At 62.1% G+C, this 57,671-nt stretch carries 48 protein-coding genes, 1 pseudogene and 1 riboswitch (1 of these 50 only partly in view); of the genes and pseudogenes, 32 read left to right on the forward strand and 17 right to left on the reverse strand.

The genetic code is table 11. From position 1 onward, the window contains the following. The 3 genes from HV822_RS05270 to HV822_RS05280 form a co-directional block, all read right to left on the reverse strand. Positions 1-580, reverse strand: partial view of a TonB-dependent receptor domain-containing protein gene (locus HV822_RS05270; RefSeq protein WP_238872708.1) — the 5' portion only. The gene continues 1,385 nt to the left of window position 1, outside the view; the window shows 580 of its 1,965 coding nt (coding positions 1-580); the start codon lies at positions 578-580; its stop codon lies off the left edge, out of view. A gap of 98 nt (positions 581-678) precedes the next feature. After that, entirely contained in the window at positions 679-2,025 is a 1,347-nt protein-coding gene (locus HV822_RS05275; protein ID WP_238872709.1) for a sensor histidine kinase, read from the reverse strand. Next, entirely contained in the window at positions 2,022-2,714 is a 693-nt protein-coding gene (locus HV822_RS05280; protein ID WP_238872710.1) for a response regulator transcription factor, read from the reverse strand. Before HV822_RS05280 ends, HV822_RS05275 begins: the two co-directional genes overlap by 4 nt. A gap of 339 nt (positions 2,715-3,053) precedes the next feature. On the opposite strand from HV822_RS05280, the gene urtA reads away from it, so the two are divergent. From urtA to HV822_RS05330, 10 genes are all read left to right on the forward strand, one after another. After that, the gene (gene urtA / locus HV822_RS05285; protein ID WP_396265142.1) at positions 3,054-4,298 is read left to right on the forward strand and encodes an urea ABC transporter substrate-binding protein; all 1,245 of its coding nucleotides are present in this window, start codon (positions 3,054-3,056) and stop codon (positions 4,296-4,298) included. Between the two features lie 99 nt (positions 4,299-4,397). Further along, on the forward strand, positions 4,398-6,047 hold the full coding sequence (gene urtB, locus HV822_RS05290) for an urea ABC transporter permease subunit UrtB (protein ID WP_238872712.1): 1,650 nt from the start codon (positions 4,398-4,400) through the stop codon (positions 6,045-6,047). Positions 6,048-6,130: 83 nt separating this feature from the next. Next, complete coding sequence (urtC, locus tag HV822_RS05295; protein WP_238873545.1) at positions 6,131-7,189, forward strand: urea ABC transporter permease subunit UrtC; 1,059 nt, start codon at positions 6,131-6,133, stop codon at positions 7,187-7,189. Next, complete coding sequence (urtD, locus tag HV822_RS05300) at positions 7,186-8,022, forward strand: urea ABC transporter ATP-binding protein UrtD (RefSeq protein ID WP_238872713.1); 837 nt, start codon at positions 7,186-7,188, stop codon at positions 8,020-8,022. Before urtC ends, urtD begins: the two co-directional genes overlap by 4 nt. Positions 8,023-8,024: 2 nt before the next feature. After that, positions 8,025-8,720 carry an urea ABC transporter ATP-binding subunit UrtE gene (gene urtE / locus HV822_RS05305; RefSeq protein ID WP_238872714.1) on the forward strand — a complete coding sequence of 232 codons (696 nt, stop codon included), beginning with the start codon at positions 8,025-8,027 and terminating at the stop codon, positions 8,718-8,720. 249 nt (positions 8,721-8,969) lie between these two features. Continuing rightward, positions 8,970-9,953 carry a TAXI family TRAP transporter solute-binding subunit gene (locus HV822_RS05310; RefSeq protein ID WP_238872715.1) on the forward strand — a complete coding sequence of 328 codons (984 nt, stop codon included), beginning with the start codon at positions 8,970-8,972 and terminating at the stop codon, positions 9,951-9,953. A 132-nt stretch (positions 9,954-10,085) separates the two neighbouring features. After that, complete coding sequence (locus tag HV822_RS05315) at positions 10,086-12,206, forward strand: TRAP transporter permease (RefSeq protein WP_238873546.1); 2,121 nt, start codon at positions 10,086-10,088, stop codon at positions 12,204-12,206. A gap of 88 nt (positions 12,207-12,294) precedes the next feature. Continuing rightward, positions 12,295-14,133: a sensor histidine kinase gene (locus HV822_RS05320; protein ID WP_238872716.1), complete on the forward strand. Its 1,839-nt coding sequence runs from the start codon at positions 12,295-12,297 to the stop codon at positions 14,131-14,133. Further along, a complete protein-coding gene (locus HV822_RS05325) occupies positions 14,130-15,482 on the forward strand; it encodes a sigma-54-dependent transcriptional regulator (protein WP_238872717.1) in 1,353 nt (450 codons plus the stop codon). The genes HV822_RS05320 and HV822_RS05325 overlap by 4 nt, the downstream gene beginning before the upstream one ends. Positions 15,483-15,734: 252 nt before the next feature. Further along, on the forward strand, positions 15,735-16,640 hold the full coding sequence (locus HV822_RS05330; RefSeq protein ID WP_238872718.1) for an SDR family oxidoreductase: 906 nt from the start codon (positions 15,735-15,737) through the stop codon (positions 16,638-16,640). Between the two features lie 209 nt (positions 16,641-16,849). Here the strand turns inward: HV822_RS05330 and HV822_RS05335 are convergent, their stop codons facing one another. Together HV822_RS05335 and HV822_RS05340 are read right to left on the reverse strand one after the other, a co-directional pair. Then, the gene (locus HV822_RS05335) at positions 16,850-17,914 is read right to left on the reverse strand and encodes a HesA/MoeB/ThiF family protein (RefSeq protein WP_238872719.1); all 1,065 of its coding nucleotides are present in this window, start codon (positions 17,912-17,914) and stop codon (positions 16,850-16,852) included. Between the two features lie 108 nt (positions 17,915-18,022). Continuing rightward, positions 18,023-18,247 carry a hypothetical protein gene (locus tag HV822_RS05340; protein WP_238872720.1) on the reverse strand — a complete coding sequence of 75 codons (225 nt, stop codon included), beginning with the start codon at positions 18,245-18,247 and terminating at the stop codon, positions 18,023-18,025. Between the two features lie 179 nt (positions 18,248-18,426). On the opposite strand from HV822_RS05340, the gene HV822_RS05345 reads away from it, so the two are divergent. Next, positions 18,427-18,888, forward strand: coding sequence for an HIT family protein (locus HV822_RS05345; RefSeq protein WP_238872721.1), 462 nt, complete (start codon positions 18,427-18,429; stop codon positions 18,886-18,888). 423 nt (positions 18,889-19,311) lie between these two features. On the opposite strand, the gene HV822_RS05350 is transcribed toward HV822_RS05345, so the two are convergent. After that, positions 19,312-20,061 (reverse strand): hypothetical protein, encoded by a 750-nt coding sequence (locus HV822_RS05350; protein WP_238872722.1) that lies wholly within the window; start codon positions 20,059-20,061, stop codon positions 19,312-19,314. A 209-nt stretch (positions 20,062-20,270) separates the two neighbouring features. After that, positions 20,271-21,434 (reverse strand): type III PLP-dependent enzyme, encoded by a 1,164-nt coding sequence (locus HV822_RS05355; RefSeq protein WP_238872723.1) that lies wholly within the window; start codon positions 21,432-21,434, stop codon positions 20,271-20,273. A 518-nt stretch (positions 21,435-21,952) separates the two neighbouring features. On the opposite strand from HV822_RS05355, the gene HV822_RS05360 reads away from it, so the two are divergent. From HV822_RS05360 to HV822_RS05375, 4 genes are read left to right on the forward strand one after another with little or no spacing between them, the layout of a single operon-like run. Then, a complete protein-coding gene (locus HV822_RS05360; protein WP_238872724.1) occupies positions 21,953-22,849 on the forward strand; it encodes a MotA/TolQ/ExbB proton channel family protein in 897 nt (298 codons plus the stop codon). Continuing rightward, complete coding sequence (locus HV822_RS05365) at positions 22,839-23,234, forward strand: ExbD/TolR family protein (RefSeq protein ID WP_238872725.1); 396 nt, start codon at positions 22,839-22,841, stop codon at positions 23,232-23,234. Before HV822_RS05360 ends, HV822_RS05365 begins: the two co-directional genes overlap by 11 nt. After that, positions 23,231-23,659 carry an ExbD/TolR family protein gene (locus HV822_RS05370; protein ID WP_238872726.1) on the forward strand — a complete coding sequence of 143 codons (429 nt, stop codon included), beginning with the start codon at positions 23,231-23,233 and terminating at the stop codon, positions 23,657-23,659. Before HV822_RS05365 ends, HV822_RS05370 begins: the two co-directional genes overlap by 4 nt. Then, positions 23,656-24,405 (forward strand): energy transducer TonB, encoded by a 750-nt coding sequence (locus tag HV822_RS05375; RefSeq protein WP_238872727.1) that lies wholly within the window; start codon positions 23,656-23,658, stop codon positions 24,403-24,405. Before HV822_RS05370 ends, HV822_RS05375 begins: the two co-directional genes overlap by 4 nt. Positions 24,406-24,465: 60 nt before the next feature. Here the strand turns inward: HV822_RS05375 and HV822_RS05380 are convergent, their stop codons facing one another. From HV822_RS05380 to HV822_RS05395, 4 genes are all read right to left on the reverse strand, one after another. Continuing rightward, positions 24,466-25,329: an ABC transporter ATP-binding protein gene (locus tag HV822_RS05380; protein ID WP_396265052.1), complete on the reverse strand. Its 864-nt coding sequence runs from the start codon at positions 25,327-25,329 to the stop codon at positions 24,466-24,468. A gap of 15 nt (positions 25,330-25,344) precedes the next feature. Next, positions 25,345-26,364, reverse strand: a complete 1,020-nt coding sequence (locus HV822_RS05385) for an ABC transporter permease (protein ID WP_238872728.1) — start codon at positions 26,362-26,364, stop codon at positions 25,345-25,347. Between the two features lie 64 nt (positions 26,365-26,428). Then, the gene (locus HV822_RS05390) at positions 26,429-27,811 is read right to left on the reverse strand and encodes an ABC transporter substrate-binding protein (protein WP_238872729.1); all 1,383 of its coding nucleotides are present in this window, start codon (positions 27,809-27,811) and stop codon (positions 26,429-26,431) included. A gap of 32 nt (positions 27,812-27,843) precedes the next feature. Further along, positions 27,844-29,061: an alginate export family protein gene (locus tag HV822_RS05395; RefSeq protein ID WP_238872730.1), complete on the reverse strand. Its 1,218-nt coding sequence runs from the start codon at positions 29,059-29,061 to the stop codon at positions 27,844-27,846. 347 nt (positions 29,062-29,408) lie between these two features. Between HV822_RS05395 and HV822_RS05400 the strand changes: the two genes are divergently transcribed. The 10 genes and pseudogenes from HV822_RS05400 (at position 29,409) to HV822_RS05445 (ending at position 44,762) form a co-directional block, all read left to right on the forward strand. Continuing rightward, positions 29,409-33,197, forward strand: a complete 3,789-nt coding sequence (locus HV822_RS05400) for a DUF1631 family protein (RefSeq protein WP_238872731.1) — start codon at positions 29,409-29,411, stop codon at positions 33,195-33,197. A gap of 213 nt (positions 33,198-33,410) precedes the next feature. Continuing rightward, a riboswitch (guanidine-I (ykkC/yxkD leader) is annotated at positions 33,411-33,511 on the forward strand. A 53-nt stretch (positions 33,512-33,564) separates the two neighbouring features. Beyond that, positions 33,565-34,608, forward strand: a complete 1,044-nt coding sequence (locus tag HV822_RS05405; RefSeq protein ID WP_238872732.1) for a putative urea ABC transporter substrate-binding protein — start codon at positions 33,565-33,567, stop codon at positions 34,606-34,608. Positions 34,609-34,654: 46 nt separating this feature from the next. Further along, complete coding sequence (locus HV822_RS05410) at positions 34,655-35,473, forward strand: ABC transporter permease (protein ID WP_238872733.1); 819 nt, start codon at positions 34,655-34,657, stop codon at positions 35,471-35,473. Next, complete coding sequence (locus tag HV822_RS05415) at positions 35,473-36,255, forward strand: ABC transporter ATP-binding protein (RefSeq protein WP_238872734.1); 783 nt, start codon at positions 35,473-35,475, stop codon at positions 36,253-36,255. The genes HV822_RS05410 and HV822_RS05415 overlap by 1 nt, the downstream gene beginning before the upstream one ends. A 26-nt stretch (positions 36,256-36,281) precedes the next feature. Beyond that, on the forward strand, positions 36,282-36,998 hold the full coding sequence (locus HV822_RS05420) for an urea amidolyase associated protein UAAP1 (RefSeq protein ID WP_238872735.1): 717 nt from the start codon (positions 36,282-36,284) through the stop codon (positions 36,996-36,998). A gap of 11 nt (positions 36,999-37,009) precedes the next feature. Beyond that, a complete protein-coding gene (locus HV822_RS05425; protein WP_238872736.1) occupies positions 37,010-37,648 on the forward strand; it encodes an urea amidolyase associated protein UAAP2 in 639 nt (212 codons plus the stop codon). A 111-nt stretch (positions 37,649-37,759) separates the two neighbouring features. Next, complete coding sequence (uca, locus tag HV822_RS05430) at positions 37,760-41,374, forward strand: urea carboxylase (protein ID WP_238872737.1); 3,615 nt, start codon at positions 37,760-37,762, stop codon at positions 41,372-41,374. A gap of 80 nt (positions 41,375-41,454) precedes the next feature. Next, positions 41,455-42,279 (forward strand): annotated as a pseudogene (locus tag HV822_RS05435) (alanine:cation symporter family protein); the annotation flags it as partial. A 57-nt stretch (positions 42,280-42,336) separates the two neighbouring features. Next, a complete protein-coding gene (locus tag HV822_RS05440; protein WP_238872738.1) occupies positions 42,337-43,740 on the forward strand; it encodes an aspartate ammonia-lyase in 1,404 nt (467 codons plus the stop codon). Continuing rightward, positions 43,737-44,762 carry an asparaginase gene (locus HV822_RS05445; protein ID WP_238872739.1) on the forward strand — a complete coding sequence of 342 codons (1,026 nt, stop codon included), beginning with the start codon at positions 43,737-43,739 and terminating at the stop codon, positions 44,760-44,762. The genes HV822_RS05440 and HV822_RS05445 overlap by 4 nt, the downstream gene beginning before the upstream one ends. Here HV822_RS05445 and HV822_RS05450 read toward each other — a convergent pair. Continuing rightward, the gene (locus tag HV822_RS05450) at positions 44,759-45,586 is read right to left on the reverse strand and encodes a helix-turn-helix transcriptional regulator (protein WP_238872740.1); all 828 of its coding nucleotides are present in this window, start codon (positions 45,584-45,586) and stop codon (positions 44,759-44,761) included. The two genes, HV822_RS05445 and HV822_RS05450, sit on opposite strands and share 4 nt — an antisense overlap. A gap of 116 nt (positions 45,587-45,702) precedes the next feature. On the opposite strand from HV822_RS05450, the gene HV822_RS05455 reads away from it, so the two are divergent. From HV822_RS05455 to HV822_RS05475, 5 genes are all read left to right on the forward strand, one after another. Continuing rightward, positions 45,703-47,604 (forward strand): hypothetical protein, encoded by a 1,902-nt coding sequence (locus tag HV822_RS05455; protein ID WP_238872741.1) that lies wholly within the window; start codon positions 45,703-45,705, stop codon positions 47,602-47,604. 197 nt (positions 47,605-47,801) lie between these two features. Next, on the forward strand, positions 47,802-49,388 hold the full coding sequence (locus HV822_RS05460) for a peptide chain release factor 3 (RefSeq protein ID WP_238872742.1): 1,587 nt from the start codon (positions 47,802-47,804) through the stop codon (positions 49,386-49,388). Between the two features lie 264 nt (positions 49,389-49,652). Then, a complete protein-coding gene (locus HV822_RS05465; protein WP_238872743.1) occupies positions 49,653-50,438 on the forward strand; it encodes a TatD family hydrolase in 786 nt (261 codons plus the stop codon). 44 nt (positions 50,439-50,482) lie between these two features. Next, positions 50,483-50,950, forward strand: coding sequence for a hypothetical protein (locus HV822_RS05470; protein WP_238872744.1), 468 nt, complete (start codon positions 50,483-50,485; stop codon positions 50,948-50,950). A gap of 12 nt (positions 50,951-50,962) precedes the next feature. Beyond that, complete coding sequence (locus tag HV822_RS05475) at positions 50,963-51,781, forward strand: SDR family oxidoreductase (protein WP_238872745.1); 819 nt, start codon at positions 50,963-50,965, stop codon at positions 51,779-51,781. A gap of 47 nt (positions 51,782-51,828) precedes the next feature. On the opposite strand, the gene HV822_RS05480 is transcribed toward HV822_RS05475, so the two are convergent. Beyond that, positions 51,829-52,848: a Leu/Phe/Val dehydrogenase gene (locus HV822_RS05480; RefSeq protein ID WP_238872746.1), complete on the reverse strand. Its 1,020-nt coding sequence runs from the start codon at positions 52,846-52,848 to the stop codon at positions 51,829-51,831. A gap of 110 nt (positions 52,849-52,958) precedes the next feature. On the opposite strand from HV822_RS05480, the gene HV822_RS05485 reads away from it, so the two are divergent. Then, positions 52,959-53,801 (forward strand): Tim44 domain-containing protein, encoded by an 843-nt coding sequence (locus tag HV822_RS05485; protein ID WP_238872747.1) that lies wholly within the window; start codon positions 52,959-52,961, stop codon positions 53,799-53,801. A 176-nt stretch (positions 53,802-53,977) separates the two neighbouring features. Here HV822_RS05485 and HV822_RS05490 read toward each other — a convergent pair whose 3' ends face one another. Continuing rightward, on the reverse strand, positions 53,978-54,532 hold the full coding sequence (locus tag HV822_RS05490) for a response regulator transcription factor (RefSeq protein ID WP_238872748.1): 555 nt from the start codon (positions 54,530-54,532) through the stop codon (positions 53,978-53,980). Then, positions 54,532-55,800, reverse strand: a complete 1,269-nt coding sequence (locus HV822_RS05495) for an ATP-binding protein (RefSeq protein WP_238872749.1) — start codon at positions 55,798-55,800, stop codon at positions 54,532-54,534. Before HV822_RS05495 ends, HV822_RS05490 begins: the two co-directional genes overlap by 1 nt. A gap of 154 nt (positions 55,801-55,954) precedes the next feature. Here HV822_RS05495 and HV822_RS05500 point away from each other — a divergent pair, with 154 nt between their 5' ends. Next, the gene (locus HV822_RS05500; RefSeq protein ID WP_238872750.1) at positions 55,955-56,659 is read left to right on the forward strand and encodes an SIMPL domain-containing protein; all 705 of its coding nucleotides are present in this window, start codon (positions 55,955-55,957) and stop codon (positions 56,657-56,659) included. Between the two features lie 33 nt (positions 56,660-56,692). Here the strand turns inward: HV822_RS05500 and HV822_RS05505 are convergent, their stop codons facing one another. Next, positions 56,693-56,908 (reverse strand): hypothetical protein, encoded by a 216-nt coding sequence (locus HV822_RS05505; RefSeq protein ID WP_238872751.1) that lies wholly within the window; start codon positions 56,906-56,908, stop codon positions 56,693-56,695. A 58-nt stretch (positions 56,909-56,966) separates the two neighbouring features. Further along, positions 56,967-57,644, reverse strand: a complete 678-nt coding sequence (locus HV822_RS05510) for an energy-coupling factor ABC transporter permease (protein ID WP_238872752.1) — start codon at positions 57,642-57,644, stop codon at positions 56,967-56,969. Between the last annotated feature and the right edge of the window lie 27 nt (positions 57,645-57,671).

Consider the following 57,671-nt stretch of genomic DNA (forward strand, 5'->3'; position numbering starts at 1 on the left):
CGGACCAGGCATCGTTGAGCCGGCCAAACAGGGTACCGTTGCCCTTGAAGCCTTCGGCGTTACTGAAGTAGGTGGTCTTGAGCAAGGCGCCAGCGGACTCGCCCGGACGCAGCAGGTCTTCCGGGTCTTTGGTCTCAAAGCGGATGGCACCACCCAGCGCACCTGGGCCTGCCAAGGCGTCAGGCGTACCGGCCTTGACGTCGACCGCCTTCAGCAGCTCAGGCTCGACATTGATCCGTCCGGTGTGGTGAAAGGTCTGGCCGACCTGCTGGGCACCATCGATGCTGATGTTCACCATGGTGTCTTCAAGGCCGCGCAGATAGAGCTTCTGCGCCACGCTGTGGCCGCCGCCGACACTAACCTCTGGCTCGGAGGCAAAAACGTCTTCCAGGTCAGTGGCCTGGAAGTGCTCCAGGGTTTCGCTGGTAATCTCAGCCTGCTGGATGTGCTGGCCGGTCACATCCAGGGTTGGCAGTTCGGCAGGCTCATCGGCCTGGGCACTGGCTGCAGCCAGTGCGAGCGCTAGAGAACAAAGACGGAATGGCAGGCCGACGCGACCTGCTGTGGAGTAACGGTGCATACTGCATCCTCTGCATAGTTGTTGGCATGTATTCTTATTTGCGCAACATTCTTGTTTAGCAGAGAGATAAATCAAACCGCTTTTACATTTGTTACCTTTCAGCGCTTGGCCAAGCGGATAGCCATGCACAGGCCGCCAGTGTCCGCCGCACGGGCTGCGATGCTGCCACCGGTGGCCATGATCTGTCGCCGTGCCAGCGCCAGCCCCAGCCCGAAACCTGCGCGTTCGGCCGTCCCTGACGCGGCTTGCGGGGCACGGAAGAACGGCTGAAAGATCTCTTCCAGCAGCTCACCCGCTACGCCCTTGCCCTGGTCGGTGATAGTCAGCAGCCAGCTGTCTGGTGCCTCATGCAACGCCAACTGGACCACACCCCCTGCAGGTGTGTGGTCCAGCGCATTGCGCAGTACATTCTCGATAGCCTGGCCCAATGCTCGATGGCTACTTCGTGCCAAAGGGGCGACTGGCGGCAGCGACACCTCCAACCGGCGGTCGGCGAATTCGAAACGGGCGTCGTCAATCAGACTGTCCAGCAGCTCGGTCAGGTCCAGCGACTCGTCACGCAGCACCGGCGCTTCCTGCTCGATCCAGCTCAGGGTCAAGGCATCCTCGACCAGCTGGCGCATGCCGTTACACTCCCCGTGAATGCGCTCCAGCAGGACCGCACTGCCACCCTGCTGGCGCGCCAGGCTGACGGCCATTTCGATCCGCGTGAGCGGCGTGCGCAGCTCGTGGGACATATCCGCCAGCCGTTGACGCTGATGCAGGATCAACTCCTCGGTACGCTCGGCCATCGCATCAAAGACCCTGGCCAAGCCGGCCAGCTCGTCCTTGCGACCGCGCAGCTCATCACCCACGCGGGCGCTGTAGTCACCATCGCGAAAACGCCGGGTCGCCAGCTCCAGCCTGCGCAGTGGGTGCATCAGATGGCGATAGAGCAACAGGCAAATGACCAACAGTACGGTAAAGGGCAGCACCACCTGCAGCAGCACACGCGAGTGGGTCCAGTAGTTGCCGGGACGCATGCGCTGCGGCAACTTGATGAGAAAGCGCGTATGCCCATCAGCAAAGGGCACATCCATCACCGGGTTTTCGGCAAAGTAGAGGTGGATCTTCCATGACAGATCACGCCCGAGCGCAATGCCGTCATCATAACCTGCGGGCACGACCGTGCCGCCCAGCGGCGTCAGCTGCGTGCGCACCACGCCGGCCCAGGTGTTCTCCTGCTGCTGCAAGGTCTCCAGCCAGCGCGCCAGCGCCTGTTCATCCCCGGCGTTGTGCAGCGCCTCAGCCTGCGCCGCATAATTGCGCAAGGTTTTTTGATGCCCCTCATCTATGAAGCTCATCGCTTCTTCCGTCTGCAGGGCCAGTTGGGAAATAGACCAGAACAGCACCAGCATGCCCACCACCAACGTCAGACATAGCTTCCACCACAAGCGCCGATTCATGCGAACAGATACCCCCTGCCATGCTGGGTCTGCAGCACATCCCCCAAGCCGGCATCAATCAGGCGCCGCCGGATACGGCTGATGTGCATGTCCAGGCTGCGGTCGTAACGACTGAACTCGCGATCCAGCACCACACGGTAAAGGTACGGCTTGGAGAGCACCTCGCCGCGCTGAGCGACCAGTTGCCAGAGCAGGCGAAACTGCAGCGGTGTCAGGTCTAGACGTACACCGCCGGCCTCGGCCCATTGCTGCGCACGATCCAGACGCAGCGAACCAACCGTCAGTTGCTCCGGTTCGGCCTGCCGCGCACCAACCGGGCGCACACGACGCAGCACCGCATCGATGCGCAGCTGCAATTCTTCCAGGCTGTAGGGCTTGGCCAGATAGTCATCTGCGCCGTGGCGCAACCCGCGAATGCGTTCTTCTTCCGCGTTGGAAGCAGTGACCATGATGACCGGCATGCGGCTGTGCTGACGCAGGCGCTTAAGCAGACTAAAGCCGTTCAGCCCTGGCAACTTGACGTCCAGCAGCAACAGGTCGTGCTGTTCGCGCAGCGCCAGCTCCAGCCCCGCAGTGCCGTCACCGCAGCACTGCACCGCATACCCGGTGTGCTCCAGCAACTGGCCCAGCTGACCGCTCAGCTGCCGGTCGTCCTCAACAATCAGAATGTGTCCCAACGGCGCCGGCATGCTGCGCCCTCCTTGCAAATAAGAATGCGCATCATATCCAAATGACAATCAAACGCCCAGCTGACGACCTCGCACCACGTCAGGGCGTGGCACCAAAAAAGTGCGCACCATTTCAGGGAAGCCCCGCCTCCGGCTCTCGCCACAACCACTGCCAACCCTGCTGAAACGCGCTCTGCAGCTGACATTGTCACGCATTGTCAAACATTGGCACGTTCCCTGCTCTCTGCTCTGCAGGCGGCGAAACACCTGCCGGCACTCCAGACAACAACAGAGAAGGAAAGGAACATGACTCTGAAGAAGATCGTCAAACAGGTCGGCGCGCTGGGCGTTGCCTGTGGCATGGCGCTTGGGGCAATGAGCGCCCAGGCCGAGGAGACCATCAAGGTCGGCGTGCTGCACTCGCTGTCCGGCACCATGGCCATCTCGGAAACCACGCTCAAAGACACCATGCTGATGCTGATCGAAGAGCAGAACAAAAAGGGCGGCCTGCTCGGCAAGCAGCTCGAACCCGTTGTAGTTGACCCGGCGTCCAACTGGCCGCTGTTCGCCGAGCGCACCCGGGAGCTGCTGGAGCAGCACGGTGTTGACGCCATCTTCGGCTGCTGGACCTCCGTTTCGCGCAAATCCGTACTGCCGGTGGTTGAAGAGCTGAACGGCATCCTGTTCTACCCGGTGCAGTACGAAGGTGAAGAGTCCTCGCGCAACGTGTTCTACACCGGCGCCGCGCCAAACCAGCAAGCCATTCCGGCAGTGGACTACCTGAAAGACGAACTAGGCATCGAGCGTTGGGTACTGGCCGGCACCGACTACGTCTACCCGCGCACCACCAACCGTATTCTGGAAGCCTACCTGAAGGCCAACGGCGTGGCGGAAGACGACATCATGATCAACTACACCCCGTTCGGCCATGCTGACTGGCAGAACATCGTGGCCGAGATCAAGCGCTTTGGCAGCGCCGGCAAGAAGACCGCCGTGGTCTCCACCATCAACGGTGACGCCAACGTGCCTTTCTACCGCGAACTAGGTAACCAGGGCGTTTCCGCTGAGGACATCCCGGTGGTTGCCTTCTCCGTGGGTGAAGAAGAGCTGTCCGGTATCGACACCGGCCCGCTGGTCGGCCACATGGCCGCCTGGAACTACTTCATGAACGAAGAGACGCCGGAAAACGAAGCCTTCATCCAGGCCTGGCACAACTACATTGGCGACACCAAGCGCGTCACCAATGACCCGATGGAAGCGCACTACATCGGCTTCAACATGTGGATCAAAGCGGTTGAAGCCGCTGGCACCACCGATACCGACAAGGTCATCGATGCCATGGTTGGCGTTGAAGTACCCAACCTGACCGGCGGCACCAGCAAAATGCTGCCGAACCACCACATCACCAAGCCGGTTCTGATCGGTGAAATCCAGGACGACGGCCAATTCCTGACGGTTTCCAGCACTGAAGAGCTGGTGCCGGGCGACGCCTGGTCCGACTACCTGGAAGGCAGCAAGGACCTGCTCTCCGACTGGACCGCACCGGTCAGCTGCGGCAACTACAACACCGAAACCAAGAGCTGCGTCGGCACCACCGCCGAATAAGCAGCCCACCCGGCGGGCAGACAACTGCCCGCCACTGTCCGCGGGGCGCCACGGCGCTCCGTTGAGCTGTTCCACCCGCTATCCAATCAGGACATGACCATGATCCCGACCTGCCGTTTGACACCCCGGCATGCCGTGCAGCAATGGCTTAGTCGCGTGCTGCTGCTGTGTCTGTGCAGTCTGCCCCTGCACGTCAGCGCCCAGCAAACCCCTGAGGCCGCGCCCGCACAGCCCTCCTTTGATGAGCTGGTACGCCAGTTGCCCAGCGGCAACCTGCGCCAGCGCGCCACCACGGTTGAACAACTCGCCAGCCAGCAGGATGAACGCCTGGCTGACATTCTCACCGCCCTGATCGCCGGCGACCTGCTGGCCACCAAGGACAAGCCCCCGGTTGTTGCCATTCGCAGCGGCGAGACCCTGACCGACGCGCTGAATGGCATTGACCTGACCGGCACCAGCGGCCTGCGCCGCATTCCGGTCAACAACAGCCTGCGCACCCAGCTGCGCGGCATGGTAGCCCAGCTCAACCTCAGCCACCCCGACAGCGACAAGCGCTACGCCGCCGTGCAGCGTTTTATCCGCGACGGCGTAGACGCCGAGACCGCCGCCCTGCTGAGCCAGCACCAGCCCACTGAGGAGTCTGGCCGGGTCAACGACGCCATCGACGCCGCCCTCGCCCTCTTTGCCCTGCAAGACGGTGAGCGTGACGCGCGCCTGGCGGCTATCGACACGCTCAGCGGCTCGCTGGAGCAGGAAGCGCGTAACGCCCTGCGCAGCGTCGCTGAAAACGACGAAGACGCTGAATTGCGCGCCGCCGCCGCCAAGGCCATCGACTCCATTCAGGGCCGCATCAGCTTTTACCGCTTTATCGAAAATGTGTTTTTCGGCCTCAGTCTGGGCTCGATCCTGCTGCTGGCGGCCATCGGCCTGGCCATCACCTTCGGCGTGATGGGCGTGATCAACATGGCCCACGGCGAGCTGATCATGATCGGCGCTTACACCACCTGGGGCATTCAGGTGCTGTTCCCCAACCTGATCGAATGGAGCCTGCTGATTGCCATTCCGGCCGCCTTCCTGATCACCGCATTGGTCGGCATCGCCATCGAGCGCGGGGTGATTCGCTTCCTCTATGGCCGCCCGCTGGAAACCCTGCTGGCCACCTTCGGCCTGAGTCTGGTGCTGCAGCAGGCGGTACGCACCCTGTTCAGCCCGCTCAACCGCTCGGTTACCTCACCGGAGTGGATCAGCGGCACCCTGAGCATCAACCCGGTGCTGTCGATCACCTATACCCGTCTGTACATCCTGCTGTTCGGGCTGGCGGTGTTCTTCGCGCTGATGCTGGTGATGAAACGCACCAGCCTCGGCCTCAAGGTCCGCGCCGTCTCGCAGAACCGCGCCATGGCCCGCGCCGTGGGCGTGCGTTCCAACTGGATCGACGCCCTGACCTTTGGTCTGGGTTCGGGTATCGCCGGGGTCGCAGGCGTTGCGCTGTCACAGATCACCAACGTCGGCCCCAACCTCGGCCAGGCCTACATCATCGATTCGTTCATGGTGGTGGTGTTCGGCGGCGTGGGTAACCTCTGGGGCACGCTGGTCAGCGCCATGAGCCTGGGCCTGATCAACAACTTCCTCGAGCCCTGGGCCGGCGCCATGCTCGCCAAGGTGCTGGTGCTGATCATGCTGATCCTGTTTATCCAGAAGAAACCCAAGGGACTCTTCCCGCAGAAAGGACGGGCAGCGGCTGACTGATCGCTGCTGCCAATCCGTTTCCAACCGAATTAAACGAGGGAAGTATGCTTACCCAACGACTGTTACTCAGTGATCGAGGCGGAATGCTGGTGCTGGGCCTGGTGCTGCTCACCGCCATCATCGTGCCGTTTCTCAATTTGGCGGTGCCGTCTGACTCACCGCTGTACATTTCCAACTACACCGTGGCGCTGCTCGGAAAATTTCTCTGCTTTGCCCTGCTGGCGCTGTCTGTCGACCTGATCTGGGGCTACGCCGGCATCCTGTCGCTCGGCCACGGCGCCTTCTTCAGCCTGGGCGGTTACGCCATGGGCATGTACCTGATGCGCCAGATTGGCGATCGCGGTGTCTACGGCCACCCCGAGCTGATGGACTTCATGGTGGTGCTCAACTGGGACAAGCTGCCCTGGTACTGGCAGGGTTTCGACATGTTCTGGTTCGCCATGCTGATGGTGCTGCTGGTGCCGGGCCTGCTGGCCATGGTGTTCGGCTGGCTGGCGTTTCGCTCGCGGGTGACCGGCGTCTACTTCGCCATCATCACCCAGGCGCTGACCTACGCGCTGATGCTCGCCTTCTTCCGCAACGAGATGGGCTTTGGCGGCAACAACGGCCTGAACGACTTCAAGGAAATCCTCGGCTTTGATCTGGCAGCCAAGACCACCCGCGTCGGGCTGTTTGTGGCCTCGGCCTTGGCCTTGATCGTCGGTTACATGGCCTGCCGCTACATCGTTACCTCGCGCATGGGCCGGGTGATCATCGCCATCCGTGATGCCGAAAGCCGCACCCGCTTCAGCGGTTATCAGGTCGAAAGCTACAAGCTCTGGCTGTTCGTGTTCTCCGCGATGCTGGCGGCGGTAGCCGGCGCGCTTTATGTGCCGCAGGTCGGCATCATCAACCCGGGCGAGTTCTCCCCGCTCAACTCCATCGAAATGGTGGTCTGGGTCGCAACCGGCGGCCGTGGCACCCTGTTCGGCGCCATTGTCGGCGCGTTCAGCGTCAACTACGCCAAGACCTTCTTCACCACCTTCTCACCGGAAACCTGGCTGTTCATCCTCGGCGGTCTGTTCGTACTGGTAACCCTGCTGCTGCCCAAAGGCATCGTGGGCCTGTTCGACCGCTTCAGCCGCAAGGGAGACAAACAATGAACCCGCTTGAACAACTGCGCGAAACCTGGCGCCGCGATCAGGTCTTCGATTTCGTCCAGCCCGCGCCGGACTTCTCCGCGAAGGTCGACACCAGCCACGGCCCGATCCTCTACGTGGAAGACGTCAGTGTCAGCTTTGACGGCTTCAAGGCACTGAACAACCTGAACCTGTACATCGATGACGGCGAGCTGCGCTGCATCATCGGCCCCAACGGCGCCGGCAAGACCACCATGATGGACGTGATCACCGGCAAGACCCGCCCGGACACCGGCAGCGTCTGGTTCGGCCAACGCATGAACCTGCTCAAGCTGTCCGAGCACGAGATTGCCCGCGGCGGCATCGGTCGCAAGTTTCAGAAACCGACCATCTTCGAAGCACTCTCGGTGTTCGAGAACCTGGAACTGGCCACCGCCTCCAACAAACACGTCTGGTACACGCTGAACAAGAACCTGACCGGCGAACAGCTCGACCGCATCGACGAGGTGCTCAAGCTGATCGGCCTGAAAGAGCAATTCCGCATGGAGGCCGGTGCCCTGTCGCACGGCCAGAAGCAGTGGCTGGAGATCGGCATGTTGCTGATGCAGAACCCGCGCGTGCTGCTGGTCGACGAGCCGGTGGCCGGCATGACGGGTGAAGAGGTGGAACACACCGCCGAGCTACTGACCTCGCTGGCCGGCCGTCACTCGGTCATCGTGGTCGAGCACGACATGGCGTTTGTGCGTTCCATCGCCCGCAAGGTCACCGTACTGCACCAGGGCTCGGTGCTGGCCGAAGGCAGCATGGATCAGGTGCAGAATGACCCGCGTGTGGTCGAAGTCTATTTGGGGGAATGACCATGCTCAGCATTCAAGGTATCAACCAGTTCTACAGCCAGAGCCACATCCTCTGGGATCTCGACCTGGAGCTGAAAGAAGGCAGCTGCAGCTGCCTGCTCGGCCGCAACGGCGTGGGCAAGACCACCCTGCTCAAATGCATCACCGGCCTGCTGCCGGTAAAAAGCGGGCAGATCAGCCTAATGGGCCGCGACATCACCAAGCTATCGACCGAAAACCGCGCCCGCTCCGGGATCGGCTACGTGCCGCAGGGCCGCGAGATCTTTCCGCTGCTGACGGTGGAAGAAAACCTGAAAATCTCCCTCGGCGCCCGCCCCGACCGCGCCCGGCAGATTCCCGCGCACATTTACGAGCTGTTCCCGGTGCTCAAGGAAATGAAACACCGCCGCGGCGGCGACCTGTCCGGTGGCCAACAGCAGCAACTGGCGATTGGCCGGGCGCTGGTGCTCGACCCCAAGCTGCTGATTCTTGATGAGCCGACCGAGGGCATTCAGCCCAACATCGTGCGCGACATCAGCGACGTCATCCGCAAGCTCAACACCGAGCTGGGGCTGACCGTGCTGCTGGTCGAGCAGAAGCTGCCGTTCGCCCGCCGGGCCGCGGAAAGCTTTTTCATCATGGAACGCGGGCGCATGGTCGCCAACGGCCCGATGGATGATCTGAATGACGATCTGATCCAGCGCTATCTGACCGTCTGACCCTGCTGCACCTGCCGCCGCCGGGCAATCCGGCGGCGGCCATTTCCTTTCACAGGCAATGGGTCATTCTCCACCCATTTGCCTTCCATCGACGGGTGAAAAACCACCCATCCACCACCACGCAACAACACAAAACCCTTATAAATCAGTGCCTTTTCAGTCTGGCACAGCGCTTGCTCTAGGCCTTGTGTACATCCCGCCCGCCGCCCAACGGCGGCCAACTACAAACACAAGAACCGGAGTAACCCGATGAACACATTGCGCTCCCTGGCGATTGCCAGCCTGTCTGCCACCACCCTGCTCTCCAGCTCCCTGGCTTTCGCCCAGGATCGCGACGGCTGGCCCTCCAGCTTTACCGTCGGCACTGCCAGCCAGGGCGGCACCTACTTCGCCTACGGGTCTGGCTGGGCCAACTTTATCGCCGAGCAAACCGGTGTTTCCGGTGGCGCAGAGGTGACTGGCGGCCCGGTGCAAAACATGGCGCTGGTCCACACCGGTGACCTGGCTTTCGGTTTTACCACCATGGGCCCGGCCCGTGACGCCATCGGAGGCAAGAGCCCACTGGCCCCGGGCATGCCGCTGGACAACACCTGCGCCATGTTCCCGATGTTCGAAACGCCCTTCTCCATGGCCGCCCTGGGCAGCTCCGGTGTGCAAAGCATCAGCGAGATTCCGGCAGGCACGCGCATCGGCTTTGGCCCATCCGGTTCCACCTCCGACAGCTACTTCCCACGCATGATGGAAACCCTGGGCGTCCAGTTCGAGCCGCGTAACGGCAGTTGGGCAGACCTCGGCGGCCAGATGCAGGACGGCCTGCTGGACATGATCGGCTTTGCCGCCGGCATCCCGGTGCCGACCATCAGCCAGCTGGAAGTGCAGACTGCGGTCAACGTGATCTCCTTCACCCAGGAGGAAGCCGACAAGCTGGTCGCCAACTTCCCGGTCTCCGAATTCACCATCCCGGCCGGCACCTACGGCTCAGCCAAGGAAGATGTGCGCGCCGTGGCCATGTGGAACTTCGCCGTGGCCAACTGCGACCTGCCGGAGAGCTTCATCTATGAAGTCACCCGTCTGACCATGGAAAACAACCCGCGCATGGTGTCCATCCACCAGTCGGCGGTAACCAGCATTCCGGAAAACCGCGACAAGAACACCTTCATTCCGTGGCACCCGGGTGCGGCGCGCTGGTTTGCTGAAAACGGCTACGAGCTGGACCCGGCACTGGTCAAGTAACCCTCTATCTCCCTGTCCACCGCCGCCCGGCCCATGCTGGGCGGCCCGCTCCCTTGCAGGTGCACCATGACTCAGCTAACTCACTCCCCTGCGGATGATCCGCACGCCACCCTCGCGCCCACCGCTCCGGTCATGGTAGAAGGCGTGGACGACGAACCCGTTGAAGGCAACCGCCGCCTGTATCAGGGCTGGCGCATGCACGGCATGGCCGTGCTGGCCATCCTCTACTCGGCATTTCACCTTTACGTGCTGAATGTGTCCCCCATGGAGACCTGGAGCTACCGCATCGTGCACGTCTGTGGCGCGCTGATTCTGGGCTACCTGCTGTTTTCCGGTCGTGGCTTTGCCGACGCGCCGACCCGCTCACAGCGCTGGGTCAACGTCGCGGCCATCACCGCCCTGCTGCCGGCGGGCTACGCCCTGTGGCAGACCGTCTCGATGTACCTGCTGCTCAAAGGCGGCGCCATGCGCGTGCCAGTCGAGATCGAAACCCTGCACTACGGCTGGCCGCTGCTGGCCGCCACCGGCGTGGGTATCGTGTTGAGCTGGCTGCAACGCCAACAGCGCAGCGGTTTTAACCTGCCCGATCTAGTGCTGATTGTCTGCTCGCTGGCCAGCGCCGGTTACTTCCTGGTGATCTTCAACTCTCCGCTGCGCATGAGCACCGGCACCCCGTTTGCGCCGATCGGCATGAGCTTCGCTGCTGTTGCCGGCACCGCGCTGATCATGGAAATGACCCGCCGCGTCGCGGGTCTGGCGCTGGTGGTGATTGCCCTGCTGTTCGTCGCCTACGTATTCGCCGGCCCGCACCTGCCGAGCTTTCTGGGCTATCCGGGCCTGAGCATTCAGCGCTTCTTCAGTCAGGTCTACACCGATATCGGCGTCCTGGGCCCGACCACCGCTGTATCGTCGACCTACATCATTCTGTTCATCATCTTCGCTGCCTTCCTGCAGGCGTCGAAGGTGGGTGACTACTTCGTCAACTTCGCCTTTGCCTGCGCCGGTCGTTCACGCGGCGGCCCGGCCAAAGTGTCCATTTTTGCCTCCGGCCTGATGGGCATGATCAACGGCACCAGCGCCGGCAACGTGGTGTCCACCGGCTCGCTGACCATCCCGCTGATGAAGAAAGTCGGCTACAGCAAAAAGACCGCCGGCGCGGTTGAAGCGGCTGCCTCCACCGGTGGCCAGATCATGCCGCCGATCATGGGCGCAGGCGCCTTCATCATGGCCGAGATCACCGGCATCCCCTATACCGAGATCGCCATTGCGGCGGTTATCCCGGCGATTCTGTACTTCGCCTCGGTGTACTTCATGGTTGACCTGGAAGCCGCCAAGACCGGCATGCGCGGCATGCGCAAGGAGGAGCTGCCGCAGCTCAAGGCGCTGCTGCGTCAGGTGTATCTGTTTGTGCCGATTCTGATCCTGGTGGTGGCGCTGTTCCTCGGTTACTCGGTGATCCGTGCCGGCACCCTGGCTACCGTTGCCGCCGCTGTCGTCAGCTGGCTGTCGCCCAACAAGATGGGCCTGCGCGGCATGCTCAAGGCGCTGGAGCTGGCCGGCATCATGTCGATCCAGATCATCGTGGTCTGTGCCTGTGCCGGTGTGATCGTGGGCGTGATTGCGCTGACCGGTGTCGGCGCGCGCTTCTCCTCCATGCTGCTGGGTCTGGCAGACGCCAGCCAACTGCTGGCACTGGTGTTCGCCATGCTGATCTCGATCGTTCTGGGCATGGGCATGCCGACCACCGCCGCCTACGCTGTCGCCGCCTCGGTCGTGGCCCCCGGACTGATTCAGCTCGGCATCGATCCGCTGACTGCGCACTTCTTCGTGTTCTACTTTGCAGTGGTCTCGGCTATCACCCCGCCGGTCGCACTGGCTTCGTTCGCGGCGGCCGGTATCTCGGGGGCTAACCCGATGCAGACCTCGGTTGCCTCGTTCAAGATCGGTCTGGCTGCGTTTATCGTGCCGTTCATGTTCTTCTACAACGGCGCGCTGCTGATGAACGACAGCATCCCGGCCATTATCCAGGCGCTGATCACCGCCAGCGCGGGCGTCTACCTGCTGTCGGCCGGCGTGCAAGGCTGGTTCATGAACCTGCGCACCAACTGGCTGGTACGCGGCCTGCTGATCATCGCCGCCTTCCTGATGATCGAGGGGGGCGGGCTGACCGACCTGGTGGGCATCGCCACCGCCGTGCTGGCGGCCGGCCTGCAGAAGAAGCTCGGCGGCCGCCAACGGGTCTCGGTAGCCTGAAGCAAAAACCCGGACAACCCGCAGCCAACGGGTTGTCCGCTTGCTTGCCGACGGCTACGCTCGCGGGTAAGCACACACGCATCACATCATGAAAAAGAACCTGCCCATCGCCCTGTGTTTCAGCCTGATCGCCCTGCTGGCATGGCAGCTTGGCGGCCAGGTTGGCTATCGCCAGCTGGAACAGCACGGGCGCGATGAAGCCTTCCGCTACAGCCAGCTGATCAGCAACGAGATCAAACGCTACGAACCTATTGTGGCGCTGGCCGCGCAGCACCCGCAGCTACGCCAGGCGCTGAACAGCCCGGAGCAGCCGCACCTTATCGATGCTGCCAACAGCATCATGCAGACCATGGCGACCATCGTTGCCAGCTCTGATGTCTACCTGATGGACGCCAGTGGCCACACCATCGCCGCCAGCAACTATCAGCAGAGCGCCAACTTCATCGGCCGCAACTTCGCCTTTCGCCCTTACTTTCGCCGCGCCATGGCCAACCCGCGTGCCCCGGCCTTCTACTTCGCCCTCGGCATCACCTCACAGGTGCGCGGACTGTACTTTGCCCAGGCGGTGATGCCCGATGATGGCAGCGACCAGCCCATCGGCGTGATCACCATGAAGGTGCAAGTCACGACACTGGAGCAGCAGTGGCAGCGGCCCGACGCGGCACGTGGCAGCGAGATGCTGATTACCGACGCCCAGGGCGTCAGCTTTCTTGCCAGCCGCCCCGACTGGCGCTACCGCAGTATCAAGCCCATGGACAGCTGGCTGCAGCGCCAACTGGTTGAGGAGCAGCGCTACGACCGCCAGGCCATCACGCCGCTGCTTACCAACGCCCTACCAACACCCTGGGGCATCGACGCCGAGTACCTGATGATCGTCGAGCAACAGGAGCAACACAGTTACCTCAGCGTCAGCCTGCCCCTACCCGCCGAAGACTGGACCCTGCGCGTGCTGAGCGATACCCGCCCGGTATTCTGGACCCGCATCCTGTTTCTGCTGGTCAGTTGCCTGCTGTTCGCCGGCCTGCTACTGACCTGGCTATACCTGCGCGAGCGCCACCGCCGAGAAGCGGAATTGGCCGAGCGCAGCACCGTGCTGGAACAGCGCGTGGCCGAGCGCACCGCCGACCTGGAAGCGTCCAATCAGCAATTATTGGCCGAGATCAGCGAGCGCGAACGCGCCGAGGCCGAGCTAAAGGCCGCCCAGCAGGAGTTGATTCAGGCCGCCAAACTGGCCGTGCTCGGACAAATGTCTGCCGGCCTGAACCACGAACTGAACCAACCGCTGACCGCTATTCAGGCCTACGCCCGCAATAGCCAGCGCTTTCTGCAGCGCGGCGAGCAGGAGACCGTCGCGGCCAATCTGGGCGAGATAGCCAACCTGTGCGACACCATGGCCGAGCTGACCCGGCAGTTCAAAGTCTTCGCCCGCAAGTCTGCCGGTCTGCCCTCCCAAGTTGATCTGCGCCAACCCATCGACGCCGCCCTCAAGATTATCCGCGCCCAGGACAGCAGTCGCGGCATCCAGATTGATTGGCAGCGACCAGTGCAGCCCGTCACGGTGCACGGTGAACTGATCCGCATCGAGCAAGTATTGGTCAATCTGATTGCCAACGCCGTACACGCGGTCGAGGCCATGCCCGACGGCCAGATAAGCCTGGAAATCCAGCAGGACGACGGGCAGATTACCTGCCATGTACGTGATAATGGCCCCGGCCTGCCGGCAGACAGCGAGCAGCTGTTCGAGCCCTTCTACACCACTAAATCGATGAAGCAGGGCCTTGGCCTGGGGCTGTCGATTTCGCGGCAGATCATGGATGCCCTCGGCGGCAGACTGACCGGCCAGAACCGTCGCGACACTCGCGGCGCCGACTTTATCCTGCGCTTTCAGCCACCACGCAGCGCAGCGCAACCCGCGGAGCGGTCATGAGTGAGCCGGTGATTTTCTTTATCGACGACGAGGCCACTATTCGCCAGGCCATCACCCAAACCCTGGCGCTGGAAGACCTGCCGGTGCGCGCCTTTGCCGACGGCCCCAGCGCCCTGGCCGAGCTTACCCCCGACTTCCCCGGCATCATCCTGTGTGATTACCACATGCCCGGCATGGACGGCTTGGCCGTGCTACAGGCCGTGCAAGCCTGCGACGATAGTATTCCGCTGATCATCCTCACCGGCCAGGGCGACATCAGCACCGCCGTGGCCGCCATGCGCCAGGGTGCCTACGACTTTATTGAAAAGCCCTTTCACCACGACGGCCTGATCGAGATTCTCAAGCGCGCCATGGACAAACGGGCGCTGGCCCTGGAGAACCGACGGCTCAAGGCCCAGCTGCGCGTGCTGGCGCGTCCCGGCCCGCGCCTACTGGGCAGCTCCAGCAGCATGCAGGCGCTGCTCGCACTGCTCGACCCGCTGCTCGGCACCGCCGCCGATATTCTGCTGTACGGCGAAACCGGCGCCGGCAAGGATGCCATCGCCCGCTACATTCACGAAAACAGCCCGCGCAGCGAACACAACTTTGTGGCCATCAACTGCGGCGCGGTGCCAGAGAACCTGATCGAAAGCGAGCTGTTTGGCCACGAGGCCGGTGCTTTCACCGGGGCAGACAAGCGCCGCATCGGCAAGTTTGAACACGCCCACAAAGGCACCCTGTTTCTCGATGAACTGGAAAGCATGCCGCTAAACCTGCAGGTGCGGCTGTTGCGGGTGCTGGAGGAACGCAAGATCGAACGCCTGGGCAGCAACCAGTCCATCCCGGTGGACGTGCGCGTGATCGCCGCCAGCAAATCCGACCTCAAGGCGCTGAGCGATGCGGGTGACTTTCGCGCCGACCTGTTCTATCGACTGAATGTCTTGCGCATCAATATTCCGCCGCTGCGCGAGCGCCGGCAGGACGTCCCGTTGCTGTTTCACCACTTTGCGCTGATCGCCGCCTCGCGTTACGACCGCGAGATCATCCCCTTGGACGCCAGCCAGGCCGCCGCCCTGATGCAGCATGACTGGCCCGGCAACGTGCGCGAGCTGCGTAACCTGGCCGAGCGCTACGTGCTGATGGGCGCCGCCGCACTCAATGACCCGGACAGCCCACAATTACCGGCGGCCGGAAGCCAGCAGACGCTGGCAGAAATGGTCGACACCTACGAACGCAGCCTGATCGCCAACGCCCTGAACGCCTGCAATGGCAGCATCAAACAGGTCATGATGCAGCTGGGCCTGGCACGTAAAACCCTGTACGACAAGATGAAACGCCACGGCCTGGACAAGGCCGACTACAAGGACTGAACACCGCCCCCCCCCAGGGCGGACACAGCGAAGCCCTGTCCACGCAGCAGGCCCAGGCTGCGTCACCAGCGAACGCGCCCACTGCGCGGTCAACATCGCCTCGGGCCAGTCGCCCCCCGATAAAACCGCCAACACAGGCGTCTGCATCATTTATGGGTCAGTATTCACCGGCGCCCCACCCCTTGCCATGTTCAAACAGTTGTTCGACACTGGCTGCCTTTTTTCATCCGCACACAAACAAGGGGACAACCCATGAGCGATATCCGTTTTGACGACAAAGTCGTCATCGTAACCGGTGCCGGCGGCGGCATTGGCCGCGCCCACGCCCTGCTGTTCGCCAAGCACGGCGCCAAAGTCGTAGTCAACGATCTGGGTGGCAGCACCAACGGCGAAGGCGCTAACAGCGAAGCCGCGCTCAAGGTTGTCGAAGAAATCAAGGCCGCTGGCGGCACCGCCATCGCCAACCCCGACAACGTCATCAACGGTGACCGCATTGTCGAGTGCGCGATGGACAACTTCGGTCGCATCGACGTGGTCGTCAACAACGCCGGCATCCTGCGCGACAAGAGCTTCGCCAAGATGACCGATGCCGACTGGGACCTGATCTACAAAGTCCACGTCGAAGGCGCCTACAAAACCACCAAGGCCGCCTGGGAGCACATGAAGAACAACAACTTCGGTCGTGTGATCTTCACCTCATCCACCTCCGGCATCTACGGCAACTTCGGTCAGGCCAACTACGGCATGGCCAAGCTGGGCCTGTACGGCTTCACCCGTACCCTGGCTATCGAAGGCCGCAAGAACAACATCTTCGTCAACGCCATTGCCCCGACTGGCGGCACGCGCATGACCGAAGGTCTGTTTCCGGAAGGCGCGTTCGACAAACTGAAGCCTGAGCTGGTCAGCCCGCTGGTTGCCTACCTGTGCTCCGAAGAGTGCAAGGAAACCGGCAGCCTGTTCGAAGTCGGCGGCGGCTGGATGGGCAAGGTACGCTGGGAGCGCTCCCTGGGTATCGGCTTCAACCCGGACGAAGGCTTCACCCCGGAAGACGTTGCCGCCAACTTCGAGCAGCTGTGCAGCTTCGAAGGCGCCGTCCACCCGAAAGACAACATCGAAGCCCTGCGCGAGCTGATGGCCAATATCCAGAAGTTCGCCTGACGGCTCGCTTCTGGAGCGGCAAGCTTTAAGCCTTAAGCTGCAAGCTAGAAGCTAACGGCAAAAGCGCTGCCCGATGTTAAAAAGCCCGCCCCTGGGTTCAGGGGCGGGCTTTTTGTTTTACGGATGCCCCTGAAGCCAAAAGTAGGGCGAGGGTCTGTACATGCGGAGCCTTCAATGTATCGCCTACCCCCTCACCAAATGATTTGCCCTTAGAGTCGAGAAAATTGCCGCTCAAAGGGGCACCATGACAGAGTCTTAGCGCTCTCATTTGCGGGGCTGGGATCGCTATCAGGAAAAGCCAATGCATGGATAGCGGTGGACGCTATAACGCCGGATATCTCAACATTCATGGGGCCGAAACTTGGACCAATAAAGCCGGGGGACCGCTTCCATTCCACCTTCTCTAAAGTCTCGACTTTTGGCTGCTCGCAGTTAGAGCTCAAAACTTTGACTGCTGCGCGATTATGATAGTAGCCGCATGATAGGGCTAAAAAACTATCCCGACTTGCCAGTCTACCAAGCTCTACCTCAGCAACACCTAGAGGTTCGTCTGCCGAAAGCAGCGCAACATCCACTCCGACGGTAAGCTCCTTCAAACTCTCGTCATCAACACGATTAGCGCATACTTCGACATCGACATGCGGAAATCTCGCGAGAATACACTGCTTAAGCACTTCCACTTTCAATGAGCCGACATCTTTTCTCGACCACATAAACTGCCTATTCAGGTTACTTAACTCTACAGAGTCAGGATCAACCAGTACAATTTTCTGCACTCCAGAACCAGCCAGTTGCAGTGCCGTCAGGGAGCCAATTCCTCCGCAACCAATTATTAAAGCTTTAGCAGATCGAATCCGCTTAAATGCATCTATCACCTCGTCACACGTCTTAGCAATACAGCAAAAATAGGATGCGGTTCGACTTGACACTTCATCATTCAGAAGCGCCTGCACTTCTTGGATTTCCGACTCGCCACCAAAAAGTATGGAGTTCGATTTCAACAACGCTGCAAACTTTGCCTCACGCGCGCCCCCACTATCAACGGAGACAACACCTGAAATACCGCCGAGAACGTACTTTTGATTTTGGGTGATGCCTTCAACGGTAGCAGGCCTAATAACACCCAGCGCAACATCCCCCACATAAACAACGGAGTTTTGAATACGCTCCGCGCCACATGAGACATCCTCAAATAGTGAAGCCATATTATTCCCACCAAATACAGGTGTGCCAACACTCGCACAACCCGAATTAATTGCCAAACCCCAAAGCATGAAACATCAGAAAACAGCCCACTCAAATAAAGATGCTCTTCATCAGACACAGCCACATTAGGGCACAGCAACGTATTCGACAGACGTCCCTGTCCGCCGAAAACTCACTTAATTACACATTGGACTAGGAAAATAATTAGCACATTTCGACCAAGCTACTTCCTGAGCCTCCTCAACATCTTCCTGCTGGAGACTAAAGAAAGGGGTTTCCAGCTGGACATCTCCCTCAGTCAGAACTTGATCGACATCAGCCAAAGGCACGCTACCGGACATCGCCGCAGCATGGGCAGAAATCAACAATGACGCAGCAATAGAAATAGTCTTGATTGACATGTTTTCTCTCCATGAAAATTGAAATCAACAATTACCTGTGAGAACGCCTGAATTCAGCTCACCACGAAACAGTACCAACTGCTAATGCGAACCACAAGCATTTACATTGTATTTTTTTATGCCAGAATGGACAGAGACCCTACGCACCCATGCTTGAGAACAAGTAAAGGCGAAACTTAATGAAAAAATGCATTTTTTGCGACATAGCTCACAAAACAAGCCCTGCGCACAAAGTATGGGAGGACGAGGACCACCTAGCGTTCCTTTCGATATACCCCAACACCGAAGGGGTAACCGTGGTGATACCTAAAAAACACTATCCCAGCTATGCGTTTGCGGTGCCCGAAGATGTTTTAGTCAAGCTCATACAAGCATCAAGACAAGTCGCTCTACTGTTAGATAGCGCTCTCGAAAACGTCGCCAGGACGGGGCTCGTCTTAGAAGGCTATGGAGTGGACCATTTACATGCAAAACTATTTCCAATGCATAACACAGGAAAAGACAGCACTTTTAAACTGATAAAGTCAGATGTGGAAAAATTCTTTGACAAATATGAAGGCTACTTATCATCCCACGACGGAAAAAGAGCAGACGAAGATGCGCTGGCGTCGCTTGCGGCTTACATTAGAAGCTGCTCTTAGACTCAGAAAACCTGCACCCACCAAGCATACAGATCGAGTAGGCGCTGGGTATCGGCACTACATTCGCTCGCGCCCTGCGCAGCCGGCTCTGACTGCCTACTTCGATGAAGTCTTATGTTAGTGACATGCGGTAGTTATTCATCTCCGCAGACGAGCTCGCATTGGTAGTCTTATAATATAGGCTAAGCGTTTTAACACTATATCGTACTCCCTAAGGTGTACAGATCAAGGACGCACTCAACAGCGTTCGTTGACGTCTGTGCCTGGATGGGCAGCAAGCAAATCCGTACATGATCGCGACTTTCTTAGCTCACCAAGTGCCCATCTTACAACTCCCAAGCAAGTTCTCACCCGACGCGAGCCTACTAGCCTGGCATCGCGAACATTGCTTTGTAGGTGAGCCACTTTGAAAAGCAGCCACCATTAGCCACGCGCTGTAGCCCGCATAGCACTTCGCCGCTTCAACGCCGCCACAATCGCCCGCCCCGGCCACACCGAGCGCCACGTCATCACATACGCCCCGTACAGGGTGAGTGAACGCTTGCCGTCTGCATCAATTGCCGGCCTCACCAGTCCTTTGGCCAACAGCGCCTCAGACTCTTCACGCAGAAAAGCGGTGATCTCGGCAAAGCCTTGCTCCGCCTGATAGTCAACTACCTGCAAATCGCCCTTCAGGCGCTGCCGCAGCTGCGCGTGCAAGGGCAGCAGTTGCTCGACAACCATAACCTTGGGGAACTGGAAGCTCTGTTTTATGGGTAACTCGGGGTAGGCTTCCGGCCGGCTGCTGTTGGATACGTTCAGCCAGCAGCCGTCAGCGAATTTCTGCGAGAACTCGCAGTAGGTGAGATCCGGCTGATTGGTTGCACTGATGCCGACCACAGTCCCGGCCAGTTTCAATTGCTCGTGCCAGTAGACGCGAAACCAGGTATCGGTGTGGCTATCGTGCAACGAAGAGTTGCCTACCACGACGAACCCGGCATCTATCATCTGCTCGTCAAAGTAGGGGACGCCCTCGGTGCAACGCTCGAAAAAGTCGTCGTCGCTGACCAACTCAAACTGGACGATGGTGGGGATTTTCTGGGTGCGCCAGACAATGAAGGGGCCGACGATATTCATAAACAGCGGCCCGATCAGCACCAGTCCGACCAGCCCCCAAAACGCGATTTCAAGCATACGACTCCTTATATGCAGTCTGTGTGTCCTGTCCGGACTGTAACAAACCCAAGAGCCGCCAGTGACCCGCTACCGGCCACTCCAGCTGATGGCATATTGAAACTGCGATCTATGCCCCACAGACAAAAAACCCCGCGCCATTACCGACGCGGGGTTTTCTCTTGCAGCTTGAAGCTTACAGCTTGCGGCTGTCTACAGCGCTACGCGCTTTAGACGTAAAACGCTTCCAGCGGCGGGAAGCCGTTGAACTCGATGGCGCTGTAGCTGGTGGTGTAGGCGCCGGTAGAGAGCCAGTACAGGCGGTCGCCGATGGCCAGGTTCAGCGGCAGGCCGTATTTGTAGTGCTCGTACATGATGTCGGCGCTGTCGCAGGTCGGGCCGGCGATCACGGCTTCTTCCAGTTCGCCCTGCTTTTCGGTCCACAGCGGGAACTTGATGGATTCGTCCATGGTTTCGATCAGGCCGGAGAACTTGCCCACATCGGTGTACACCCAGCGCTCCAGTGCGGTGTGCGACTTGCGCGACACCAGCACCACTTCACTGACCAGAATACCGGCGTTGGCGATCAGCGAACGGCCCGGCTCGAGGATGATTTCCGGCAGCTCGTCACCAAAGTCTTCCTGCAGGAAGCGGGTGATTTCTTCCGCGTAGGTCTGCAGGGTGTTGGTCTTGGTGATGTAGTTGGCCGGGAAGCCGCCGCCCATGTTGATCATCTTCAGGGTGATGCCGTCTTCTTCTTTCAGACGCTCGAAAATCACCTTCACCTTGGCAATCGCTGCATCCCAGGCGCCGATGTCGCGCTGCTGCGAGCCCACGTGGAAGGAGATACCGTAGGGCTCAAGGCCCAGCTCCTTGGCCAGTACCAGCAGGTCCATGGCCATGTCGGTCTGGCAGCCGAACTTGCGCGACAGCGGCCAGTCGGCCGTGGTCGAGCCCTCGGTCAGGATGCGCACATACACCTTGGAACCAGGGGCAGCCTTGGCGATGTTACGCAGGTCAGCCTCGGAATCAGTAGCGTACAGGCGCACACCCTTTTCATAGAAGGCGCGGATGTGGCGTGCCTTCTTGATGGTGTTGCCAAAGCTGATCTGTTCGGGTTTGACGCCCAGCGCCAGCACCTTCTCCAGCTCATAGATAGAGGCGATGTCGAAGTTGGAGCCCTTGTTTTTTAGCAGCTCAAGTACTTCGTTGGCCGGGTTGGCCTTAACCGCGTAGTAGACCTTGGCAAAGGGAAAGCCCTCGACCAGCTCATCAAAAGCGCGGTCAATGGTTTTCAGGTCAACGACGAGAAAGGGGGTTTCGTGCTGGTCAGCACAGGCCTTGATGCGACCGAAAGTGTCGCGATCGAAATAATCTTCCAGTTTGATGGACATGGCGTCGGCTCCAAAGCGTTCAGTTCTGGTAACGGACCGTGTGGGGACGAGAGAGGATCAGATATGCAGGGCAGAGGTGCACGCACGCCCCGCTCGCATGAGCAGGAACCTGCAGTACGCCTTCCGACGGAAGCGACTCTGAACGCTTTCAGCCAACACACAACCCGGGGGTGCGAACGTCTGATCAGTATCCCCACTTTGGTTCGCCTACTTCCCAAGGCGTGCGCCGAAAGCAATAAGTCCATCCTTATATAGGCGGTCTTGCTGTCTCGTCGTCAGTACTTGAGCCGTATGGATCGTGCCAGCCTCAACGTTCGGAGCGAACCTTAAGACCAAGCGATCTGGCGGTCAATAGGGAAGCACTGATTAATTCCGCATGCCCTCTGGGGCGCGTATTTATCTGTTGACTCCGTTGGTCAGTTCAAGCGTTTGGCTGGCAACATGCGGTCACAAGTGCTTGCACCATGAAATGAGAACCCCTATCATTTGCGCCTTAATTTTCCCTCTTGGAGGCCATTGTGACCACCGAAGCCGCCGCTCCAGACGCTACCGAAACCACCTCTGCCACCGCTCAAACTTCCACGGCAGACGTTTCCCAGACTCCAACCGATGCGGCGCCTCAAGTCACTCCAGGCGCCGAGGGCGGCCTACCTGAGGGCGCAGCGACCGATCTGGCCAACGCCGTCGATCCGCTGACCGGCGCCCCCCTGGACCCTAGTATCGCTGGGGCAGTTGACAATGCCGAGACAGCCCGCTCGATGGCTGAGACCCTGCAAGACTGGCTGATTGTGGGTGGTCCGGTGGTCTGGATTCTGCTGGGCATGTCGGTGGTGGCCCTGACCATCCTGCTGATCAAGCTGTGGCAATTCTATGTGCCGGCACCGGAAGGCAGCCGCGCCGTGCGTCGCAGCCTGGCGCTCTGGCATCAGGGTCAAACCGATGACGCCATTGCCCAGCTCAATACCCGCCAAACCGTTCCGTCCGTGCTGCTGCTGGCCATGCGCGGCAAGCGTAGCGGTACCGACCTGACGCTGCTGCGCGAAGAGCTAGAGCGCGTTGCTACCCTCCGTCTCAATCATCTGAAAATGCTGCTGCGCCCACTGGAAGTGATCGCCAACCTGGCACCGCTACTGGGTCTGCTGGGTACCGTACTGGGCATGATCGTGGCTTTCCAGAACATGGAAGCGGCTGGCAGCCGCGTTGATCCGTCAGTGCTGTCGGGCGGTATCTGGCAAGCCCTGCTGACCACCGCCGTGGGTCTGGCCGTGGCCATCCCGACCGTTGCCGTACACAGCTGGCTGGAGCGCCGTGTTGAACGCGTTGCGGCCAGTATCAACGACGCGGTCACCCAGGTCTTTACCCACCAACCCAAGTCGCAGGCCAACGCGAGCGGGAAGGTGGTCAATGCAGCTTGAGGCCTTCCCGGGCAAGAAGCGGCGCGGCATCAGCCTGACACCTCTGATTGATGTGGTGTTCATTCTGCTGCTGTTCTTCATGCTTTCGTCCAATTTCACGCACTGGCGGCAGATCTCGCTGTCCTCAGCCAACCAGACCGAGAACAAGCCCGATGAGATTGAAGTCGTGCGGGTGGAGTCTGACGCCGGGCGGGTAACCCACGACGGCAAGACCTACCAGCTGAAAGACCTCGATGGCCTGCGCACGCTGGTCGCCGCCGCCCCTGATGCGGTGTACGCGGTTGAGGCGGCGCCCGAGGTCAAGACCCAGACGCTGGTGCGCCTGCTGGATCAACTGCACCGCGCAGGCGCCCAGAAGGTATCCATGACCGGAGTGTTGCCGTGAAACTGGTTGCCGAAAATACCCATCGCAAGGACAACGGTGATGATCAGTTGATTCCGCTGATCAACATCGTGTTCCTGATGCTGATCTTCTTTATGGTGGCCGGCCAGATCAGCAAGTCTGACGCCACCTTTATCTCCCCGCCCGAGTCTATCAGCGAGGCTTACGTCGATGACGAGGCGCTGCAGATCTTGCTCGACGCCGAGAAACAACTGTGGCTGAACGGCGAGCAGATTGCGTTGGATGATCTGGACGCCCCACTCATTGCCGCCTTCGAGCAGGTCGAGAACCCGGACAACTTCAGCCTGGCGATCAAGGCTGACGGCGACGTGCCGGTTGAAGCGCTGCAAGCTCTGATGCAGCGTATCAAGGCCGCTGGCTTCCGCCGCATCACCCTGCTGACTCAGCCTGGTGAGGAGCAACAATGATTCGTCCGCAACACTGGGTCATTGCGCTGACCATTGCCTTGGCGCTGCACCTGGGCGTGTTTGCCTACATCACCTTCAATCCGCCGGCAGCCACTGCTGCCGCCGAAGGCGTACTGGGTGTCGAGATCGACCTGGGCATGCTGGGCGATCTGGGCGAGGCCGAGGAGACCGAGCAACCGGAAGAGGTCGCGCCGCCCAAGCCGACGCCGCCACCGCCGCCACCTCCTCCGCCACCGCCGGAGCCGCCGCGCCAGCAGGCACAGGCGCAGGTGCGTGAGAAACCCAAACCCAAGCCCGAGCCGCCGCGCGAAGAAGAAGTGCAGCCCGAGCCGGCACCCGAGCAACCGACCACCAACGACCAGGCCGAGCCGGGCCAGTCGGACAATCGTGCTCAGCTCAGCCGCTCCAGCGGTGTTGGCAACGCGCCGACCACCGGCGGTGCCAGTGGAGCATCCACCGACTACAAGTCGAAGATTGCGGCCCAACTGGCGCGCCACAAGCGCTACCCGCAGGCCTCGCGCCGCCGCCGGGAAGAAGGCATCGCCACCCTGAGCTTTGTGATCCACCGCGACGGCAGCGTCACCGGTGCCGAGATCAAGAGCAGCTCCGGCTATGCCCGTCTGGACCGCGCGGTCATCCAGATGCTGGAGAAGGCTTCGCCCTTCCCGCCCTTCCCGGATGACATGCCCGAGCAGCAACTGGCGCTGACCATCCCGGTCAACTTTGAGGTGGTCAACGGTCGCTGACCGCAGCGCTGCAACAACAAAGGGTCCACATGGGCCCTTTGTTGTTTCCGGGCGCAGCCGTTACTCCGCTGGCCGCCGCTGGCGTTCGTAGAGGAAGCTCAACACCTGTGAGCGGAAGTGGTTGTAACGCTCGTCGCTGGCCAGTGCCAACCGGTCACGCGGACGCGCCAGGTCTACGTCCAGCACCTCGCCGACGGTCGCCGCCGGGCCGTTGGTCATCATCACGATCTTGTCCGACAGCAGCACCGCCTCATCCACGTCGTGGGTCACCATGATCACGGTATTGTTCAGGTCCGCCTGAATCTCCATCACCGAATCCTGCAGGTGGGCGCGGGTCAGGGCATCCAGTGCCCCAAAGGGCTCGTCCATGAGCAGCACCGAGGGCTCCATTGCCAACGCCCTTGCTATCCCTACCCGTTGCTTCATCCCACCGGAAATCTCGGCGGGATATTTGTGGATCGCATGATCCATGTGCACCAGTTTCAGGTTGTGCTCGATCCAATCGCGCATTTCCCGTTTGCTCTTACGGCCCTTGAACACCGTTTTCACTGCCAGCTCAACATTCTGATAACAGGTCAGCCAGGGCAGCAGCGCATGGTTCTGAAACACCACTGCGCGCTCGGGGCCGGGCTCGTTGACTTCTCTGCCACTGAGAATGGCACCGCCCTCGGTGGCCTGATAGAGGCCGGCGACGATATTCAGCACCGTCGACTTGCCGCAACCGGAGTGCCCAATGATGGACACAAACTCGCCCTTGGCAATCTTCAAATTGACGTTGTTAAGGGCACGGAACGGGCCCTTGCGCGTCGGAAAATCGATAGACACGCCCGATAGGTCGAGAAAGGCACGCGGACGGCTGGGGGCTTCGCTACCCGCCTCAACAGGCACTTCGGGCTGGTCTTTGCGCATGGCGATAACAGACATGGGGTTCTCTCCTGTTCAGTGGCCGGCGGGCTTTTGGTGGGACAGCAAGCTCTGCAGCGTGACCATCAGCCAGTCGAGCAGAAAGCCGATGATGCCGATGGTGATAACCGCGACCATGATGCGACCGAGCGAATCGGAACTGCCGTTCTGAAACTCGTCCCAGACAAACTTGCCGAGCCCCGGGTTCTGCGCCAGCATCTCGGCGGCGATCAACACCATCCAGCCGACACCGAGCGACAGCCGCAGGCCGGTGAAAATCATCGGCAAGGCGGCCGGAATGGCAATCTTGAAAACCTGGGTGCGCCAATTCAGACGAATCACCCGACCAACGTTGATCCAATCCTTATCGATAGAGGCCACCGCCACCGCGGTGTTGATCAGCGTGGGCCAGAGCGAGCACAGGGTCACGGTGACCGCCGAGGTGATAAAGGATTTCTGAAACAGCGGGTCATCGGAGATGTACACCGCACTGACCACCATGGTGACAATCGGCAACCAGGCCAGCGGCGACACCGGTTTGAATATCTGCACCAGCGGGCTGATGGCGCCGTACAGTTTTGGGCTCAGGCCACAGGCCACGCCGACCGGAATGGCAATCAGGCTGGCCAGCAGAAAGCCGGTGAACACCGTCAGCAAGCTGGTGGCAATTTGATCGATAAAGGTGGGTTTGCCGGTGTAATCACGAATGCGCACCTCGGCGTTCGGGTCGCGCTCCAGCTTGGCAGCGTTGCGCTCTTCCTGGCGCTGATAGAAGGCCTCGGCCTTCTCGCGCTGCACCTGATGCTCTTCATACAGGTTACCCGCCTGCTGCCAGACCGCCGCCGGGCCTGGCAGCTCGCCCAGGCTGGTATTGACCTGGGATGCGCCAATCGACCAGACCAGCAGAAATACCAATACGGCGATCAGCGGCAGGCCGACCTTGGTAAAGAGTTCGTTGGCCTGCTCGCGGGCATCCTCGCCACGGCACAGCCGCACCACGGGCACGGCCCAGTTCAGGCCAGCGGTTTCCAGATAGTTGATCAGCTTGTTGCTCATAGCCTCTTACCTCCGCCATCACGGGATGGATGTCCCGACCGCCAGCGCCGGGACGCAGTTGGGGTTACAGTTGGGTGTCGCCCTTCAGGCCAATCTCGAACTGCTGCAGATAGGCGTTGGGCTGGCTACCGTCGTAACTCACGCCATCGATGAACTCGCTGGTCACCGGCTTGAAACCGGTCTCGCTGGCAAAGTCGGGGAAGGCCTCCGCCGGCAGCGTGCCTTCGTCAATCAGCTCCTGCGCGGCCTGGGCGTAGATGTCCGGGCGGTAGACTTTTTTGGCGACATCCATGTACCAGCTGTCCGGCTGCGCCTGACCAATCTGCCCCCAGCGGCGCATCTGCGTCAGATACCAGATGGCGTCGGAGTAGTAGGGATAGGTCGCGTTGTAGCGGAAGAACACATTGAAGTCGGGCACTTGGCGCACGTCACCCTTCTCGTACTCAAAGGTGCCGGTCATCGAGTTGGCAATCACCTCGGCGTCGGCGCCCACATAGGCCGGTTGCGACAGAATCTCCACCGCTTCGCCACGGTTGGCGTTGTTGTCGGCATCCAGCCAGGCCGCAGCGCGGATCAGCGCCTTGACCACCGCGATGTGGGTGTTGGGGTTTTCATCCGCCCACGCCTGGCTGACACCAAACACCTTCTCCGGGTTGTTCTTCCAGATTTCATAGTCGGTGATCACCGGCACGCCAATACCCTTGAACACCGCCTGCTGGTTCCAGGGCTCACCCACGCAGTAGCCGTAGATGGTGCCGGCTTCCAGGGTCGCGGGCATCTGCGGCGGCGGCGTGACCGACAGCAACGCCTGGGCGTCGATCTGCCCCGAGGTATCGCCCTTGTGCGGCGCGTAGTAGCCGGGGTGGATACCGCCGGCCGCCAGCCAGTAGCGCAGCTCGTAGTTGTGGGTGGATACCGGAAATACCATGCCCATATTGAACGGCTTGCCGTCCGCGCGGTACTGCTCGATCACCGGTTTGAGTGCCGCGGCGCTGATCGGGTGCTGGGGTTTGCCGTCGGCATCCAGCGGGATGTGTTTTTTCATCTGCGCCCAAACATCGTTGGAAACGGTGATGCCGTTGCCGTTCAGGTCCATGGAGAAGGCGGTAATGATGTCCGCCTGGGTGCCGAAGCCAATGGTCGCGCCCAGCGGCTGGCCGGCCAGCATGTGCGCGCCATCCAGCTCGCCGTCGATGACCCGATCCAGCAACACCTTCCAGTTGGCCTGCGCTTCGAGGCTGACATACAGCCCCTCGTCCTCGAAAAAGCCCTTTTCGTAGGCGATAGCCAGCGGGGCCATGTCGGTTAGCTTGATAAAGCCGAATTTCAGGTCTTCCTTCTCCAGATCCTCGACCGCCTGCACCGATAGCGGCAGCAGGCTGCCGACAGCCAGTGACAGGGCCAGGGAAAGACCGGCAGTGCGTGAAAGACGTTTGCGTAGACTCATGGTGCTATTCCTCAACAGTCATCGAAAGGTTTTTAGAAGGCGACTTGCGCCATCAGCCAGAGCTTGTCGGTATCGGTTGCAAAGTCGTCGGCGCGGTAGCTGGCGTACTTGGCCAGCAGCGTCACATCGCCAACGCTGCGAGCGGCCTGCAGATCTATTTCGCTGCCGTACTCAGCACTGCCGCGGTCGGCGGAAAAGTCGTGATAGCGGGCGCTCAGCTTGAAGCCGGCGAGGCTGCCATCCAGGCGCAGGTAACGGTCTTCCAGACCCTCTGCCGGGGTGGCGAGAAACTTGTCAGCCCAGCCGTTGAAGGCATGCCCGGTGGCCAGCGGGGTGCTGAAGGCAGAATCGTCGGCGCCCAGCAGCTCGTAGCCACCCGTCAGCTGCCAGCCACCCAGCTTGATCCCCAGCTCACCCAGCCAGTAATCGGCGCCGATGTTGCCGCCGTCCGCATAATCACTTTGCCGCGCGTACTCCAGCACGTAGCTCAGGCCCAGGTCGGCGGCGACCGTCGGCGCGCCGGTCAGGCGCAGGCCCAGGGTTTTGTTGGAGGCCGCCGGCGCGTCCTGCAGGTCGAGGAAGTAGCCGTAGCCAACCAGACGTGAAGTGGCAAAGCCGTCATAGGCGAGATTGACGAAATGCGCCCGGGTATCCAGATCAGCGTTGGGTGAGTCTTCGCCAAAGATGCGGTTGACGTTGTACACGTAGGCGTAGTTGAGCGTGGTATCACTCAGGCTGCTGTTGCTCAGGCTGAAGCCGTCGTAGGTCTGCTCGTTCTGACGCCAGCCAACGTTGCCGATAAAGCGGGCGTTGTCGTAGATGATGCGTTGACGGCCAAACGTCAGACTGGTGTCAGCGAGCCCACCGTAGCTCAGCCAGGCCTGGTTCACTTCGGTGCCGTCCGGGTCAGCGACCACCGGGTAACGGGTATCGGCACTGGGCAGACCGGTGGCGTTGTTGTAACGCTCACTGCCGATCACGGTGACATCATCCACCTCGATAAAGGCGCTTACACCCTGCCAGGCCGCGGTACCAAAGTTGATTCGGCTGCGCAGCGTGGAGGCATCAGCGCTGCGCTCAATACCGTCCTGATCGACGTATTCGTAGCGATAGCGAAAATCCAGCCCCACCTTGCCCTCACTGACCGCCTCAGACAGCGAGCTAACCTCGGCCTGAGCCGGCGCACTGGCCATTGCCAGCATCAGCGCGCCGCCGCCAACGGCCAACCACATCCCTTTTTGCTGCTGCATGCCCGCCCCTCCCCAAAAAATGCGCACAAAAAAAGGCGCCCACTAACATGGCCGCTGCAAGCAGACCTGTTGGTGGACGCCTTTGCCCGAAAAATTGTTATCAGCTGCCCGCCATTGGGCGCGCTGACAGCGGAGTAAACGCAAGGCTTGTGCCAATAGCCGCAAACCTTTGTTTTCATTAACAACAAGCCAAAAACCAGGAGTATCTCCTGGGTGAGTCCTGATGGGCGCGGGTGCACTGATCAACTTTTGCGCACTGTATGCGGGCAGACTTTTACGCACGCAGTACTTACACTGGGACACACAGGGAAGCGCTTGCCCAAGCGCGGTTACGTCGAGCCAGGACCATGGAACAACGCAAATACCCGCGCCACGTCTGCCACATCGACGCGGTGCTGGCTGTCACGGGTACCGATCGCTATCGCTGCGTGATCAGCGAATACAGCCAGGGCGGCCTGCAATTGTCCTTTATCGGCGCCGACGGCGCGGCCAGCGTGCGGCAACTGGCAGGCTTCCCCGGGCTGCACGGTCATGCCACGGTCAGCGTTCAGCAGGGCCGCCAGCCGCTGCATCTGCCGGTCAACCTGATGCACATCGGCCAAACCATCCTGGGCCTCAGCTTGCGCCAGCCGGATCCGGCGATCTTCCGCGTGCTGCAGCACCTGGCCGCCGCCCAGTCTGCCCAGCAGGCAGCCTCCGGTGCCGTGCCTGGCACCTCGTCGCCGCTGGCACCACGCCAGAAGCAGCACCTGATGCAAGCGGCCTGCAGCCGCGTCCATCAGTACCTGCTCCAGCACTACCCCAGCTTTTGCAACCAACTGGATCACGGCCTGCTGGCCGCAGCAGACAAACAGCTGCAAAGCGAAGCGCAGCAGCGCTTTCTGATCGCCCAGCGGCACCTGCGCCAAGCGCGCCAGCAGGTTTTCACCGCGCTGAGTCGCAGCCTGGTCAGCAACGCGATGGCGCACAGCCGCGGCGAGCCCCCCGATACGCCGGCCGATATGCAGCAGAGTGCACCACTGGCACTGGTCACCAAGAACGACTTTGAAGACTGGCTGCTGATCAGGGTGATTGTCTCGCGCCTCGAGCTGCGCCTGCGCAACGAGCTGATCGAACTGCAGATTCGGCTGGACGCGGCCTTTGGCCGGCCAGGCGGAAGACGCAACCTGAATCCCTTTTCGCCCGCCGCCCTGTGCAATGGTTTCTTTGACCAGATTCGTCATCTGGGCCTGGGCAACCCGCAACTGGACGTCATTTACGCGGTGTTGCAGCAAACCGTCCTGAGTAGCCTGGAGCAGCTCTACCGACAGCTCAATCAGCTGTTCATCGACGCCGACATCCTGCCCAACATTGATGTCACCCGGTATCTGACCGAGCAGGCCAGACCACCGGCTGCGCCCGCCGCCACGCCCGCCGTAGCCAGCGCAGCTAGCGTGTCCGCCATCGCACCGCCGGAGACCGTAGCTGACGCCAAGCCAAGCGGCGCCCCCACACCGCCCAAACGAGGCAACAATGCGGCAACCGCGTATGGCACCGCCAGCCAGCTCATGGCGCTGCGCCGCCAGGCCCAGGGTCAACGTCCGGGCAGCGTACCCTCGCCTGCGCAGCAGCAGGCCACCCTTGAGCAGCTTGCCGAACTGCAGCAATACGCACTCACCGACGCCGAGCGCCTACAGCGCAGCGGCGGGCTGCGTCAGGTACTGCAACAGGCCAAGGGCATCGGCAAGCCACTGTCTGAGCAGGAGCAGGATGCAGCCGACACCGTGGAGAGCCTGTTCGACAGCATCATGCAGGGCGAGCGCATTGGCAGCGAGCTGAGCGGTGCCTTCCGCGCGCTTCAGATACCACTGCTGCGCAGCCTGCTGGACAACCCCGACCTGTTTGCCGAAGACAGCCACCCTGCGCGCCAGGCGCTCAACCATATCGCCCTGCTGGCCGATCGCGGCAGTAGCAACCTGGCCGCCAACACCCCGGTAATTCTGGAGGCCATTCACGGCATTCTAGGCGAGCCCTCCAGCAACGACGGTTTCAGCCAGGGGCTGGCACGGCTCGACCACCTGGTCAGTCGCGAGAAACGACTGATCGAGCGCAGCCTGCTACGCCTGCGCCAGAGCTGCGACGGCCGCCAGCGCATGCGCCACGCCAATCGCCAGATTCATCAGGAGCTGAGTCGTATCCTCGCCAAGCCGGTGCCGCAGGCGGTACCCGACCTGCTGGAACACGGCTGGCGCAGCCTGCTGCTGCTCTGCTACCTGCGCGAAGGGGTGGCCAGCCGCAGCTGGGCGATGACACTGCAGGTCATCGAACAACTGGCTGCCAACCGCGACCCGCAGCATTTGGCGGCGCTGGAGCGCGAATTGGCAGATGATGAGCTGCTGCAACTGGTCGAGAAGGGGCTGGACAAGATTCCGACCCTGCACTTCAGCCCGCAGCAGCAAATCAAACAGGTCGCCAATCTGCTGGCCTGCGATCCGGCGGGCGTAGCGCTGACGCAGGTTGAATTGCCCCCATTGCCAGCGGGCGACCAGCCGCCGGCCATCAGTCCGGCCCCGGCCTTGCAACGCTGGGTACGCCGTGCGCGTGCGCTGCACGCCAACCAGTGGTTTCAATACAGCGAGCAAGGCCACCCCACTGCCCTGCTGCAACTAGTCTGGGTCGCCGACGACAACGGGCTGTATGTGTTCGCCAACCATCAGGGCACCCGCAGTCTGGAACTTGGCCTGGAGCAGGTGGCGCTGGCGTTGCGTGACGGCCGCCTGAGCCAGCTCAGCGACGCTGCGCTACCGGCGGTCGAGCAGGGCTTGGACGCGTTGGTACAGAAGGTTTACGACAAACTGGCATTCGACTCCTGCCACGACCCGCTAACCGGCTTCCTGACGCGCAAGGCGTTTTGCCGCGCGCTGGCACAACAGGTCGCCAGCCCCACTGAAGAAGAGCACCCCGGCTACAGCCTGCTGTTTATCGACGTGCTGCAATTCAAGATAATCAACAACGCCTGCGGTTATGACGCTGGCGACCAGTTTCTCACCGAGTTGTCGCGCCGCCTGGCCAACTTCCTGCCACCGGATACCCTGGTCGGCCGCCTGGGCGCTGACCAGTTTGCACTGTTACTGGATGAGGATGCCGAAACCCTGGGCTACAACAGCGCACGCCAGCTCAAGGGCATGATCGAAGAGGCCCGTTTTCACTATGAGGGCCATAGCTTCGTCATCAACACGGCGCTGGCACTGGCTGGCCTGGAGCGCGGCAGCAGCAAAGTCATGGAACGCCTGCGTTCGGTGGAGGCGGCTGCCAGCCTCTCCAAGAAAAAGGGCTACAAGGATGTACTTGTGGTGCGCCCTGGCGACCGTCAACTGGAACGGCTGGACGAGGTCATGGCCTGGGTCACGCGCATCAACCGCGCGCTGGACAACGACAATCTGGCGTTGCGCTGCCAGCAAATCACCCCGATCAATGCCAGCAACGGCGCCCTGCCCCACTACGAAGTGCTGCTCAGCGTGCTGGACGATCAGGGCGAAGCGATGCCGCCGGCGGAGTTCATCAGGGTGGCAGAAGAATACAACCGTATGGCAGCAGTGGATCGCTGGGTCATCGAGCATGTACTGCTATGGATGTACCACAACGCCGATCAGCTCCCGTTGTTCGGCGGCTTTTCAGTCAATCTGTCGGGCCAGAGCCTGAACGATGAGACCTTTCTGGACTTCATCTTTGACGCACTGGTGCGCTACCCGGTGCCGCGCGACAAGCTGGTGTTCGAGATCACCGAAACCGTGGCCATCACCAACCTCGAAGACGCCGCCGACTTTATCCGCGAAATGCGCGGCATTGGCTGTCGCTTTTCGCTGGATGACTTTGGCGTTGGCCAATCCTCCTACTCCTACCTCAAGCAGCTGCCGGTCGACTTCATCAAGATCGATGGCAACTTTGTGCGCGATATCAACAACAGCGATGTCGACTACGCCCTGGTCAAGTCGATCACCGAGATGGGGCACTACCTGCACAAGAAGGTGATCGCCGAGTACGTTGGCAACCAGCCGACCCTCAATACGGTCACCGAACTGGGGGTGGATTATGCCCAGGGCTACCTGTTTGGCCAGCCGCTGATGCTCGACGCACTGGACCTGCGCCCACGCTGAGCCTCTACGGCGACGACAGCCTGCGCGCCCAATACGCCCCAAAATAAAGCACTCAAGCACCCTGTGCTGCACCATGCTGCAGCACAGGGACCCACCGCCGCCAGCGCCCATGCCGCGCAAAGCCCCGCGGCCAGGGCCTTCGCCCCTATTGGCCCGCACCTTGCTTGCAGTTCAGGTGTTCGCACTCCAACAGACGGCGTAACACACAACTTGCAAATAGAGCGCTAGGGTTCCGGCTGCCAACGCAGCGACTGGTCCGAGAGCACTCGACCTTTCAGACAAAGGTTACACGGCGGGATAAAAGCCCGGGAGACGATTGGCAACACTGCCAGGAGTGCTCCACGTGACATTGACTGAGAGGTTTCCGATGAAAAAATTCTCCGCCCTGCTACTTAGCTCCCTGCTGCTGTCCTCCGGCGCCCAGGCGCAGGACAGTTTCAAGCTCTGCTGGTCTATCTACGTTGGCTGGATGCCCTGGGCCTACGGCGCCGAGCAAGGCATCGTCAAGAAGTGGGCCGACAAGTACGGCATCGATATTGAAGTCGTACAAATCAACGACTACATCGAGTCCATCAACCAGTACACCGCCGGCGAGTTTGACGCCTGCACCATGACCAACATGGACGCGCTGACCATTCCGGCGGCCGGTGGCGTGGACAGCACCGCGCTGATCGTCGGCGACTTCTCCAACGGCAACGACGGCATCGTGCTCAAGGGCAAGGAGCAACTTGCCGACATCAAGGGCCAGAACGTCAATCTGGTCGAGCTGAGCGTGTCACACTACCTGCTGGCCCGCGCACTGGACTCGGTGGGCCTGAGCGAAGCCGATGTGCAGGTGGTCAACACCTCTGACGCCGACCTAGTCGCCGCCTACAGCACCAGCGACGTGACCGCGGTCGCCACCTGGAACCCGCTGCTGAGCGAAATCAGCCAGCAACCCAACAGCACCGTGGTGTTCAACTCGGCGCAGATTCCGGGCGAGATCATCGACCTGCTGGTAATCAACACCGACACCCTGGCCGCCCACCCGGAACTGGGCAAGGCGCTGACCGGCGCCTGGTACGACATCATGGCCACCATGAGCAGCGACAGCGAAGAGGGTGTTGCCGCCCGCAGCTACATGGCAGAGGCCTCCGGCACCGATCTGGCCGGTTACCAAGCCCAGCTCGCCGCCACCAAGATGTTCTACACCCCGGCCGCTGCACTGGAGCTGACCAACAGCGCCCAGCTCAAGCAGACCATGCAGTACGTCGCCGAGTTCTCCTTCGACCACGGCCTGCTGGGTGACGGCGCACCGGATGCCAGCTTTATCGGCGTACAGATGCCCGCTGGTGACTACGGCGATAGCGGCAATGTGAAATTCCGCTTTGACCCGACCTACATGCAGATGGCTGCCGACGACCAGCTCTGAGCCCTGAACCAAAACGGGCGCGGCTGCGCGCCCCAGCGGGATGCACATGAAGCGACTGATCAACCTCACACCGCCACCGGCCAGTAAGCTGTTCCTCGGCCTGCTGCCGTTCGCCCTGCTGCTCCTGCTCTACGTGGTGGCCTCGGACGCGCGGCTGGCCGAAAACGCCAACGACAAGCTGCTGCCGGCCTTCAGTCAGATGGGCGCTGCTATCGAGCGCATGGCGCTGGAGCCGAGCAAGCGCACCGGCGAATACCTGTTCTGGCAGGACACCGCCAGCAGCCTCAAGCGCCTCGCGCTGGGCGTGCTGATCGCTGCCGCCATCGGCCTGGCGCTGGGGCTGTTTACCGGCGCCCTGCCGCTGGTACACGCCGGGGTCAGCCCGCTGCTGACGGTGGTGTCGCTGATACCGCCGCTGGCGATTCTGCCGGTGCTATTCATTCTGTTCGGCCTGGGTGAAGCCTCCAAGGTGATCCTGATCGCCATCGGCATCACCCCGTTCATTGCCCGCGACCTGCAGCGCCGCACCCAGGAAATCCCCAGCGAGCAACTGGTCAAGGCGCAGACCCTCGGCGCCAACACCAGCCAGATCATGGTCCGCGTGCTGCTGCCGCAGCTGATGCCCAAGCTGATCGACGCGGTGCGCCTGTCGCTCGGCGCCGGCTGGCTGTTCCTGATCGCCGCCGAAGCCATCGCTGCCACCGACGGTCTGGGTTATCGCATCTTCCTGGTCCGCCGCTATATGTCGATGGACGTGATCCTGCCGTACGTGGCCTGGATCACCCTGCTGGCGTTCCTGTTCGACTGGCTGCTGGCGACCCTGTCGCGCCGCCTGTTCCCGTGGAACGCCCAAGGAGCCCACTGATGATTGAAGTCAAGAACGTCGGCAAGCGCTACGACGACAACGTGGTGCTTGAGCGTCTGAACGTCACCGTGCAGGAGGGCGAGTTTGTCACCCTGGTCGGCGCCTCCGGCTGTGGCAAGAGCACCTTCTTGAAGATGCTGCTGGGCACCGAATCCCCCACCAGCGGCGAGCTGCTGCTCGACGGCAAGCCGATTGCCGATGAACCCGGCCCGGATCGCGGCATCGTGTTCCAGCAGTATTCGGTGTTCCCGCACATGACCGTGCTGGAAAACGTGATGGCGGCGGTCGGCTTTGCCCAGCGCGGGCTGACCGGTTACCTGTTCGGCAGCAAGCGCAAGCAGGCCCGCCAGGACGCCGAAGCCATTCTCAAGGAAGTTGGCCTCGGCCACGCGCTGAAGAAGTACCCGCACGAACTGTCCGGCGGCATGAAGCAGCGTCTGGCGATTGCCCAGGCGCTGCTCGGCAAGCCGCGCATTCTGCTGCTGGACGAACCCTTCGGCGCACTCGACCCGGGCATCCGCGCCGACATGCACGAGCTGGTGCTGCGCCTGTGGCAGGAGCACAAGCTGACCATCTTCATGGTCACCCACGACATCAAGGAAGGCTTTCACCTCGGCACCCGCCTGTGGGTGTTCGACAAGCTGCGACACGACCCGCACGCACCGCAAGCCTTTGGGGCCACCATCACCTATGACCTGCCGATCGACCACCGCGCCCGGCAGCCTGCGCCGCAAACCACCGAACAAACCATTGCCCCGCTGCTGGCCGAAGCCGCCAGCTGAGCCACCGAATCACGGAGACAAGGCAGATGACCCTGAACACCTACACCACTGAAATCGCCGGCGCCAGCCACTGGTCGCTGCGCGTGCGCAAGGGCACCCTGATGCGCCTGACCGACCTGGCCGGCGATGCCAACATCGGCATGCTGTTCTACAACCCGGAAAACCTGCTGGAGCGCTACAACGCACCAGACACCCTCAAGTGCCAGCACACCTTCAAACTGACCCGCGGCAACTGCCTGTACTCCGACATGGGCCGCATCTTCGCCTCCATCGTCGAAGACGATCTGGGCTGGCACGAAAGCGTCTGCGGCAACAGCAACGCCGCTCAGGTGGCCGAACGCTGGGGCGCACGCGACTACCAGAACGCCCGCAACGAATGGCACCAGAACGGCTACGACGCCTTTCTGGTCGAGCTGGCCAAGTACGGCCTGGGCCGCGCCGACATGGCCGCCAACCTGAACCTGTTCAGCAAGGTCGCCACCGACGACGAAGGCCGCATGCAACTGGTCTCAGGCCACAGCAAGGCCGGCAGCCAGGTCGCCCTGCGCTTTGAGATGGACACGCTGGTGCTGCTGCATACCTGCCCGCACCCGCTCAGCAGCGCCGAGAGCTACCCCTACACGCCGGTGCGCATCGAGCTGAGCGAAGCAGCGCCTGTGAGCGATGACGACTTCTGCCGCAACTTCCGCCCGGAAAACCAGCGCGGCTTCCAGAACAACGCCCTGTACCACCTGGGCAAGTAAGCGAGGACACCATGATCAAGCACAGCTCCCTGCTCCCCGAAAACGCCGCCTCGCGCACCACCATCGGCGCCGGCGATTACTACATCGGCATCGTCAAGGCCGGCCAGACCCTGCGCCTGCTGGATCTGGAAGGCAATCAGGCCGCCGACACCCTGTTCTTCAGCGCCGCCAACCCGGTCGAGCGCTACAGCGCCACCGACACCATTCGCGAACAGGGCAACGTCTACCTGACCGCCGGCTCGGTGATTCGCTCGAACGAAAACAACCCGATGCTGGAAATCGTCGCCGACACCTGCGGCCGTCACGACACCCTCGGCGGCGCCTGCGCCAGCGAAAGCAACACCGTGCGCTACGACCTGGAAAAGCGCTGCATGCACTCGTGCCGCGACAGCTGGATGCTGGCGGTGGCGGAAAACCCGCAATACGGCATCAGCAAGCGCGACATCACCCACAACATCAACTTCTTCATGAACGTGCCGGTGACCGCCGAGGGCGGCCTGACCTTTGAAGACGGCATTTCCGGCGCCGGCAAGTACGTTGAGCTGACCGCGCTGATGGATGTGGTGATCCTGATATCCAACTGCCCGCAGCTGAACAACCCGTGCAACGGTTACAACCCGACGCCAGTTGAGTTGCTGGTCTGGAACTGAGGGAGCCGCAGAGAAGCTACCTGCGGTCCCCGTAAAACGTGACACAACATCTTCAGTGGACGACCACTGTCGTAAGAAGCAGCCTGGGACGGCCCGGCAAAGGCTAGCGACATGTTCAACAAGGTTCTGATCGCCAACCGTGGCGCCATCGCCACCCGTATCATCCGTACCCTGCGCACCCTCGGTGTCGGCTCCGTTGCCGTTTACGCCGAGTGCGACGCCGACAGCCTGCACGTGCGGCTGGCCGACGAGGCCTACAGCCTCGGCGACGGCGCCGCCGCCGACACCTACCTGCAGGTCGACAAGCTGCTGGCCATCGCCGCCGAAACCGGCGCCCAGGCCATCCACCCCGGTTACGGATTCCTCAGCGAGAACGCCAACTTCGTGCGCCGCTGCGAGGCCGCCGGTGTCGCCTTTATCGGCCCGACGCCCGAACAGATGCTGGCCTTCGGACTCAAGCACCACGCCCGTGAGCTGGCCGAGCAGGCCAATGTGCCGCTGCTGCCAGGCACCGATCTGTTGACCGATCTGGCTGCCGCCAAGGCAGAAGCCGCGCGTATCGGCTATCCGGTCATGCTCAAGAGCACCGCCGGTGGCGGCGGTATCGGCATGCAGCTGTGCCACAGCGAAGACGAGCTGTCCGGCGCCTTCGACAGCGTCAAGCGCCTTGGCGCCAGCAACTTTGCCGACGATGGCGTGTTCCTGGAAAAATTCATCGCCCGCGCCCGGCATATCGAGGTGCAGGTGTTTGCCGACGGCAAGGGCAGCGCGCTGGCACTCGGTGAGCGTGACTGCTCCAGCCAGCGCCGCAATCAGAAAGTGGTTGAAGAATGCCCGGCACCGAATCTGAGCGACGCGGTGCGCAGCGAGCTGCACGCCACCGCTGAAAAGCTGCTGTCCAGTGTCAGCTACCGCAACGCCGGCACCGTCGAGTTCATCTACGACGCCGACAGCCATCAGTTCTACTTCCTTGAAGTAAACACCCGCCTGCAGGTTGAGCACGGCGTCACCGAAGAGGTGTTCGGCGTTGATCTGGTCGAGTGGATGGTGCGTCTGGCCGCTGGCGAAGAGCTGGAGCTGAACGCCCGCCGCGCCAGCCTTGCGCCCAAGGGCCATTCCATTCAGGTACGCCTGTACGCCGAAGACCCGTTCCGCGACTTCCAGCCCTGCGCGGGCCTGCTGAGCGAAGTGGCCTTCCCCTCCGGCGACGGCATCCGCATCGACCACTGGATCGAATCCGGGCTGGAAGTGCCGCCCTACTTCGACCCGATGCTGGCCAAGGTTATCGTCCATGCCGAAGACCGCGCCGCCGCGCTGACCAAACTGCAGAGCACGCTGGACGCGACCCGCCTGTACGGCAGTGAAACCAACCTCGACTACCTGCGCGCGCTGACCCGCGACCCGGCGCTGCTGGCTGGCGAAGTCACCACCCGCTACCTCAACAGCTTCCGCTTCCAGCCGGCGCGCATCGACGTGCTGGCCGGCGGCACCCAGACCACCATTCAGGACTTTCCGGGCCGCACCGGCAGCTGGGATGTCGGCGTACCGCCGTCCGGCCCGTTCGACAGCTATGCCTTCCGTCTCGGCAACCGCCTGCTGGACAACCCGGCCGATGCCGCCGGGCTGGAAATCACCCTGCAGGGCCCGACCCTGCGCTTTGCCAGCGCCAGCCAGATCGTGCTGAGTGGCGCGGAAATCGACGCCAAACTGGACGAGCAACCTATTGCCGCCTGGCAGGTCATCGACGTTGCTGCCGGTCAAACCCTGACCCTTGGCCGCATCAAGGAAGCCGGTGCCCGCGCCTATCTGGCGGTACTTGGTGGCCTGCAATGCCCGGACTACCTCGGCTCCAAGTCCACCTTCACCCTCGGTCAGTTTGGCGGCCACAACGGCCGCGCGCTGCGCACCGGCGATGTGCTGCACCTGAGCGCGTCGGCCAGCCCGGTCGCGTCTGCTGAGGTGCCGAGCGAGCTGCGCCCGGCGATCAGCAACCAGTGGGAGCTGCGGGTGATCTACGGCCCGCACGGCGCGCCGGATTTCTTTACCGGCAAGGATATCGACAGCTTCTTCGCCACCGACTGGGAGATTCACTACAACTCCAGCCGCACCGGCGTGCGCCTGATCGGCCCGAAACCGGAGTGGGCGCGCAAGGACGGCGGTGAAGCCGGTCTGCACCCGTCCAACATTCACGACAACGCCTACGCCTTCGGCACCGTCGACTTCACCGGTGACATGCCAGTGATCCTCGGCCCGGACGGCCCGTCGCTCGGTGGCTTCGTCTGCCCCGCGACCGTGATTACCGCCGACCTGTGGAAGCTCGGCCAACTGCGCGCCGGCGACACCCTGCGCTTTGTACCGGTCAGCATCGAACAGGCGGTTGCGCTGGAGGCGGCGCAGATTGAGCAGATCGACGCCCTCGCCGCCAAGCCGGTTGAGTGGGTGCCAGTACCGGTCGACAGCCCGATCCTCAAGCGCCTGCCCGCCGAGCAGTTCGGTGACGAGATCGTCTACCGCGCCGCCGGCGACCAGTTCCTGCTGGTCGAATACGGCGAGCAGATGCTGGATATCCGCCTGCGCTTTCGCGCCCACGCGCTGATGCAATGGCTGCAGCAGAACCCGGTGGCCGGCCTGCGTGAGCTGACGCCGGGGATCCGCTCGCTGCAGGTGCATTTCGACAGCCAGCAATTGAGCCATGACGCCCTTCTGGGTCATCTGCTCAAGGCCGAGCAGGCACTGTCGGAAAGACTCAACGAGTTGGCGGTGCCCTCGCGCATCGTGCACATCCCGCTGTCGTGGGATGACGAGGCCTGCCAGCTGGCGATAGAAAAATACACCCAGTCGGTGCGCAAGAACGCGCCCTGGTGCCCGAGCAACCTGGAGTTCATCCGCCGCATCAACGGCCTGGACAGCATCGACGACGTCAAGAAGGTGCTGTTCGAGGCGTCGTATCTGGTCATGGGCCTGGGCGACGTCTACCTCGGCGCGCCGGTAGCCACACCGACCGACCCGCGCCACCGTCTGGTGACCACCAAGTACAACCCGGCGCGCACCTGGACCGCCGAGAACTCGGTCGGCATTGGTGGCTCCTACCTCTGCGTCTACGGCATGGAAGGGCCCGGCGGCTATCAGTTCGTCGGTCGTACCCTGCAGATGTGGAACCGCTATCGCCAGACCCGCGAGTTCAGCAAGCCGTGGCTGCTGCGCTTCTTTGACCAGATCCGCTTTTATGAAGTCAGCCACGAGGAGCTGCAGCAGATTCGTCGCGACTTCCCTCAGGGTCGCTATCCGCTGCGCATCGAGGAAAGTCAGTTCAGTCTGGCCGAGCACGAAGCCTTTATCGCCGATAACGCCGACGACATCGACGCCTTCAAGCAGCAGCGCAACGCGGCGTTCGCCGAAGAACTGCGCCAGTGGCACGCCAATGGTCAGTTCAACTTCGAGAGCGAAGAGCTGGAAAGCAGCGACGAAGATGTCAACTGGCCCGAGGACAGCGTGGGCGTAGACAGCCCGGTTTCCGGCAGTCTGTGGCAGGCCGAGGTCAAGGTGGGCGACACGGTCAAGGCCGGCCAGACCCTGCTGATTCTGGAGTCCATGAAAATGGAAATCCCGCTGCAGGCGCCCTGTGCTGGCGTGGTTACCCACGTGCTGCAGCAGCCCGGTGGCCGCGTGCAGGCGGGTCAGCCGCTGGTAGTGCTGCGCGATGAGGCGGTTGATAGCGCCGCCTAAAAAAGATGCTTTCTGGTGCTTAATAAGCATCAGAAAGCATCATGTCGTATCAAGTTACAAACTCCCCAAGCGTGGTATCAGCCGAGGTGCTGGTGCCCATCATGGCTGGCGGTTACCTGCTGATCGCTATCGTAGTGCTGGGCCTGAACTTCACCGAGATTCCCGCCACCCTGAAGCTGATCGTAGAAAGCGCCTTCGGCATTGGCCCTGCCGTCGGCGGCGGTATCGGCGCGGCCATCCTGATGGGCGTCAAACGCGGCCTGTTCTCCAACGAAGCGGGTCTCGGCAGCGCGCCCAACGTGGCTGCTGTTGCGTACGTGCCGCACCCGGCCAACCAGGGCGTGGTGCAATCGTTCTCGGTCTTCATCGACACCATTATCCTGTGCACCTGTACCGCGCTGATCATTCTGATGGGCACCGCCTATGATCCGAGTCTGGCCGACTCCAGCCAGGGCGTGGCCCTGACCCAGGCGTCGCTAGCCACTCACATCGGTGAATGGGGCCGCGTGTTCGTCAGTATCGCCATGCTGCTGTTCGGCTTCAGCACCGTGCTCTACAACTACTACCTGGGCGAAAACAGCGTCAGCTATCTGACCACCGGCCGCAGCAACGAATTCGTGATGAACGGCTTCCGCGTGGTGGTGATCTGCCTGTGCTGTCTGGGCGCGATCATGGATCTGGGCACGGTGTTCGGCTTTGCCGACCTGACCATGGGCCTGTTGGCGCTGGTCAACCTGATTGCCCTGGCGCTGCTGTTCAAGACCGGCAAGCGCGTGCTCGGCGACTACGACCGCCAGCTCAAGAGCGGCAACAAGGTGCCCACCTTCCAGGCTGAAGAGTTTGCCGACCTGAAGCTGGACGCCGAGTCCTGGCCGGTCGCTGACAACAGCCGCAAACAACCCTGACACCACCTGAGAGCGCCGGGTTTCCGGCGCTCCGTTTCCCTGCGGAAGCACACCCCCATGAACACCCGCTCAGAATACGATCTGCTCGGTTATCTCGATGTACCCGCTGATGCCTGGTACGGCATCCAGACCCAACGCGCCGCCAACAACTTCGCCATTACCGGCGTGCCGATTGCCCACTTTCCAGAGCTGATCCGCGCACTGGCCATGGTCAAACAGGCAGCAGCACTGACCAATCACGACTTCGGGCTGCTCAATACCACCAAGACCGAGGCGATTGTCTCGGCCTGCGAAGACATCGCCGCCGGTCAATATCTGGACCAGTTCATCGTTGATGTTATTCAAGGTGGCGCTGGCACCTCAACCAACATGAACGCCAACGAGGTGATCGCCAACGTTGCACTGGCCAAGCTGGGTCACGCACGCGGCGAGTACGCGCATCTACACCCCAACGACGACGTCAACCGCTCGCAGTCGACCAACGACGCCTACCCGACCGCTGCCTGCCTCGGCATTCAGTTTGCCGCTGACAACTTCGTTCCGGCGCTGGCCTCACTGAAAGCCGCACTGGAAGACAAGGGCCGTGAATTTGCCCACATCCTGAAGATGGGCCGCACCCAGCTGCAGGACGCGGTGCCGATGACCCTAGGCCAGGAATTCGACGCCTTTGCGGTAAACCTGGGTGAAGACCTCGACCGCATCCGCGAAGCCTGTGCCCTGCTCTGTGAGGTCAACCTCGGCGGCACCGCTATCGGCACCGGGATCAACACCCCCGACGGGTATTCCGCCAAGGTCGTCGCACGACTGGCCGAGGTGTCGGGCAAGCCGCTGGTACCGGCCTGCAACCTGGTCGAAGCCACGTCCGACATGGGCGCCTTTGTGTTCTTCTCCGGCATCCTCAAGCGCCTGGCGATCAAGCTGAGCAAGATGAGCAACGACCTGCGCCTGCTCTCTAGCGGCCCGCGCACCGGTCTAGGCGAGATCCAACTGCCGCCGATGCAGCCGGGCTCCTCGATCATGCCGGGCAAGGTCAACCCGGTAATTCCCGAAGCAGTGAACCAGACGGCCTATCAGGTGATCGCTGCCGATCTGGCGGTGACATTGGCCGCCGAGGCCGGTCAGCTGCAGCTCAACGCCATGGAGCCGATGATCATCTACAACCTGCTCAATGCGCTGAAGATGCTCAAGCAAGCCTGCGAGATGCTGGAGCATCGCTGCATTCGTGGCATCATCGCCAACGAACAGGCGTGCGCCGCCCATGTCGACAACAGCATCGGTATCATTACCGCACTGGTGCCGCATATCGGCTACAGCAACGCCTCCCGTATTGCCCACACGGCGCTGATGACCGGCAGCACGGTCAAGGCGCTGATCATCGAGGAAAACCTGATGAGCGAGTCAGAACTCAACCGCCTGCTGAGTCCGCAATCCATGCTGGCGCCGCAGAAGGCCGTCTCATGACCGCAGAGGTTCTGATCCTGCATACCGGCGGCACCATCGGCATGGTGCCCGGCCCGCACGGGCTGGCGCCCGCCGCCGGTTTGCAGCAGCGGATCGAGCAGCAACTGGGCAGCAGTCTTGCGCTGCTGCCCAGCTTCGACCTGCTGGAGCTCGACCCGCTAATCGACAGCGCGGACCTGACACCCGGCCACTGGCAGCAGCTGGCGGCCCTGCTGGCCGAGCACTGGGACGACTACCGCGGCTTTATCATCCTGCACGGCACCGACACCATGGCCTACAGCGCTGCAGCGCTGTCGTTCATACTCGGAGCCAGCGAGCGCAACGTGCTGTTCACTGGTGCGCAGGTACCGCTTGGCCTACCGCGCAGTGACGCCGTGGCGCACCTGCAAGCCGCCCTGCAACTGGCCGCCGGGCCGCGTATCCCAAATGTCAGTCTGGTGTTCAATAACCGTTTGCTCAACGGCAGCCGTCTGCGCAAGGTCAGCAGCCAGCAGTTTCCGGCCTTCGACACGCCAAACGCCGCGCCGCTGGCTGACCTCAACATCCGTCCGCTGCTTCACCGCGAACGGCTGCTTGGTGAGCATGTTGCCAGCCGCCATCCGCGCGACGCTGCCGCGCTGACCTTCCAGGCAGGCGCCGTTGCCATGCTCTGCCTGCACCCGTCCATGCCCACAGCGCTATACGACGCGCTGCTGGCCGACAACGCCTGCAAGGCGGTGGTGCTACAGAGTTTTGGCGCCGGCAACATCCCGAGCCGTGACGCGGCGTTCAATGCCTTCATCAAACGCGCCGCCGCTCGCGACAAAGTCGTGGTCAACGTCACCCAGTGTTTGCAGGGCGGCATCAGCCCCGGCGCCTACGCCGCCAGCGCCGGCCTGCAGGAACAGGGCGTATTGAGCGGCGGAGACATGACGCCGGAAGCCGCGTTCTGCAAGCTGCATTGGTTGCTGGCGGGCGGGCGTGACGCGGCGGCAGTCCGCCGCGACTGGCCACTCAACCTGAGCGACGAAGGCACGATCTAAAACCGCGCCCGGAAATGCCACTCGCCCGGGCCGATATCATTGCGGATCGCCGCGCGGATATCTGCATCCAACGCGGGATCATCGCAGGCATACAGCCCGCACAGCGCCAGCACCCGCTGGCGATCCACCTCGCGGCCCAGATACTCGTAGAGCACCCGGGTGCAACAGGGCACCCGCTCGCCGCTGCCGGACACACCGATGCGCAGCCCAGTCAGGCGATCTACCCGGTTACGAAACGACGGGTAGAGCACCGTCTGGGTCATTTCGAAGTTGGTCAGGGTTTCATAGTCGGCAAGAAAGATACGATCCGACAGAAACTGCACCATGCCACGGTACACGCCGTGAAACGGCTTGCTGCCCGGTCGCTCGCGGATACGCTCGGTGCGCTGGTAATAGGCCTTGCCGTCGCGCTCTTCCAGGCACACCAGCGTGCGCAGAATGCTGCCGGGATAGGCCATCGACAGGTAGTACTCAAAGTAGTACCCCAGGTACTTGTCGAGCCCGCTCTGGCCGACCCGGTTTAGCCGCTCAAGGTAATCCTGCTCAAGCGAGGCCGGCTGCACCGATGCCAAAGCCGGTCGCTCGCCCGGTTGCGGGCGCACCTGAATCAGTCGCTGAAACTGCCCGTGGGGTAGCAGCATTTCGTGCACCTCGACGCCGAAGAAATCACACAGCCGCCGCATGGTGCTGTCGGAGGGGCGATTGACGCCGTTGAGATAGCGATTGAACTGCGGGCGATTAATCCCCAGCCGGCGGCACACCTCGGCAGTGGACTTGTAGTAGCTGCACAGCAACCGCAGGTTGTCGCCAAAATCGTCGTGCATAGGGCCTTTTCTCGCTTGAGGGTCTGCTGCCGACACATCCCCCCTGTTTACGGGCTGCCCGGTACCCAGGCACCTGGCTAGCCTACCGGAACAAGTACATGGAAAGGGAGTGGAGCATGATCAATCAACAATGGAATTACCTTAAACTGCCGGGCGCCCTGCTTGGCGCGGCCCTGTTGAGCGCCTGCCTTAGCGGCGGCGGTGGAGGCGGCGGCAGTAACGGTGGTGGCGCGCCCGCCGGCACCAGCGTGAGCGGCACAGCCGCCACTGGTGCGGCCATTGCCGGCGGTACCATCACGGCTGTCTGCGCAGACGGCTCGGGCTTTACCGATACCGTGACCACCGGCACCGACGGCAGTTGGCGCGGCGAGATCAGCAACGCACAGGTGCTGCCCTGCGCCCTGCGCATCAACGGCGGCACGCCGAACGTGACGCTCTACAGCCTGGCCACCGCCAGCGGCAACGTGAACATCACCCCGCTCACCGACCTGGCACTGGCGCTGCAGGTCAACGACCTGTCGGGGCAGAGCCTGACAGACTGGTTCAGCGCACCCGGCGATGGCAGTGCCGACCTGGCCACCCTGGGCGCTCAGCTTGGCGCCGCCGCCGACGCCCTGCGCAACCTGCTGGAAGCGGCCGGCTATACGCTGCCCGCCAGCTGGGGCACCGGCTCCACCGCGCCGTTTAGCGCAGCCTTCACACCGGACCCAAACAGCGACCCCTACGACCAACTGCTTGAAGCCCTGGCCCAGGCGATCAACGGCACCCCCAGCCTGGCCGATTACGACGCCCTGGTCAGCTCACTGCTCGGCGGTGCCAGCTTGCCGGCTGCGCCCGGCTCGCAAAACGGCGGCGGCAGCGTTCCAGCGACCCTGAACAGCGCGCTGGTCGGCAGCTTGGATCTGGTCTTCAAGCAAGGCAGCGGTGCCGGCTGCGGCAGCGTCTGCGCCTTCAGCGAAGATCAGGCCGTCAGCGTGGTGCTGGGCGCCGACAACAGCCTGACCATCAACGGCAAGACCCTGACCAACCCCATCAACCGGATTCTCGGCGACAGCCCGCATCTGCCGGAAATCATCTGGCAGGACGGCAACATCGACTATGCCCTGAGCGACAACGAGGTGGGGCATTTCAACGAAATCAACGTCGGTGATCTGAGCAATACCAGCGGCCCGTTCAATACCCCGGCCTTCCTCGGCCAGTTGCGCGTCAAGCAACCGGTGAACCCCGCCGCCACCGCAGTTGGCGCGCTGGCCGGCACCTACACGCCGACCTTCGTCAACCGTAGCGCCCGTTTTGAAGACACTGCACTGACGCTGGGCGATCAGGCGCAGGTGCTGGTGCAGAACAACGGCGTCGTCAGCATCGAAGATTTCACCTTTGACCCGAGCGACCCGACCTTCAATTTCTGGAACGGCAGCACCTCGCCCTACCAGAACACACCGGTCTACCAGCTCACCGTCAAGCCCAGCGAGGATGTGACCCATACCCTGACCATCACGCTGGACCAGCAGCGCACCAGCCCGGTCGCCTGGCGCATTGCAATCACTACGCGCATCGGCTCCGGCGCCTACAGCAACAGCTACATGGATCTGGAAGAGCGCCCGCTGGCACCGGAAATCACCACCCTGTTCCAGACCCTGCAGGCGCGCAGCCCGATCACCCTGACCGGTTTTGTCGACAGCACACTGCAGTCAGGCTTTACCCTGTGCGAGGAGGTTGATCTGCTCATCGAGGGTGACGGCAGCATCGCCGATCCGTGGCGTTATGACCTCAACCCCAAGGGCGTCACCACCCCCGGCATCAGCAACGGCCAGAAAGGTACCGAAACCTTCAGCTTGCGCAACGCCTACTACGCAACTGAAAGCAACGGTGAGCGCGCGGCCATGGAGCGTTTGCAGATCCTGCTGCGCGATGACGGCGAGGTTGAGCTGCAACAGTTCAACGGCGGCATCATCCGCGATCAGGCCAGTACCGACCCGACGCAGATTGCCACCGCCAACTGCGAGGCCTTCCAGTAAGGCCGAGGGCTTGGCGCCGTTTCGTTCACCCGCTTGACGAAACGACACCAGGCCCCACGCCGGCGGGTCCATCCCGCCGGCTTTTCCCTTTGTCATCCCCCGGTTGATCGGCGACAATATGCAGCCAATTTTCTTGCCGGGCCGCAGCGCGCTTAAGCGTGCCACCATCGCGCCCCGCCAACTGCCCAGTAGCCGACATGTCCAACGCCATCGAAAAAGAAGTCGCCAAGCGGCGCACCTTCGCCATCATCTCCCACCCGGATGCGGGTAAGACCACCATCACCGAACGCCTGCTGCTGATGGGGCAGGCGATCAGCGTTGCCGGCACGGTTAAGTCACGCAAATCCGACCGCCACGCCACCTCCGACTGGATGGCGATGGAAAAGGAGCGGGGCATTTCGGTGACCACCTCGGTGATGCAGTTCCCCTATCGCGACGCCATGGTCAACCTGCTCGACACCCCCGGTCACGAAGACTTCTCGGAAGATACCTACCGCACCCTGACCGCGGTGGACTCGGCGCTGATGGTGCTCGACGGCGGTAAGGGTGTCGAGCCGCGTACCATTGCGCTGATGGACGTCTGCCGCCTGCGCGACACGCCCATCGTCAGCTTCGTCAACAAACTCGACCGCGACATCCGCGACCCGATTGAGCTGCTCGACGAGATTGAGGCGGTGCTGAACATCAAAGCCGCGCCGATCACCTGGCCGATCGGCTGCTACCGCGACTTCAAGGGCGTCTACCACCTGGCCGAAGACAAGATCATCGTCTACGTCCCGGGCCACGGCCACGAGCGCACCGAGCAGCAAATCATCAACGGCCTGGACTCGGACGAAGCCCGCGCGCACCTGGGCGATCTGTACGACAACTTCGTCGAAGAGCTGGAGCTGGTGCAGGGCGCCTGCCATGAGTTTGATCAGGACGCCTTTATCAAGGGCGAGATGACGCCGGTGTTCTTCGGTACCGCACTGGGTAACTTCGGTGTAGATCAGGTGCTGGACGCCATCGTTGACTGGGCACCGCGCCCGCAGCCACGCGCCAGCCACGAGCGCGACGTGCAGCCGACCGAAGCACCCTTCACCGGTTTTGTGTTCAAGATTCAGGCGAACATGGACCCGAAACACCGCGACCGCATCGCTTTTGTGCGTATCTGCTCCGGCCGCTACGAGAAGGGTATGAAGCTGCACCACGTGCGCACCGGCAAGGAAGTGCGCATCGCCGACGCCCTGACCTTCTTCGCCGCAGAACGTGAGCACCTGGAAGAGGCCTGGGCGGGCGACATCATCGGCCTGCACAACCACGGCACCATCCAGATCGGTGACACCTTTACCGAAGGCGAGAAGATCGGTTTTACCGGTATCCCGCACTTTGCCCCGGAACTGTTCCGCCGCGTACGTCTGAAAGACCCGCTGAAATCCAAGCAGCTGCGTCAGGGCCTGCAGGAGCTGGCCGAGGAAGGTGCGACCCAGGTGTTCTTCCCCGAGCGCAACAACGACATCATCCTCGGCGCCGTGGGTGTGCTGCAGTTTGACGTGGTGGCCGAGCGTCTGAGGCAGGAATACAAGGTCGAGTGCATCTACGAGCCGGTCAACGTCTGGTCCGCCCGCTGGGTCGAATCCAGTGATCGCAAGAAACTGGACGAGTTCAGCAACAAGGCCACCGACAACCTCGCCGTAGACGGCGGCGGCCACCTCACCTACCTGGCCCCAACGCGCGTCAACCTGAGCCTGACCGAAGAGCGTTGGCCGGAGATCAACTTCCGCGCCACGCGAGAGCATCACTGAGCGGCGTTGCCGCTCGGCTGGAGGCTGGAGGCTGGAGGCTGGAGGCTGGAGGCTGGAGGCTGGAGGCTGGAAAGCATAACGCCATACGCAAACGGCTAGCGTAATGGCATTGACCACCTCAAGCCAAAGCAGCGACTACGCTCAAAAAACCAGCAACTAACGACTGGCTAGACCTTTCAGCCCTCCAGCCTTCAGCTTCCCGCCGCGTCCGGCCCAGCCGGACGCCTGCTTGCCTATCAAGGCAAGCAGGCGTAGCGTCCCCCCATGCCCTACATCGACACCCACACCCACCTCGACTTTGCCGCCTTTGACCCTGATCGCGATCAGGTGTTGAGCGATTGCGCGCGGCTGGGGGTCGAGCGGTTGGTGGTGCTGGGTGTGTGCCGCAGCAACTGGCAGGCGGTTTGGCAACTGTGCCAGCAGCACACCAGCCTGTACGCCGCCTTTGGCCTGCACCCGATGTTCATGGCCGAGCACGCCGCTGAGCACGTGGCCGCGTTGCAACAGTGCCTGGCCGAGCGGCTGGGGGACGCGCGCTGCTGCGCGGTGGGGGAGTTCGGGCTGGACTACTGGGACAAAAGCGCGGACCGGGCGGCGCAGCAACGGCTATTTGAAGCCCAATTACAGCTGGCGGTGGACTATCAACTGCCCAGCTTGCTGCATGTGCGCAAGGCGCATGCTGAGGTAATCGCCACGCTCAAGCGCTATCGCCCGGCGCGCGGCGGCATTATCCATGCCTTCAGCGGCAGCCCGGAACAAGCCCGCGAATACCACAAGCTGGGGTTCAGACTCGGGCTTGGCGGTGCCGCCACCTGGCCGCAGGCCACACGCCTGCGCAAAACCGTTAGCCAGCTGCCGGCCGAACAGATAGTGCTGGAGACCGACAGCCCCGACATGGCTCCAGCGTTCCACGCCCATCAGCGCAACAGCCCTGCGCTGCTGCCGCAAATTGCCGCCGAGCTGGCCGCGCTGCGCGGCGAGCCGCTGAGCACCTTCAGCGCCCGTTGCTGGCAGAACAGCTGCGAGCTATTTCAGTGGTCTGCCGCCTGATTTGCTAAAGTCGCCTTTCCGATGCGCGATAAGGGAGTTACCCCATGCCCTACGGCATAGCTCTGTTTCTAGTCTGGCTGGTCCTGCTACTGCGCTTTCCACGCGTGATGCTGCCGGTGAGCGGCGTGATCGCAGCCGTCGGCTTGCTGCTCGGCGTCATCATGGGCGTGCTGCAATGGCAGCAAAACCAGCGCGTCGAACAGCTGGGCTTCAGTCTGCAGTATCAGCCGGCAGACTGCCCCTTCGGCAAGCCGCTGGCGGTAGTGGTGCGCAACCATGGCGAGCAAACCGCGCGCAATATCACTTGGCAGCTCTGGGCCTATCAGCAAGGTTACAACTCGAATCTGCTGGATGTGGGCAGCAGCGGCCAACGCTTTAGCCTGCCAGGCGAGTTACCGGCCGGCGCACAAAGCCGCGTCTGCTACAGTATCCCGCGCCTGCGCAGCGGCTACAGTGAGGCCGAACTGCAGTACCGCACCGATACCGTGCGTGCCGACTTTAAACAACAATAAGGAACCCGCCCCATGACTCAACCCGTTGCGCTGATTACCGGCTGCTCATCCGGCATCGGCCAGGCCCTTGCGCTGGCCTGCCTGGACGCCGGTTATCAGGTATTCGCTGCCGCCCGCCGTCTGGAGAGTCTGGCGCCGCTAACCGCCAAGGGGGCGCTGGCAGTCGAGTTGGATGTCAACGACGACACGCAACGCCTGCGCTGCGCCGAGCAGATTCGCCAGCAGGCCGGCCGCCTCGACCTGCTGGTCAATAACGCCGGCTACGGCGCCATGGGGCCGGTACTGGACGCCGACCGCGATACCCTCCTGCGCCAATTCGACACCAACGTATTCGCGCCGCTGCAACTGGTCCGTGCCTGCGCCGAGCTGCTGCGCGACAGCAAAGGGTTGATCGTCAATATCGGTAGCGTCTCCGGCGTAACCACGACGCCCTTCTCGGGTGTGTATTGCGCCTCCAAGGCGGCGTTGCACGCGCTATCCGATGCCCTGCGCATGGAGCTGCACCCGTTCGGCATTCAGGTACTGAATGTGTTGCCGGGCGCCATTGCCTCCGATTTTGGCAACAACGCCACTGCCGCCATCACCATGGCAGAAACGTCCTGGTTCAAACCCTGGGAAAAGGCCGTGCAGGCGCGCGCCAAGGCCTCACAGAACGCCCGCTCAACCAGCGCGACAGACTTTGCCGCCGAGCTGCTGGGTTACATCCGCAACCCGGTGCGCCCTGAGAATGCGCTGATTGGCTCGGGCGCCCGCAGCATGGTGCGCCTGAGACGCTGGCTGCCCACCTCGATCCTGGAAAAACGCCTGCGCAAGCGCTTCAAGCTGGAATAGCCAGGCGCTGTTGCCGTTTCGTTCGCCGCCTGGCGCTGATCACGTCCCTAACCATAGAGAATCTGCTCGGCCTGCCGGTCTGCCACCTCGGCCGGTGACAGGCCTTCGGCGCGGCTCTGCGCAAAGATTGAGTCGAGCCGCTCGCCAATCCCCTTGACCCGCCCGGCGATGTCACCTGCGCTGACGCCAGCATGGGTTAGCGCCACATGCAGCAAGCCGCCTGCGTTGATCACGTAGTCCGGCGCATAGAGGATATCGCGGGCCATCAGCTGCTCGCCCAGTTCTGCCTCCACCAGCTGATTGTTGGCGGCACCGGCCACCACGGCGCAACGCAGTTGCCCGATGCTGCGCTGATTGATAGCGCCGCCCAGCCCGCAGGGAGCAAACAGGTCGCAGGGCGTTTCATAGACCGCCTCCAGCGCCAGCGGCTGAGCACCCAGCTCTTGTTCTGCCAGCCGCACCTTGCCGTGATCCAGGTCCGCCACCAGCAGCTCGGCGCCCTCTGCCTGCAGCAGCTCCGCCAGCGCGTAGCCCACGTTACCCAGCCCCTGCAGGGTGACCCGCACCCCGGACAGCGAATCAGTCGCCAAGCGGGCACGGGCGGCGGCGCGAATGCCGGCCAACACACCAAGGGCGGTATGCGGTGACGGGTCACCGGCGTGGGTGGTACTGGTGACATGCGCGGTCTGCTGGGCAATACAGTCCATGTCGGCACTGCTGGTGCCGCTGTCCATCGCCGTGATGTAACCGCCCCGCAACGACTCGATAAAACGTCCGAAGGCTTCAAACAACGCTGCCCGATCGGCAACATGGGGATGGCGCAAAATCACCGCCTTGCCGCCACCCTGCGCAAGCCCGGCTAGCGCCGCCTTGTAGCTCATACCCCGGGCCAGACGCATGGCATCTGCCAGCGCGTCGTCCAGGGTGTTGTAAGCGAGATAACGGCAACCGCCCAGCGCCGGGCCGAGCTTTGTGTTGTGAATGGCGACCACCGCTTCCAGTCCGGTTGCAGGGTCACTGAACAAGTGCAACGCTTCCATTCGCTCTGACCGCATGGCTGCAAACATGTATGCTCTCCCACTTTTTCGAGTGTCTGAAATAACCATACACACTTATCCCCCTCGCTGCCTGTGCCGCTTTGGCAAACTTAGCGTCCGCCTGAATTGGAGAGTTGAACATGCGTTGGTTACTGCCGTTTTTCACCGTAATGCTGATGGTTGTGGTCAGCACCCCCGATGCCGAGGCTCGTCGCATGGGCGGCGGCAAGAGCTTTGGCAGTTCGCCAACCCACCAGAGCCAGCCGGCGCAGCGCCAGCAAGCCCCGCGGGATCAGCAAGCAGCCCCCCGCCAGCAGCAACCCGGCGCGGCCGCCAACTCCGGCGCCCGTCGCTGGCTTGGCCCATTGGCGGGTATCGCCGCTGGCGGCCTGCTGGCGGCCATGCTGTTTGGTGACGGCTTTGAAGGGATCCAGCTGTTCGACATCCTGCTGCTGGGCCTGATTGCCTTTGTCCTGTTCAAGCTGTTCGCCCGTCGCCCGCAGCCGCAGCTACAGTCAGCCGGCGGCCCAGCGGGCATGCAGCGCGAAGCCTCAGGAATGTTCACGCCCGCCTCCGCCGCGCCGCGTGCGCAGTCGGCACCGCAATACGAGGCACCGGCCTGGTTTGACGCAGAGGTTTTCCTGCGTGGCGCGAAGGAGCACTTCTACACCTTGCAACGCCACTGGCGCGACAACGATATCGCCGGCATGAGCGAATACATGACGCCCGAGCTGGTACGTCAGCTGCAGCAGGAGCGCGCGCACCAGCCGCCGACCGCCAACGGCTTTGTCGACCACCTAGAAGCACGCCTGGACGGCATTAGCCAGCGCGACGGCCACACCCTGGTCACCGTCAGCTTCAGCGGCCTGGACCGCGACAGCGCCGAAGACGCCGGCCAGTGGTTTGATGAAAGCTGGGCACTGGAACGCGCCGACGGCGACAACCAGCCTTGGGTTATTGTGGGGATACGGCAGAACGCCTAAGCGCGCCGCAGGCGCGCTTAGGCTGAAGGCTGAAGGCTGAAGGCTGAAGGCTGAAGGCTGAAGGCTGAAGAGTGTGGTCTTTATCCTGCGCAGTCAGACCTTGGCGCATTAAAAAACCACTCACCCCGATAACCGGCTTCCAGCCTTAAGCCTCCAGCTTCCAGCTGTGCGCCGCCTCAGCGGCGCACTGGCCTCTTCTGCAGTTTGCGCTGCAGCGTCCGTCGGTGCATACCCAAGGCGCGGGCGGTGGCGGAGATGTTGCCTTCGTGCTCGGCGAGCACCCGTTGGATGTGTTCCCACTGCAGGCGGTCAACCGACATCGGGTGCTCGGGTACCAGTGATTCCGGGTCGGCCTGTTCCGACAGCAGCGCGGTCAGCACATCGTCAGCATCAGCCGGTTTGCACAGGTAATTGCAGGCACCACGCTTGATGGCTTCCACTGCTGTGGCAATGCTGGAGTAGCCGGTCAAGATAACGATGCGCAGGTCGGGGTAGAGCTCCAGCAAGCGCGGCATCAAGACCAGCCCCGAGTCCCCTTCCATCTTCAGGTCCAGCACGGCGTAGTCAGGGCGCTGGGCGCGAGCCACCTGCATGGCCTCCTCGGCGCCACCAGCGGTATCTACCTGCAGGCCGCGCCGGCTCAGTGCCCGCGCCATGACGCGGGTAAAGGTCGGGTCGTCATCCACCAGCAGCACGCGCGGCTGCTCTTCCTGGTTTAGCTCGTCAGTCATCAACTCTCTCCTGCCGCCACCGGCAACTGTACTTCGGTCAGGGTACCACCACCGTCCTGGTTGAACAGCCGCACACTGCCTCCCAGGCGCTCCACTGCCGCCTGACTGAGGAACAGCCCCAGCCCGAAACCCTTCTTGCCCTTGGTCGTCACAAAGGCGGTACCCAGCTGTTCGGCAATGTGCAGGGGTACACCGGGTCCATGATCACGAATGCGCAGGATCACCTGCTGGGCATCCCATTGCAGGCTGATCTGGATATTATCCGGGCAGGCGTCGGCAGCGTTGTTCAGCAGGTTAAGCACTGCCTGTCCCAACTCTGGCGTTGCGCGCATCACCGGCGCCGCCCCCTTCGGCAGTGGCAACCACTGCCAGGCAGCCTCTGGCCGCATCAGCTGCCAGCGCTCCAGCAAGGCCCGTAGCCACACATCAGCGGACTCGCTCCGCTCCGGTTGCAGGCGGCTACTTTCAGCGCTGCGCACCATATGCTGCAGGCTCTCCTTGCAGAGCCGGACCTGCTCCTGCAACACCGCCATGTCTTCTTGCAGCTGGGGGTCGGAATAGTCCTTGCTGATTTCCTTGAGCAGCACGCTCATGGTCGACAGCGGCGTAGACAGCTCGTGCGCAGCACCCGCAGCCACGCTGGCAATGCCGAGCAATTGCGCATCACGGGCGCTCTGCTCACGGCGCTGCGCAAGACGATCGGCATGCTGGCGCAAGGCGTCGGCCATGCGCACGACAAACAGGCTGATCAGTCCAGCACTCATGGCAAAGTTAAGCCACATGCCAATCACGTGCAGGTTGATCAGCCCGCCACCCAACGGAATCTCGAAGGCAGTCAACGGCTGATACCAGACCAGCAGTGCGCTGTAGGAGGTAACTGCCACCACTGCCAGCACGGCGGTGAAAAACCACGGCAAGGTAGCAGCCGCAATGGTCAGCGGCACCAGGTAATAGGACACAAAGGGGTTGGTCGGCCCGCCCGAGTAGTACAGCAGCACACTGTGAATCACCATATCGAACAACAACTGAATGGCATACTCCAGGCTGGTCACCGGCCAACCGGTACGCAAACGCAGCAGGGTCAAGATGCTGACCAGCGCCGAGACACTCAGGGCCGCGAGCAACGGCGTCCAGGGCAGCGGAAACCAGCCACTCAGATACGCTGCCAGTACCGAAACGCTTTGCGCCAGCAATACCAGCAGGCGGATCAACACCAGGCGCCAAAGGTTCTGGCTGGAGGGAGAGAGGGCCAGGGTGTTAACACTCATAAGGGTTCGGTGCGGCACGCGGGAAAAACTCCAGTATAGAGAGCCCGCAGCGCGGGCCGATGTGACACAGGGTCGCACAAAGCGTTAGATGGCGAAATCCGGGAACTGCCCTGCCAGCATCGGGTCTGAGTCAACACTGCACAAGGAGAACACCATGCGTACACTGATTCTGCCACTGACCGGCCTGCTGCTCGGCGGCAGCCTGCTGGCCGGCGCCGCGCAGGCCGACGAGCCGCGTTATAACCAGATTTCCCTGCAAACCCAGGTCCAGCAAGCGGTCAACCATGACACCATGCAAGTGACCTTCTACGCCGAGGCGCAGGATCGCGACCCGGCCAAGCTGGCCGAAACCATTACCCGGCGCCTCAATGCGGGCCTGGAAACCGCACGCCAGAGCCAGAATATTCGCGTCAGCAGCGGCGGCCGCAGCAGCCATCCGGTGTATGACGAGAAGGGTGAGAACATCATTGCCTGGCGCGAGCGCGGCGAGATCAACATCGAAGGCAGTGACTTTGCTGCTATTTCCTCGCTCACCGGTGAGCTGCTCGGCGACCTGGGCCTGGGCAGCATGCAGTTCAGCCTGTCCGCCGACAGCCGCCGCAAGACCGAAGACCAACTGATTGCCAGCGCCATCGAAGCCTTCAAGGCCAGGGCCGACATCGCCACCCGCAGCCTCGGTGGTAGCGACTACAAGATCGTCAATCTGAACCTCAACACCCAGTACATGCAGCCGATGCGCTATCGCGCCGAGAAACTGATGATGGCCGCCGACGCGGCCGGCGGCGCGCCGCAGGTCGAAGGCGGTCAGTCAGACGTCGCCGTCAGTGCCAACGGCGTAATCGAGGTTCGCGGCAACTGAGCAAGCCCCACCCTGCCCCTGCGGTTGCCCGCCTCAGGGGCGCATAAAGGCGTAATCTTCATCATCGTCCAGGTTGTTGGCCAGAAAATCCAACTCGCTGGCGATGTCCTGCGGCGTGCGCCCCCGCTTGTACACCGCAATCACTTCGCTCATCAGCGCGCGCGCCAAAGCCTGCTCGTCGTGACCCGCCGCGGCAGCCTTCTCGATGGCCTCAGCCATCGCCTGTTGTGCAATCTTGTAAGCAGACATCGGTCTTCTCCTGTTCGAGGGTGCATTGAAGCATGTACGTAGGCCTCAGGCATTGACCTTAGTCATCATCCAAAGGCGCCTGAAGGTATCTGTCCGTATTGAACGTCTCAACCCAGTCCGGATGGAAGACAATCAGCGCCGCGATTGCCATGCCATTGACGAAGCCTTCAGGGAACATCACCAACAGCAGATACCCCAATAGCTCAACCAGGCTGTCCGGCGCGACCAGCTGCCCCGACCAGAGCAGCAACCCCATCCCCGTCAGCACCGTACCCACGGCACTAAAGCCGGCAGCAAAGAAGGCACTGATAAAGATATAGAGAAACAGGTTACGCGGCTGACGTGCTTCCAGCGCCCGACTCAGGGCGACGGTAATAACCACCGGCACCAGCACCCTGAGCAGCCCGTTGGCGCCCAGCGCAGCGGCGTCATCCAGCCCCAACAGCACCAGCGCCAGCTGCGCGATGGCAGCAGCAGCCAAGGCCAGAGGCCAGTCAAGAATCAGCGTAACGGCGGTCAACCCGAGAAAGTGCACCGTCAGGCCGCTATCAAAACCGCGACGCACCAGCCACAAGGCAAACAGGGCGAATGCACACCCGTAGAACAAGTGCTGACGGCGGCTGTCCGCGACCAGCTCGACCCAACTGACGCGGGCCAGCGCCCACAGGGTAGCCCCTGCGTACAACAGCAGACATAGGGTGGTCTGCAGCGGGGTCAACAGCGCTGCCGATAGCATGCCAGTCTCCTCGAACGGTGGCAGGCA

Origin of the sequence: Halopseudomonas maritima, from assembly GCF_021545785.1 — a bacterium.
Taxonomy (GTDB): Bacteria; Pseudomonadota; Gammaproteobacteria; order Pseudomonadales; family Pseudomonadaceae; genus Halopseudomonas; species Halopseudomonas maritima.

What these genes read in the sequence shown, in the direction of transcription:
- HV822_RS05275 (WP_238872709.1), bottom strand. Translation starts at nt 2,025, where the DNA reads ATGAATCGGCGCTTGTGGTGGAAGCTATGTCTGACGTTGGTGGTGGGC.
- HV822_RS05280 (WP_238872710.1), bottom strand. Translation starts at nt 2,714, where the DNA reads ATGCCGGCGCCGTTGGGACACATTCTGATTGTTGAGGACGACCGGCAG.
- urtA (WP_396265142.1), top strand. Translation starts at nt 3,054, where the DNA reads ATGGCGCTTGGGGCAATGAGCGCCCAGGCCGAGGAGACCATCAAGGTC.
- urtB (WP_238872712.1), top strand. Translation starts at nt 4,398, where the DNA reads ATGATCCCGACCTGCCGTTTGACACCCCGGCATGCCGTGCAGCAATGG.
- urtC (WP_238873545.1), top strand. Translation starts at nt 6,131, where the DNA reads ATGCTGGTGCTGGGCCTGGTGCTGCTCACCGCCATCATCGTGCCGTTT.
- urtD (WP_238872713.1), top strand. Translation starts at nt 7,186, where the DNA reads ATGAACCCGCTTGAACAACTGCGCGAAACCTGGCGCCGCGATCAGGTC.
- urtE (WP_238872714.1), top strand. Translation starts at nt 8,025, where the DNA reads ATGCTCAGCATTCAAGGTATCAACCAGTTCTACAGCCAGAGCCACATC.
- HV822_RS05310 (WP_238872715.1), top strand. Translation starts at nt 8,970, where the DNA reads ATGAACACATTGCGCTCCCTGGCGATTGCCAGCCTGTCTGCCACCACC.
- HV822_RS05315 (WP_238873546.1), top strand. Translation starts at nt 10,086, where the DNA reads ATGGTAGAAGGCGTGGACGACGAACCCGTTGAAGGCAACCGCCGCCTG.
- HV822_RS05320 (WP_238872716.1), top strand. Translation starts at nt 12,295, where the DNA reads ATGAAAAAGAACCTGCCCATCGCCCTGTGTTTCAGCCTGATCGCCCTG.
- HV822_RS05325 (WP_238872717.1), top strand. Translation starts at nt 14,130, where the DNA reads ATGAGTGAGCCGGTGATTTTCTTTATCGACGACGAGGCCACTATTCGC.
- HV822_RS05330 (WP_238872718.1), top strand. Translation starts at nt 15,735, where the DNA reads ATGAGCGATATCCGTTTTGACGACAAAGTCGTCATCGTAACCGGTGCC.
- HV822_RS05335 (WP_238872719.1), bottom strand. Translation starts at nt 17,914, where the DNA reads ATGCTTTGGGGTTTGGCAATTAATTCGGGTTGTGCGAGTGTTGGCACA.
- HV822_RS05340 (WP_238872720.1), bottom strand. Translation starts at nt 18,247, where the DNA reads ATGTCAATCAAGACTATTTCTATTGCTGCGTCATTGTTGATTTCTGCC.
- HV822_RS05345 (WP_238872721.1), top strand. Translation starts at nt 18,427, where the DNA reads ATGAAAAAATGCATTTTTTGCGACATAGCTCACAAAACAAGCCCTGCG.
- HV822_RS05350 (WP_238872722.1), bottom strand. Translation starts at nt 20,061, where the DNA reads ATGCTTGAAATCGCGTTTTGGGGGCTGGTCGGACTGGTGCTGATCGGG.
- HV822_RS05355 (WP_238872723.1), bottom strand. Translation starts at nt 21,434, where the DNA reads ATGTCCATCAAACTGGAAGATTATTTCGATCGCGACACTTTCGGTCGC.
- HV822_RS05365 (WP_238872725.1), top strand. Translation starts at nt 22,839, where the DNA reads ATGCAGCTTGAGGCCTTCCCGGGCAAGAAGCGGCGCGGCATCAGCCTG.
- HV822_RS05375 (WP_238872727.1), top strand. Translation starts at nt 23,656, where the DNA reads ATGATTCGTCCGCAACACTGGGTCATTGCGCTGACCATTGCCTTGGCG.
- HV822_RS05380 (WP_396265052.1), bottom strand. Translation starts at nt 25,329, where the DNA reads ATGTCTGTTATCGCCATGCGCAAAGACCAGCCCGAAGTGCCTGTTGAG.
- HV822_RS05385 (WP_238872728.1), bottom strand. Translation starts at nt 26,364, where the DNA reads ATGAGCAACAAGCTGATCAACTATCTGGAAACCGCTGGCCTGAACTGG.
- HV822_RS05390 (WP_238872729.1), bottom strand. Translation starts at nt 27,811, where the DNA reads ATGAGTCTACGCAAACGTCTTTCACGCACTGCCGGTCTTTCCCTGGCC.
- HV822_RS05395 (WP_238872730.1), bottom strand. Translation starts at nt 29,061, where the DNA reads ATGCAGCAGCAAAAAGGGATGTGGTTGGCCGTTGGCGGCGGCGCGCTG.
- HV822_RS05400 (WP_238872731.1), top strand. Translation starts at nt 29,409, where the DNA reads ATGGAACAACGCAAATACCCGCGCCACGTCTGCCACATCGACGCGGTG.
- HV822_RS05405 (WP_238872732.1), top strand. Translation starts at nt 33,565, where the DNA reads ATGAAAAAATTCTCCGCCCTGCTACTTAGCTCCCTGCTGCTGTCCTCC.
- HV822_RS05410 (WP_238872733.1), top strand. Translation starts at nt 34,655, where the DNA reads ATGAAGCGACTGATCAACCTCACACCGCCACCGGCCAGTAAGCTGTTC.
- HV822_RS05415 (WP_238872734.1), top strand. Translation starts at nt 35,473, where the DNA reads ATGATTGAAGTCAAGAACGTCGGCAAGCGCTACGACGACAACGTGGTG.
- HV822_RS05420 (WP_238872735.1), top strand. Translation starts at nt 36,282, where the DNA reads ATGACCCTGAACACCTACACCACTGAAATCGCCGGCGCCAGCCACTGG.
- HV822_RS05425 (WP_238872736.1), top strand. Translation starts at nt 37,010, where the DNA reads ATGATCAAGCACAGCTCCCTGCTCCCCGAAAACGCCGCCTCGCGCACC.
- uca (WP_238872737.1), top strand. Translation starts at nt 37,760, where the DNA reads ATGTTCAACAAGGTTCTGATCGCCAACCGTGGCGCCATCGCCACCCGT.
- HV822_RS05440 (WP_238872738.1), top strand. Translation starts at nt 42,337, where the DNA reads ATGAACACCCGCTCAGAATACGATCTGCTCGGTTATCTCGATGTACCC.
- HV822_RS05445 (WP_238872739.1), top strand. Translation starts at nt 43,737, where the DNA reads ATGACCGCAGAGGTTCTGATCCTGCATACCGGCGGCACCATCGGCATG.
- HV822_RS05450 (WP_238872740.1), bottom strand. Translation starts at nt 45,586, where the DNA reads ATGCACGACGATTTTGGCGACAACCTGCGGTTGCTGTGCAGCTACTAC.
- HV822_RS05455 (WP_238872741.1), top strand. Translation starts at nt 45,703, where the DNA reads ATGATCAATCAACAATGGAATTACCTTAAACTGCCGGGCGCCCTGCTT.
- HV822_RS05460 (WP_238872742.1), top strand. Translation starts at nt 47,802, where the DNA reads ATGTCCAACGCCATCGAAAAAGAAGTCGCCAAGCGGCGCACCTTCGCC.
- HV822_RS05465 (WP_238872743.1), top strand. Translation starts at nt 49,653, where the DNA reads ATGCCCTACATCGACACCCACACCCACCTCGACTTTGCCGCCTTTGAC.
- HV822_RS05470 (WP_238872744.1), top strand. Translation starts at nt 50,483, where the DNA reads ATGCCCTACGGCATAGCTCTGTTTCTAGTCTGGCTGGTCCTGCTACTG.
- HV822_RS05475 (WP_238872745.1), top strand. Translation starts at nt 50,963, where the DNA reads ATGACTCAACCCGTTGCGCTGATTACCGGCTGCTCATCCGGCATCGGC.
- HV822_RS05480 (WP_238872746.1), bottom strand. Translation starts at nt 52,848, where the DNA reads ATGTTTGCAGCCATGCGGTCAGAGCGAATGGAAGCGTTGCACTTGTTC.
- HV822_RS05485 (WP_238872747.1), top strand. Translation starts at nt 52,959, where the DNA reads ATGCGTTGGTTACTGCCGTTTTTCACCGTAATGCTGATGGTTGTGGTC.
- HV822_RS05490 (WP_238872748.1), bottom strand. Translation starts at nt 54,532, where the DNA reads ATGACTGACGAGCTAAACCAGGAAGAGCAGCCGCGCGTGCTGCTGGTG.
- HV822_RS05495 (WP_238872749.1), bottom strand. Translation starts at nt 55,800, where the DNA reads ATGAGTGTTAACACCCTGGCCCTCTCTCCCTCCAGCCAGAACCTTTGG.
- HV822_RS05500 (WP_238872750.1), top strand. Translation starts at nt 55,955, where the DNA reads ATGCGTACACTGATTCTGCCACTGACCGGCCTGCTGCTCGGCGGCAGC.
- HV822_RS05505 (WP_238872751.1), bottom strand. Translation starts at nt 56,908, where the DNA reads ATGTCTGCTTACAAGATTGCACAACAGGCGATGGCTGAGGCCATCGAG.
- HV822_RS05510 (WP_238872752.1), bottom strand. Translation starts at nt 57,644, where the DNA reads ATGCTATCGGCAGCGCTGTTGACCCCGCTGCAGACCACCCTATGTCTG.